This window comes from Bacillus ectoiniformans, from assembly GCF_016908875.1.
In the GTDB taxonomy this organism is placed as follows: domain Bacteria; phylum Bacillota; class Bacilli; order Bacillales; family Domibacillaceae; genus Bacillus_BX; species Bacillus_BX ectoiniformans.
Map to the genome: position 1 here is coordinate 1 of NZ_JAFBES010000010.1, position 57,671 is coordinate 57,671.

Below are 57,671 nucleotides of genomic sequence, written 5' to 3' on the forward strand. Positions count from 1 at the left end.
TATAGAAGAAACCATTTGTTAGAACAAGAAAAAATGAGCATGACTCCAAAAATTCTCGTCATGTTCATTGACAGATTCTTTTTTCAACAGAGTGAAACCCTTGAAATGTCGACATTTCAAGGGTTTTTTTATCTTCAAAAATCAAGTCAGCCAATAAATTCCTAGCCGCCATGAAGAAGCGCAAAACGATAGAACATATATTTTACACAGTAACGTGCTAAATAAGAGTAATGATAATTAGCTAGGCAACCTCTCCATATTGCTAGTGAGACTGCTTGTTATTCAAGGGGGACAAGTATGCTTAATTCATCAGATCGCTGTCCAGCCGCCATCTACCTTAATCGTCTCACCTGTGACAAAATCGGATAAGTCGGATGCTAAATATAAGACAGCACCCGAAATATCATTTGGTTTTGGGAGTTTGCCTAACAGGATCCGGCTTTCTACGTCTTTTTTGAAGTCTTCGTCTGCAAACATTTCCGCAGTAAACTCTGTTTCAATAAACGTTGGTGCAACAGCATTGACATTAATACCATATTTCGCCCATTCTACAGCTAATGCTTTTGTTAATTGAACCGCTCCGCCTTTACTAGAGCAGTAGGCCGCTCTATTTATATAACCAACAAAGGACATTTGAGAAGCAATGGTAATGATTCTCCCCTTTTTTCCTTGTGCGATCAGATGTTTGCCAACGGCTTGACTAAAAAAGAATACTGACTTTAAATTTGTATCTACCGTACTGTCCCAATCTTCTTCGGTTACTTCAACAGCAGGCTTCGGACTATTAGTACCAGCGTTATTTACTAATATATCCACAGTGCCGAACTTACGCACTACTTCATCAACGACTTGTTGTACTCTCTGAATATCGTTCACATTCAATGAAAACGCCTCGTGTTTCCCACCGAATTTCTTCAGTTCCTCAAGGGTTCTCTCTAAGGCTTCTTTCCCTCGCCCAATGATCATAACGTTAGCTCCAAGTTTTGCAAAGGCAAGAGCAATTTCTTTTCCGATCCCTTTACTTCCGCCTGTCACAACAACTGTTTTATTTTGAATATCTGCAAAATAAGTCAAATCACTCTATCCTTTCAAGGTCAAATTTTAAGAATCTATCTATAATAGCTCAAGCTTTAAACACGCAATGATCTCCTACACTTATCTTCTCTTATTGCCTCTGACTAGAATGCTTTCAGGTTTCCCTATTATCCCTAAATCTTTGAACAAATAATGTAAGATTGCCGAAAATAGGTGAAAGCAGCCGGGACTTGCAATCACTGTCTTTCAACAACAGTCAGTAATCATTCATTCAAGTCTATCTATAAAAAAATTCCCAACAAACAAAATGCCTGCTGGGTAATACAAAATTATTTATGGCTGATGTCTAGAACTATAACCCTATTGAAAATAGGATGACCGCCAGTATACTCCCAACTATTGGAACAACGACAGTTAAAGCGCCAAACATAGGATAGGCATCTTTATGGGTTTCGCCTGCAATAGAACGGATGGTAGTCACAACATAACCGCCAGATGGAAGTGAATCAAGGGATCCTGAAGAAATGGAAACCACTCGGTGCAATGCTTCTGGGTTAACACCTAGGTCAAGATAATGCGGTGCTAATAAGGGTAAAGCAATGGCTTGTCCGCCTGATGCTGAACCAGTTAAACCTGCGATAACCGCAACGGCTAGCGCTCCCCCGATTAATGGACTGCCTGGGATATCTGTCATAAATGCTACTGCCTCTTGGAAGGCTGGTGTTGCTTTTACTACCCCGCCAAAACCGACAACGGCTGAGGTGTTAGCAATGGCAATGATTGCACCAATTGTACCCTCCGAAATGGCATTCCCCACATTCGAAAAATATTTTCGGTTGATTAAATAGGTAGTTAAAATGCCTCCTGTTAAAGCAATAATTAAAGCAGATTGCTTCAATGAATCATGAAATATAAATGAAATGCCTAAGACTACCAATAAAGGAATCATACTTAAAAGCGGATCAGGTAATTGCTGACGTACCACAAATTGGTCTGTCTCTCTTTGAATAAACTTCTCTCCATTTTTTATGGCTTTTTTGATTGCTTTTGTTAACCACCAATAACCAAAGATCATCATAAATATCGCAACAATTAAACTGACTTCCCATCCTGCATAGGCATTCGTTCCTAAAAATTCTATGGGGATCCAGTTTTGAATTTCTGGTGAACCGGCAGATGTCATCGTGAATGTAGTCGAGCCAAAAGCCAGCGCTGCTGGAATAAAACGTCTTGGCAGATCAGCTTCCTTAAATAAACTGACTGCCATGGGATAAACAGAAAAAGCCACTACAAACAAGCTGACTCCGCCATACGTTAATACCGCACAGGCAATCACTATCGCCAATGCAGCTCGTTTCATCCCTATCTTTCCAACAATCCATTTGGAAATACTTTCAGCCGCTCCGCTGTCCTCCATTACCTTACCAAAGATCGCACCAGTTAAGAACATTAAATACCATGAAGCTATAAAGCCAGAAAAACCCGCCATATAGTTCGTTAAGAAATTCGCAGCACCTTCTTCCACAAGCTGCGGAAATAATGGCATCCCATTTAGTAACGTTACAAACAACGCAGAGAGCGGCGCTGCTATCAGTAAATTCATACCCCTCATAGTCAGGTAGATTAGCAATGCTAATCCACCTAACAGACCTATAAACCCTAAGATCATGTGACCATGACTCCCCTCATTTTGTACTTACTTTTTGTTTCCGTATCTGCGTACACGAAGCAATGCTTGTTCAGCATGCCCTGCAAAGTTTTCCAGCTGGCATAGTCTCGCTGCATATTCCCCAATATAAGCAGTTGCTTCAGGCGTCACTTTTTGGTATGTAACAGTTTTGATAAATTTACCTACCCAAAGACCGCCAGTATATCGTGCTGCTCCCTTTGTCGGCAGCGTATGGTTAGTTCCAATAACCTTATCGCCGTAAGCAACGTTTGTTTCTGGCCCTAAAAATAAACAGCCATAATTCTTCATATTCTCTAAGAAATAATCAGGGTTTTCTGTCAGTATCTCTACATGCTCAAACGCGAGTTTATCTGCTTCAACCACCGCTTCTTCCAGACTGTCTACTAATAAAACCTGACCATAATCTGCCCAGGAAACACGAGCGACATCTGCAGTCGGCAATACTTTGAGCTGCCTTTCAATTTCCTCTATTGTTTCATAAGCCAGCTTCTCAGAAGTTGTGATCAAAGCTCCAGGTGACGTCGGACCATGTTCACCTTGCCCAAGAATATCAGTTGCAACCATTTCTGCATCTGCCGTTTCGTCTGCTACCACTAGTGTTTCAGTCGGACCTGCAAATAAGTCAATGCCGACCCTTCCAAACAATTGTCGTTTGGCTTCAGCTACAAAGGCATTTCCTGGCCCAACGATCATATCAACTAATTCGATGGTTTCCGTACCAATCGCCATGGCTGCCATTGCTTGAATGCCGCCGAGTAAATAAATTTCATCCGCACCTGCTAAATACATTGCCGCAATGGTTGCGTTTGGCACTTCTCCATTGATAGGCGGCGTGCAAGCGATAACACGTTTGACTCCCGCAACCTTTGCTGTTAATACACTCATATGTGCAGAAGCAACCATTGGATAACGCCCACCTGGAATATAACAACCAACGCTATTCACTGGAATGTTTTTATGACCTAGAATGACACCTGGAATATTCTCTACTTCCACATCATGAAGAGAAGCTAATTGAGCCTCAGCAAATTCACGAATGTTTTTTTGGGCAAACTTGATGTCCTCAATTGTGTCTTCAGGAACCTTTGCAACAATCTCCTGAATTTGCTCCTCAGTTAAACGGAATGATTCAGGAGACCATTTATCAAATTTGTCCGAATACTCCCGTACTGCTTGATCGCCGCGGACTTCGATATCTTTAATGGCGTCGCCGACAATTTTAGATACTTCCACATCATTCTTAGATACTTCTTCCTTTGATTTACCTTCTTTAATTATTCTTACCACAATGAATTCCTCCCTGTTTGATTTGTATACGCTTCCAATTAAAATTTGAATACGTATGCAAATTACTGAAAATTTTTACGTATTCAAAATGAATACGTATGCAAAAAAATATAAATAAAGAGTATTCTAAAAATAGCGATTTGTCAATACCCTTTATGTGGTTTGTCTTTCAATTAATCTCCCCTCTAATTCAACAATTCCATTGTGACCGGTGTACTCTTTAATCTCAGAGATCATATAACTCACTGTTTCTTTCACCATTTGAGAAACTGGCTGTTCCCAAGTTGTTAAGTTATATATTGGCCATGCTGCCATATTTATATTATCAAAGCCTACAACCTTTGTTTGTGACGGAACAGCAATTCCATTCTCGCGAAGCACGTCTAACACACCCAATGCCATGATGTCGTTAGCCACAAAAAAAGCAGAAGGTACATGTCCGTTTTGAATCATCTCCTTTGCAGTTTCATAGCCGCCTTCATAAGAATAATCAGAATCAAACCTTTGAAAGGGAATCTTATGTTTTTCTAATATTTCTGTAAAGCCTTTTTCCCGTTCTATACTCGTCGATGTATTGCGTCCGCCTGAAATATAAGCCATATCCCGGCAACCTTTTTGAATCAAGTACTCAGCAATCTGCCGGCTTGCTTTCAGATTATTTGTGCATAGTGAAAAGAAGTCCTGCTGATCTGCTTTTCGGTTAAATAATACAAGAGGGATCTTATTCTTTTTAAAATCCTCAGTAACTCTTAGTGAAAGAGTGGCATCCGTAATAATTACACCTGCCACATTATAATGTAAAAGCATCTTCACATCTTCTTTTTGGATCTCATCATTATTCGTGTGGACAAACAGTATGCTATAGCCTAATTTTTTAAAATGCGTCGTAAATTCCTTTAAAACCTGTGGGTAAAATGGATTGTGAACCCCTTTCATGACTAGACCAATGAGCTTTGATTTATTTGTAATTAAGCCTCGTGCAAACTCGTTAGGTACATACCCTAACTCCTCAGCAGCGGCTAACACTTTTTTTCGTGTCTTTTCCGAAACAGATGCGCCTTCGAAAAAAACCCTTGAGACAGTGGACTGTGAAACCCCTGCAAGCTTTGCAACATCCTTTGCATTAATTCCTTTACTCCTCATCCGCTTCTACTCTCTTTCAAAATTATGATTATAAATTATACACTATATCCCCATGATTTTGGAGTGATTAGAGATAAAGCTTTTTAGAATCGTCTCTTAAAGTCGGATTCACACAAAAAAACACAAAATAAATTGCTGCTTATGAATTGTATGTAAATCCAAGTATTGACTAAAAGACTAAATTTGAGCTGTTTACAGAGCTTGAAGGATATCAACTAAACAAGCGTGCCCAACGAAGAGATCACACTCAAAACCATAATGAATGAACTCAATCTTCTCACAGATCACAAATCCATATGTGTCTGTCAATATTCAGGGCAAAGCCTTTGTTCCGTTTTAATGGATACTGCTCTTAGCAAAGTGACGATTGGGTAAGCCTCTTCAAAGTAGGATCGTTACCCTTTCATTCTCATTCATGTTTCTATATAGCACTCTAAACCCTCGTTTCAAATATAGAAACTAAAACTCATAATTTGAAGTAAACCCCGCACCATATTACTATGAAAGCTGTGCAAAGGAGGATTGAATATGAGCCAATACGAGGTTTCCACATTAAAAAAAGGGCTGCAGATACTTGATGTTCTGATGCTAAAAGGAGAAATGACACTTACTGACATCATGGATTATTTCCAGTGGAATAAAACGACTACTTTCCGTTTACTGCACACATTGGAAAACATGGGGTTCATTCAAAAGGGAATCCATGGTTTTAATCTCACAGGAAAATCTTCCACGCCAAAACAGCCGCATAACCCCTTGGTTGATTGGGTATCAGTACCAGCACTTTATGAATTAAGCAGAAAAATGGGAGAAACAATGTACATCGGTATTTTAGATGGAAGCGATGTAGTGACTACCCAAATCGTGGATGGCACTCATGCAATGAGGATTCATTCTACAGTTGGAGACAGGGATCCTGCTCATGGCAGTGCACTCGGGAAAGCCATTCTTGCTTTTATGGAGCCTGATTTGCAGCAATCCTTCCTGAGACATCTGCCTTATGCCAAAACGACGATTCATACCTTCGATGACAAACAGATGTTTCTCTATCATTTAGAAGCGATCAAGAAGCGAGGCTATGCCATCGATGATGAAGAAACGGCTATTGGCGTGAGATGCATCGCAGTCCCTATCTATAGTAATGGCCGAGTTATCGCAAGCGCGGCAATCTCTGGCCCGGTTTCACGATTGTCTAAGAAAATGGATAAGACGATCAGCAAAGAGCTGAAAGCTTGCAGTAAACGCATCACAGAACAGCTTGAAAACAATTAGGAGGTAATCACCATGAAAGCTTTCTCATCTAAAAGCCTAGTTGCCTTGATATCATTGGCGATCAGTGCCTTTGCCATTGGAACAACCGAATTTGTCATTGTCGGATTGCTCCAGACGGTGGCTTCCGACCTTTCCATCTCTGTAACGAAAGCGGGTACCCTTGTATCTGGTTATGCTGCTGCCATTGCAATCGGCACACCCATCGTGACTGCAATGACCAATAGGCTTCCTAAGAAAGGACTGCTTCTTAGTCTATTAGTCATTTTTATTGCAGGAAATTTATTATCTGCCTTTGCAGCCACCTATAGCCTGCTGCTTGCTTCACGTATCATCACAGCTGTGGCACACGGAGTCTTCTTTGCCATTGCAGCTACTGTGGCAACGGAAATCGTTCCAAAGGACAAACAATCACAGGCAATTTCAATCATGTTTACAGGGTTAACGGTTGCAACCATCCTCGGTGTACCATTCGGAACCTTGATTGGTCAGCAGCTCGGCTGGAGAACCACCTTTCTTGCCATAGCAGTCCTAGGGGTTATTGCTTTGATCGCTAATATGGTGACAATTGACAAGCCCGAAAGAAATGTAAACAAACTAACAGTAGGAGACATTGGTAGATTAATAGGAAATCCAAGAATCATCCTGGCACTTCTAATGACATCATTTGGATTTGGCGGAACATTTGTCTTATTCACGTATTTAACACCCATTTTAGAGACAGTAAGCAATATCTCACCAGACCACATTTTTTGGATGCTGCTTCTATACGGAGCCGCCACGGCTGTGGGTAATATCATTGGAGGCAAAATTACCAATCATCATCCTGTTAAGGCACTCAGATGGGTATTTCTATATCAGCTTATCGCCTTATTATTACAGATGATCCTGCTTCCAAATGCCTTATTGCGCTACCTTTCCATTATTCTGCTTGGGCTATTCGCCTTCATGATGTCGCCGGGCGTTCAATCCTATATCGTCTCACTTGCTGAACAGCTTGTTCCAAGTGCAAAAGACCTTGCCTCAGCACTTAATATTTCAGGGTTCAACCTCGGGATCGCTGCAGGATCGGCACTGGGAGGATTCGCTGTCGACTATCTGAATTTCCTTGACACAGCTTGGATTGGTGCACTTATGGTACTAGTTGCCTTAGTTTTGGCAATGATCAACTACCGTCTGGATAAAAAACAAAAATTATTTTAAAGGAGAATGGATATGACAACAGAACAATTACAACAATTAGAGGATGACTTAACCTTCACGACCTTTACAAATGAAGATGCCTTGAACCTTGGAATGGAGCTTGTAAATCTGGCTAAACAAGACGGAGTTAACATTGCTGTTCACGTTGAACGAAACCGCGTGCCTTTATTTACTCATTTAATGGACGGAACTTCAGAAGAAAATGTTTACTGGCTGCATCGAAAGAAAAGAGTCGTAGATCACTATAATCATAGTACACAATTCATTGCTGCGCGTTTTGAGGAAAATGGCCTTCAGCATGATCAACACTCATTGCTTGCTCCAGAAGATTATCAAGCGATCGGCGGCTCTCTGCCTATTCGACTTGCAGGTGCTGGTGTCATCGGAAGCGTGACAGTGGCCGGGCTTACTCCACAGCTTGATCATGAGTATGCAGTGAAAGGCGTAAAATATTTTTTAAACAGATAAGATCAACCGTTAAACAGCCCCCACCCATGCCCGGGTGGGGGTTGTTTTTGTCATAATAATTATGAACTTGAACTGAAACAGCAAAAATGAATGGCCTCTAGTACTAGCCTTTCATTAACAGGACTAAAGCTTATAAACTATACACGCTGCAGATTCTCAAAAGTCGAATTCGTCCGGATGTGGACCGCTTCTAAGATCTTCGTTTAGAGCATTTAGTTGATTCATTTCATCATCAGTACGAATAGCGGTTACTACTGCTGCTTCTAGGTTTTTCCCTTCTTCTACACGAAAAACACCATATCCGATTTCCGGCATTTCAACACCATTATTTAATTGAACTTTTTTCAATTCCATAAGCTATTCTCACTTTCCATAACATTGTGTTAAGAAAAGAATCGCAATTGATTCTTGACTAAATAGTATCTTAAGACCATCAAATTTAATAGAAGGCACTTTTATGTACCGTTAAAAAAAAGCAAGTACACCTACTAAAATTCAGCCCTTTCTTTTAATATTTTGTATAAGAAGCGCAACACAAAAAAGGCCGAGCTTTAAGCCGGCCTTTTTCTGCTTGTTACTTATAACGAATCAAGTAATACTTCTTCTTCCCGCGGCGCACAATGGTGAATTTACCTTCTACTCGATCGCTTGAAGATAGAATATAAGCAACGTCTGTCTGCTTTTCTCCATTTAATGAGACCGCACCATTTTGGATATCTTCCCGCGCTTGGCGTTTAGATGGGGAAATCTTAGCTGCAATTAATAAATCAACCAGCGACAATTCTTCAGCATCTGAAATATCAAAAGATGGAACGTCTTTAAATCCCTGTTCGATTTCGTCAGCTGTTAAGCTTTTAATGTCACCGCTGAATAAGGCGGCAGAAATTTTAATTGCTTGTTCAAGAGCGGCTTCTCCATGAATGAGGCGAGTCATCTCTTCTGCCAGCGCTTTTTGAGCTTTTCGCAAATGAGGCTCTTCCTCTACCGCTTTCGCCAATTCTTCAATCGTTTCCAAAGATAAGAACGTGAAGATTTTCAAGTATTTTACCACATCTGCATCTGCTGTATTGATCCAAAATTGGTAAAACTCATACGGAGATGTTTTTTCAGCATCTAGCCAAATCGCTCCGCTTTCTGTCTTTCCGAATTTCGTTCCATCTGCTTTTGTCACAAGTGGAATCGTTAAGCCGTAAGCTTTTGCTCCTTCTGGCTGCATTTTTCTAATTAACTCTAATCCAGTCGTAATATTGCCCCATTGATCACTTCCGCCGATTTGCATCTTACAATTATGGTTCTTATATAAATGAAGGAAATCCATCGCCTGTAAAATGGTATACGTAAATTCAGTGAATGAGATCCCTGTATCAAGCCTAGAAGCGATTGTATCTTTCGCTAACATATAATTGACACCGATATATTTTCCGTAGTCGCGAAGGAACGTCACTAGGTCCATAGAGCCTGCCCAGTCATAGTTATTCACCATAATGGCCGCATTGTCTCCATCTTGGTTAAAGATTTGTTCCAGCTGTTTTCTCAAGCACGATACATTGTGCTGTACCATTTCTAATGTTTGCAACTGGCGCTCTTCTTTCTTACCGCTCGGATCCCCAATTAGACCGGTTGCGCCTCCGACTAAAACGATCGGCGTATGGCCATGATTTTGAAAACGGCGCAGAGTAAGGAATGGCAGCAAGTGACCAATATGCATGCTGTCTGCCGTTGGGTCCACTCCGCAGTACAGGGAAATTTTTTCTTTTGAAAGGGTTTCTTTAATCCCCTCTTCATCTGTTTGCTGATACACGATTCCGCGCAGCTTTAATTCTTGCATTAAATCCATCGTTCAACTTCCTCTCTCATTTTGGTTTCATAAAAAGCAGGTTTTTATTCGTTAAAGACCTGAAGATCATTGCTTCAAGCATACAAAAACGCCCCTGCAAAAATGCAGGGACGCTATATACGCGCGGTACCACCCAGGCTTGAGAATATGTCATTCTCCACTCTTACTGAATAACGGCTGCAAACCGTTTACTGCTACTTAACATTCACAGCAAAAGCTCCGGGAGGTAATTCGTTCGGCTATTTGTATCACCTTTCACCAACCGGCGATTCTCTAAAAAACAGGGATAGCGAACTACTGAATCCTTTCAACGCTGTCATATTTAAATTGTATATGCCCATTTTAATCATTACACCAAACATTGTCAATCCTTGCCGCCTTGCCCATTCTGACATTGACTTCAAAACCAGCCTATACATTAAAAAAAGAACCTGCCAACTCATCAGCAGGTTCTTCTGATTATTAATCTTCCATTGTAGATAAGTCACCAGTTGGCAAGTCAAGCTCCCAAGCCTTTAACACGCGTCGCATAATTTTACCGCTGCGAGTTTTTGGCAGCTTGTCGCGGAATTCAATTTCACGAGGTGCCGCATGGGCCGCTAATCCCGTTTTGACAAATTGGCGAATCTCTTCTTTTAATTCGTCAGACTGTTCATAGCCGTCACGCAATGCAACAAACGCTTTAATAATTTCTCCGCGAACTGGGTCTGGCTTACCAATTACACCCGCTTCTGCAATAGCCGGATGCTCTACCAGCTTACTCTCTACTTCGAACGGTCCTACTCGCTCGCCAGCCGTCATGATTACATCATCCACTCGGCCTTGGAACCAGAAATAACCGTCTTCATCCATGTATGCGGAGTCGCCGGATACATACCAGTCACCAGGCATGAAGTAAGAATCATACTTCTCCGGATTATTCCAGATTGCTGCCATCATGGATGGCCAGCCTTTCTTAATTGCCAGATTCCCCATGCGGTTAGGAGGAAGCTCGTTTCCTTGATCATCGACAATCGCAGCTTTGACGCCAGGGATTGGTTTACCCATTGATCCTGGTCTGATGTCCATGCACGGATAGTTACAAATGACCTGCGCACCTGTTTCCGTCATCCACCATGTATCGTGAATGCGAAGGTCAAATACTTTTGATCCCCAGCGAACGACTTCAGGATTTAAAGGCTCACCTACACTCAAGATGTGGCGAAGTGAACTTAAATCAAACTTCTTCACAAGCTCATCTCCCGCTCCCATCAGCATACGGAAAGCAGTCGGCGCGCTGTACCATACAGTAATCTTATAATCAGCAATTGTCTGGTACCAATTTTCAGGCTTAAAGCGTCCGCCAACAATAACGTTTGTTGTTCCAGTCAGCCACGGGCCAAAGATCCCATAAGATGTACCTGTCACCCAGCCTGGATCAGCTGTGCACCAATATACATCATCCTCTTTTAAGTCCAATACCCATTTAGCCGTTTGATATTGCTGGATCATGGCATTATGCACATGCAAAACGCCCTTAGGCTTACCAGTTGATCCAGATGTATAATGCAGAATCATTCCGTCATTTCGGTCTACCCATTCAATGTCAAATGAAGAATCTGCATCTTTCAGCTTGGCAAGAAAATCAACGTATTTCCCTTCGTTCTTAACGTCTTCCCCTACAAGAAAGACAGTTTCTAAATTAGGAAGTTCATCAACAGGAACACGGCTAAGCAATTCCGGCGTTGTCACTAGAACTTTTGCTCCGCTGTCCTCTAAACGGTCGCGAACAGCACCTTCCATAAACGCTTCAAATAGCGGTCCTACTATGGAACCGGTTTTAATAGCCCCAAGAACAGCGAAATAAAGTTCAGGTGAACGAGGCATGAAGATAAATACACGATCTCCTTTTTCTACATTCGCAAACGTTTTAAATACATTCGCAGCCTGATTCGTACGCTCTTTCATTTGCTCGAAAGTATACTGCTCATTTCTATCTGCATCACGGTAGTGCAATGCCACTTTATCTTTTAGTTCAGATTCTGCATGGCGGTCAATCGCTTCATATGCAATGTTAACCTTTCCAGTTTGAGACCAGGAAAAAGCTTTTTCAGCTTCCTTCCAATCAAATGATGCAGCTGTTTCTTCATAGCTTTTTAAATTAAAATCCCCTTGCTGTACTGTTAGCGCTTCCAATTTCATGCACCCATTCCCCCTTATGTAAGATTACAAATAAAGTATACTATATATTTATTATTTTCTCAATTTTTAAAATAATAAACTTCCAATAAAAATGTAATTCCACCTATTTATTCCTATTTTATAATCTGAAAATTTAGTGAAAACGCTTCATTTTGGATAATTTTATGTATAATGAGGGTATGCAATTAATCAAAGGCGGTGACCCAATGGAGCATATTAAAAGATATCATTCAAAAGACTATGACACTCCTAACGGTTCTTTAGTTATTGAAGGTCCGGTAACATCTGAAAGACTAGCAGAACTTGATTTTCATGAAGGCCTTGTCGCTTTTAGACAGCCTGAACAGCAGCATAAAGCGCTGATCGAAATTGCGCAGCTTCCAGAAGGCAGAATCATTATTGCCAGACAAGATCAAATGATCGTCGGCTATGTGACTTATCTGTATCCCGATCCTCTTGAGAGATGGTCAGAAGCCAATTTAGAAAACATGATTGAACTTGGAGCCATTGAAGTCATCTCATCTTTCAGGGGAGCTCGCGTCGGGAAAAATATGCTGAAAGTATCCATGATGGATGATGCCATGGAAGACTATATCATTATTACGACGGAATATTACTGGCACTGGGATTTAAAAGGAACAGGCTTGAATGTATGGGAGTACCGAAAGATCATGGAAAAAATGATGAACGCGGGCGGTCTAGTCTGGTATGCCACTGATGACCCGGAAATCAGTTCGCATCCAGCCAATTGTCTGATGGTTCGCATCGGTTCAAGAGTAGACCAGGACTCCATTGAAAAATTTGACCGCATTCGCTTTATGAACCGCTTTATGTACTAATCTATATCAATCTCGAGGGGGTAAAAAGAATGATTGTTGAAGAAATTATGCAAACCCAAGTACATACGCTGAACCCAAATGACACCATCGCTTCCGCCCTGCAATTGTGCAGAGATCAAAAGATTCGCCACATTCCTATAGTAGATAACAATCAATTGTTAGTCGGACTTGTCACAGACCGTGATATAAAAGATGCCACTCCTTCTATTCTTCAAAAAGGCACAGGAGAAGAAGAACTGAACAAGCCTTTAGATTTAATTATGGAAAAGAACGTCGTCACAGGTCATCCTCTCGACTTTGTTGAAGATGTAGCCGCCACTTTCTATGAGTACGACATTAGCTGTATGCCGGTCATTCAAAATGGGGAGTTAATTGGGATTGTCACGGAAACAGATGTGCTTCACACATTTGTCGAACTGACAGGAAGCCATCAGCCAGGCTCTAGAATAGAAGTGAAAGTGCCAAACAAACCAGGCATGCTTTTTGAAGTCGTGAATGTTCTGAATAAACGCCGCGCGAATATTCATAGCGTGCTAGTTTATCCCGACAAAAATGATGAAAAGTTCAAAATTATTGTTTTTCGCGTCCGAATGATGAATCCAATTGGGGTGATTGATGATTTAAAGAAAGAAGGACATATTGTGCTGTGGCCGAATATGCCGGGAGTGTCTTCATGACTGCGAAAAGAGATGCCGTATTCGTACATTCGGATCAATCACTATCTTACAAATTCTCAGAAAATCACCCTTTTAACCAATTCAGACTGACATTAACCATTGACCTTTTAAAAAAGATAGATGCACTCAAAGACAGTGATATGGCTCCGCCTAGAATGGCATCAGATGAAGAATTAGAACTTGTGCATGACAGCGCTTATGTAGAAGCTGTGAAGAAAGCGAGCAAGGGCCTGCTGACACCCGATGCCGGAGAAGGATACGGCATTGGAACAGAGGATACCCCTATGTTTGACGGGATGCATGAAGCCAGCGCGTTTCTAGTTGGCGGCACCTTAACCGCTGCGGACTTAGTCATGCAGGACAAAGCCAATCATGCGCTCCATTTAGGCGGAGGTCTTCACCATGGCTTTCGTGGAAAAGCTTCGGGTTTTTGTATATATAACGACAGTTCAGTAGCTATCAAATATTTGCAGGAAAAATACAAAGCCAGAGTATTATATGTGGATACTGATGCTCATCATGGCGATGGCGTACAATGGTCTTTTTATGATGACCCTGATGTATGCACCTATTCTATTCATGAAACTGGACGATACTTATTCCCCGGAACTGGAAATGTGAATGAACGAGGACATGGAAAAGGCTATGGATATTCTTTCAACATTCCTTTAGATGCGTTTACGGAAGATGAATCCTGGCTTGAAGCTTATGAAACTTCATTATGGGAAGTCGCTGATTTCTTTAAACCAGATGTCATACTGACGCAGAATGGAGCTGACTCTCATTATTTCGATCCGCTCACACATCTGTCAGCCACGATGGAGATCTACAAGCGCATTCCTAAGCTCGCTCACAAAATCGCTCATGAATATTGTGACGGACGCTGGATCGCTGTTGGGGGCGGCGGCTATGATATATGGCGCGTCGTTCCTAGAGCTTGGTCTTACGTCTGGCTCGAGATGACTGAAAACTCTCATTTTTCCGGCGCTTTGCCTGAAAGCTGGTTAAACTATTGGCAGCCAAAAGCGCCTATCCAATTGCCGACGACTTGGGAAGATGCGAAGGACATCTATCCTCCTATTCCCCGCAAGCCGGAAATTGAAGAGAAAAATCGAATTACCGTCGATAAAGCGCTGTATCCCTTAAGGCAAAATAAAAAAAGCAGGGAACCTAGCGCCTAATCGTTTATAGATTCAAAAAAAAGCAGACTGTCGCGGCAGTCTGCTTTATCATTTATTGTTCTCATCAAATTTCGGATCAGATATGATGATTTCCACGCGGCGGTTCTTTTGAAAGTTCTCTTTCGATGTGTTAGGCACAATCGGCCGTGTATCCCCATAACCCACAGCAATAAAGCGGGCAGGATCGACTTTATGGTTGCTGATTAAATAACGGATGACACTGCTAGAACGGGCGCTTGACAGTTCCCAGTTGGATGGATAGTAAGAATTCTTGATCGGGCGGTTGTCCGTATGCCCTTCCACTTTAATTAAGTTAGGCATCCCTTCAAGAAGCGTACCTATTTTCCTCAGGAATGAATGAGCATCTGGAAGCACAACTGCTTCACCGGTACCGAAGATGATCTGTTCTTGAAGAACAAGAACCACCCCTCGTTCATTTCTTGTTGCGGTTGCTACCTCTTCTAAGCCATTCTTCTCTAAATATTTCTGAACCTCATCAGCCAGCTTGTCCAATTTTTTTTCATTCGTTTGGCTTTCTTCCTTTTTGACCTCTTCCGCCGGGTTTTCAGCTGGAACAATAGACGGGTTATTGTCAAAGACGGATTTTGTCTTAAAGGATTCCGCGATTGCCTCAAATTTAATTTTATCAATTTGTGACATTGAAAAAAGCAAGATAAAGAAAACTAGCACAAGTGTAACAAGATCGGAAAAAGTAACCATCCACTTTGGCGCACCTTTTTGCTTAGGCGGCTGGCGTCTTCTTCTCATATCTCAACGGCCTCTCTCTCATTGGCATCCATTTCTTTTTGAGATCTTCTCTCTTCGCTGGATAAGAAAGCACTAAGCTTTTCTTGCAGAATCTTTGGGTTTTGTCCAGATTGTACACCTACTACTCCTTCAATGATGACTTGTCTGAAAAAAACCTCTTTTTCCGTTTTCAATTCCAGCTTAGCCGCCATGGGCAAAAATACTAGGTTTGCCATCAATGAGCCATAGAATGTCGTCAGCAAAGCGATCGCCATATTGGGACCAAGGGTAGTTGGATCATTTAGGTTTTTCAGCATGAGCACAAGCCCCACCAGCGTTCCAATCATTCCCCATGCAGGCGCATATTCGCCTGCTCGCTCTAAGATGCTTCTGCCCTTCCGGTGACGCTCTTCTAAAGCTGTAATCTCCGCATCCATAATATCTATCAGCATTTCCTGCTCGATCCCGTCAACAGCTAAGAGCACGCCTTTCTTCAGGAATTCATCTTCAATTTCTCCGAGCCCATTTTCAAGAGCGAGCAGCCCTTCTCGGCGTGCAATTTCAGACAGCTTAACAAATCGGCGAATCAGCTCTTCTAAATTGTTCTCATCTTCTCTGAAAGCCTGTTTAATGACTGAAAATGTATGTTTAATATCCTTGACCGGAAAACTGATTAACAGACCTGCAGCTAATCCCCCAAAAACGATCAGCATCGATGGCAAGTGCAAGAAGGATATGAACCCGGCAACCCCTCCGCTAGAGAAGATCGCAAACATCAGCAGTACAAATCCTAAAACTATTCCGACCGGAGTCAGTTTATCTAATTTCATTTCTTCTCCCCTATTCTCCCACCATAAACTTTTTGTTCATTATTATATATCGGAATGAGAATTAATTTGTTGATCCCCTTTTCTCAATCCGGTGCGGAAGTACGACAATAGGACTTTCTACTTCTTCTTTATTCATATACTTTGTCAGAAGCCTCATGGCTACTGCTCCAATGTCATATAGAGGCTGAACAACTGATGTCAGCTGAGGGCGCACCATCAAAGCCAGTCTGGAGCTGTCGAAGCTAACGACTTCGATCTCATCAGGAATCCCCACTCCTGCATCCTGTGCTCCATGAACAACGCCAAGAGCCATTTCATCATTATTAACGAAAATAGCTGTAGGTTTAACTGGAGCTTCCTGAAGTTTCGTCCAAGCTTCAATTCCTGAATCATAAGAGTAATCGCCTTCTACTACTAATTCTTCATTGTAAGATAATCCCGCCTGCTCAAGCGCTTCCTGGTATCCCTTCAATACAAAATCACGGTTGATCGTATCGTGGAGCGGGCTGGCTACATAAGCGATATGCTTGTGTCCTTTTTCAGTCAGCATTTGCACAGCATCAAATGCGGCTTCTTTATAGTCAATATTGACGGAAGGAATTTGTTCAGATCCTTCGACAGATCCCGCTAAAACGATCGGTACTTGTGAGCGCTTAAACTCTTCAATATGTTCATCTGAAATGTTGCTGCCCATAAAGACCAGTCCATCTACTTGTTTTCCTAACATCGTATTAATTAAATGAAGCTCTTTATCTTTATTCTGATCTGAGTTACTCAAGATAATATTGTATTTATACATGGTAGCAATGTCTTCAATACCTCTTGCTAACTCCGCATAAAAAATGTTGGAGATGTCGGGGATAATGACTCCGACTGTCGTTGTTTTTTTACTTGCCAGCCCGCGCGCTACAGCATTCGGACGATAGCCAAGTCTTTCAATCACATCTAGCACTTTCTTTCTTGTTGCTGGTTTCACATTTGGATTTCCATTTACGACTCGTGAAACGGTCGCCATGGAAACGTTCGCTTCTCTTGCTACATCATATATTGTTACATTCATTAGTTAATCTTCTCCTTCATAAAGTCCTTTTCTATATATTAACGAAAAAAAACTCCTGTGCAAACACAGGAGTTAAGCTTTTACAGGAATTGCTGTCACAACTTCGCCGTAAAATTCATCAAATTGTTGTAAATTCATTTGCTGAGCGGAATCTGATAGTGCTACAGCCGGGTCAGGATGTACTTCAGCCATGACTCCATCGGCACCAATGGCAAGCGCTGCTTTAGCCGTAGGAATTAACAGATCGCGTCTTCCAGTGGAGTGAGTAACGTCTACCATTACCGGTAAATGAGTTTCTTGTTTCAGAATCGGCACAGCTGAAATGTCTAGCGTATTTCGTGTAGCTCTTTCGTATGTGCGGATACCGCGCTCACATAAAATGATTTGATCATTGCCTTGAGCGATAATGTATTCTGCTGCATTAATGAATTCTTCAATTGTTGCTGCTAAGCCGCGTTTTAACAATACAGGCTTTTTCACTGCCCCTGCTGCTTTTAACAGCTCAAAGTTTTGCATGTTACGCGCTCCAATTTGAATGACATCTATGTATTCGCATGCCACTTCAATATCAGCCGGGTTGACAATTTCACTTACCACAGCCAAATCAAATTCATCGGCAACTTTTTTCAAGATTTTCAATCCTTCAAGTCCAAGTCCTTGGAAGTCGTATGGAGATGTACGAGGTTTGAAAGCTCCTCCACGGATCATTTTCAATCCTTTGCCTTTGATGGCCTTAGCGACTTCAGCCACTTGCTCATAAGATTCAACTGCACATGGTCCGAAAATAAATGTCGGTGTGCCGTTTCCAACTTCTTCTCCGCGAATCGTTACAATTGTATCTTCCGGCTTCTTCTTACGGGATACAAGCAATGCTTTGCGGTGATCGTCTTGCTGCAATTCTAATCCAGCTTTGAAGATTTCTTTAAAAATATGCTCAACCGTTGAGTTCTCGAAAGGCCCAACATTTTTTTCAACAATAGAGTTCAGCATCGTTCTTTCACGGACAGGATCATAACGGTTGACACCCTGCTTTTCTTTTACACGTCCAATCTCTTGTACAAGAGCTGCACGATCGCTGATTAGCTTTAGCAATTCTGCATTCATTTCGTCAACACGCTGTCTTAATTGATCTAGTTCTTGGTTACTCACAATTATCATCCTTCCGCTGTTTGTTTTCCCAATTTTCCAACAATTGAGTGTGTTTTCCTTCATGATCACTGCCAGCCGCTAATATAATAATAGAAGCTTCTGAAAGTTTCGTATGAAGTTGGATCGATTTGATATATATTTTATATATTAGGGATTATTATAAAACAAAGAATCTTAAATGTCACGAAGAATTTACTTTATTAATTAAACGCTTTTAAGCATTAAAGCATAATAGTCAATTTTTATGATAATGGGGGAGTTAGTTTGGAGCAGTATAATCGCATTTTCGCCTTGGATATTGGCACTCGTTCAGTCGTTGGCGTCATCCTGGAAACTCGTGAAAATAGTCATCATGTACTAGATATGGTCATCAAGGAACACGATGAACGTTCTATGCTTGATGGCCAGATTCATGACATAGTGTCCGTCGCTGAGATTATTAAACAGATTAAAGATGAGCTGGAAATTAAATATGGTCCTTTAAAGAAAGTTTGCGTAGCAGCAGCCGGCCGGGCCTTGCGAACGGAAACGGCAAAAGCTGCGATCGACATTACTGGCAAGCCGATGCTGACGAAAGAAGATATTATGCATCTTGAACTGTCGGCTGTGCAGGAAGCTCAATCGAAAGCGGCTGAGAAGCAGCAGCTCGATAAGCATTATCATTATTATTGCGTTGGATATTCGGTATTATTCTATAAATTAGATGGAGAAGAAATCGGCAGCTTGATTGATCAGCAAGGTAAGGAAGCGGCAGCCGATATTATCGCTACTTTTCTGCCTCGTGTCGTTGTAGAGTCACTCATTGCGGCTCTATATCGAGCCGGGCTAGAGATAGAGGCACTGACGCTTGAGCCGATTGCCGCCATCCAAGTCCTGATTCCTCCCTCTATGCGAAGATTAAATGTAGCTTTAGTCGATATAGGGGCAGGAACGTCAGATATTGCGATCACAGACATGGGAACGGTCATTTCTTATGGAATGGTTCCTGTTGCCGGAGATGAAATCACTGAGGCCCTGAGTGATCAATATTTATTGGACTTTCCAATCGCTGAACAAATGAAAAGAAGCTTGCAATCAGGAGAGACTGTCTCCTTTTCAGATATTCTTGGATTTGAAACAGAAGTGCCTTCGAAAGAAGCTGTTGACAAAATCGATTATGCCATCGAACGCTTAACTTCATCTATCCATGAGGAGATCTTGCGATTGAACAATCAGCATCCTCCAAAAGCTGTGATGCTAATTGGCGGAGGCAGCCTGACGCCAGAACTTCCTGAAAGATTGGCTAAAAAGCTGGAACTCCCAGACAATCGTATTGCGATTAGAGGGACAGAGGCCATTCAAAAGTTAACAATCGAAAAACATTTGACGCACGCTCCAACACTCGTCACACCAATTGGGATTGCCATTGCATCGAAGCAAAGTCCGATTCAATATAAAACAGTCAATGTCAATTCTCAGCCAGTCCGTCTCTTTGAATTAACTCATTTAACTGCTGGAGATTGTTTACTGGCCGCCGGGGTAAAAATAAATAAACTATATGGAAAACCAGGGATGGCTCTAATGATTAATTACAATGGCCAATTGCTGACGATCCCAGGCAATTATGGGAAAGCCCCGATTCTTCAAAAAAATGGACAGTCCTGCTCATTAGATGAAGAAGTGGCAGACGGTGATGAATTAACAGTTATAAAAGGAGAAGACGGGGATCAGGCAGCGATTCAGATGATCGATCTTCTAGAGGACGCATCGAGTATAACGATTATGCTTGATGGTCAGCCAAAGGAAGTGCCGATTTCGGTAAAATTAAACGGAGAACATTCATCATTGGATGCTTGGCTATCCGACGGGGATATTATCGAAGCCTCATATCCTACAGTCAGGGAATTTCTTCAGAAAGAGCAGAAACAAGATTGGCTGTGTCAATTAGCCCCCTTTTCCGTCACAATTAACGAAAAGAAAACGTTCTTCCCGGCGCTATCGGCAAAGTTACTGATCAATCAGAAGGAAGCTAAGCTATCACAGCCTTTGTCAGAAGGAGCACAGCTCGAAATCATTCCAGCTCCTCTTCAAACTGTAGCTGCTATTGCAGAGGCCAAACAATGCATAATGGAACAAACAATTCCTGTAAAGTTTAACGGGGAGGAAATCAAGTTAACGAAAACATTAACCGCTTTTTATAGAAATGGCGAAATGCTTTCTGCACATCAAGCTGTGCGAGCTGGAGATGTGTTAACAGTCGAATCGGAAAAAATGAAACCCTTTATTTTTCAAGATTTGTTTAGACATGTAGAAGTGAAAATGCCTGCGCAAGGCGGCGGAAAATTCACACTGCTAAAAAATGGAGAAAAGACGACTTTTTATGAACCCCTGCAGCCCGGAGACCAATTGGAGATCAGCTGGGACAGTTAAAAAACGCGGCCTATATGCCGCGTTTTCTTTTTATAAACTTTTCAATTGTTCTTTCGTAATCTTCCAATGAGATTCATGCCAGGAGGACTGACCGTCAACGATTAAAAATGCCTGCGGGGATTGATGCACCACATCAAATTCTTCAGCAATGTATGCGGACAGCTCTCTTGATTCCTGTACAGCTAAATAATAGCCTTTCTCCTCTGGATGTTCATTTAAAAAAGACAGCATCTCATCGTACGCATTAGAACTAACCGGACAAGTTAAGCTGTGTTTCATAAAGAAAAATCTTTTTTGTTCCTCTAGAATTTGTTCGAACTCTGCAATTGTTTCAATTTTCTCCACTTTTTCATTCACCTTACCTTTTCAATTATTGAACTATTCTTCCTTGCTATACTATATATTTATTCCCTCCGAAAACCTATAAAAACATTCATTTTGTCAAATTAATTCCATAAGAAAAAGCGAGTTCTAGCTGAGCTCGCTTTTTCTCACATTATTTATTATTCTTTTTATTGTTGTTATTATAATTGTTATTGTTGTTGCGATTATTATTAGATCCTTTGTTTCCAGACGCATTATTTACTCCGCTTGGATTCGAGCTGTTCGCGGAAGCTGTGCTGTTTTTATTTGCATTCTTTTCATCCACACCCGCGTCTGCTGCATTAGAGTAAGCAGAAGATGCCGGTTTTGATGAATCAGCGGATGATTTATTTGAGGATGAACCAACTGATTTTTCCGTTTGGTCAAACGCTTTTTTCGTTTCTTCTAGCTTTTGTGTAGCTGTGTTAGTGGCTCCTGTAATTGCTTGTTCAGCTACTTTTTCAGCTGAATCCAGCATGTCCTTTGTTTCTTGATCATTCGTCGCGTCTTTTTCAGTTTGTTTAATCGATTTCACTTTATCTACAAGCATATTCGATTGCTCTTGAACGGTTTTAGAAAGTGTAGAAGTCTTATCTTTAGCTACAGATGCAAGACCGCTGCCCTTTTCTTTCGCCACTTCCGACCATCCGCCGGCACGCTCTTTTAATGTTCCAGCTTGTACATTCAAGTCTTCGCGAAGCTCTCTGCCGGACTTAGGAGCTAGAAATAAAGCTGTTGCTGCTCCAACCATTCCGCCGACCAATGCGCCAATCATGAAATCTTTCGTATTCATACTGCCATCATTGTAATTTGGATTTAAATCAAAATTATCATAGTTTGGGTTCGTATTGTTTTTCATCATTAGCCTCTCCTGCCTTCTCATTAATAATTTTTTAGTATTTTGCGCGCTGTACAGATGTTTCTGTAGGCGTTAATGCTTCATTTCTTAAAGGTGGTGCCTGTTGTTCTTTCGTATCTTTAAACTTCTCAACTAACTGCTTCACAACATTTCCCCATTGAACCGCCTGGGAAATCTTATATTGGTTTCTTTCCATTTGTGAAGCAACAGTTGTTGTCACTTTCTTTAATGAAGTGTTTAAATTTTGAACAGAAGAACCTACATCCTTCACTGCGTAAACCACAGTATTTAATTGCTCTGTTTTTTGTTGAATATCTTCAGCGAGCACATTGGTTTTGTGTAATAACTCTGCCGTTTCAGTTGTCACGCCTTGCAGCTGCCCTTCTAATCGATCCACTGTTCTAGAAAGGCTGTCTAATGTTTTGTCGACAGATTTTAATGTTTTCGACACGTTTAATACGAGAATTAAAAACGCGATCGCTGCCACTGCAGCACTTAAGTACAAAATAATTTCCAAACCCGGACACCTCCTGCATTGATATATATAAAGTTACCCAACCAAAAAGGGTATTAAACACTCTAATAGATTTCTCTGAAAGAGATATAAATACCTGCATATTTTAATTTTTTTTGCCAAAACATACAGAATCCCGCTTTTACTGTCATTATTATCTGACATTCAGTACAATAATATGTAGTGAAAATAATGGATGGAGGAATGTAAATGAAAGATCCACGCATTGCTAAATTAGCCAAAAATCTTATTAATTATTCTTGTCAGCTGCAGCCTGGAGAAAAAGTGCTCATTGAAAATTTCGGGCTGCAAAGAGACTTGGTGACTGCCTTAGTGGATGAAGCATATAAAGCTGGCGGCTGTCCTTTTGTCTCCTTGAAAGATCATCGTATAGACAGGGCTCTGCTACTAGGAGCTAAAGAAGAGGCTTATGAGATGATGGCTGCGTTTGAGGCAAATGTGATGAAGGAAATGGATGCTTACATAGGTCTTCGCTCAGGAGATAATATCAACGAACACGCCGACGTACCAGATGAGAAAATGAAGATCCACGGTAATACGATTGGCAAAAAAGTACATCGCGATATTCGCGTGCCAAAAACGAAATGGGTCGTGCTTCGCTACCCGAATTCATCTATGGCTCAGCTGGCAAAAATGAGCACAGAAGCATTTGAAGATTTTTACTTTAACGTCTGTAATCTAGACTATGGAAAAATGGATGAAGCGATGGACAGCTTAGCGGGCTTAATGGACCGTACCGATAAAGTCCGCCTTACAGGCCCGGGCACAGATTTAACTTTCTCCATAAAAGATATTCCTTCCGTTAAATGCGCAGGGAGACTCAACATTCCCGATGGTGAAGTCTATACGGCTCCTGTACGGGATTCCGTGAATGGTGTCATCACGTATAATACACCTTCTCCTTATCACGGATTTACTTTCGAAAATGTTAAGTTAACGTTTGAAAACGGAAAAATTATAGAAGCAACCGCTAATGACACAGAACGAATTAATCAAATCTTTGACACAGATGAAGGAGCCCGTTATGTAGGGGAGTTTGCGATTGGGGTTAATCCATATATCCTTCATCCTATGCAGGATATTTTGTTTGATGAGAAGATTGACGGCAGTTTTCACTTCACGCCAGGAGAGTGTTACGAGGAAGCATATAACGGCAACCATTCCAACATTCATTGGGATCTAGTGAACATCCAGCGTCCAGAGTATGGCGGAGGTGAAATCTACTTCGATGACGTATTGATTCGAAAAGACGGCCGTTTCGTACTTCCTGAACTTGAAAAATTAAATCCTGAAAATTTAAAATAAATCTAAAAAAGGAGATTCGCAGTCCGCGAATCTCCCTTTTATTATTTTACTTGAATATGCTGTTCATAAGCAGCTTGGAACTTTTGAATGTCCCCAGCGCCCATAAAAATCAGCACACTGTCTTCATGGTCTTTAAGAAGAGACGTATCTTCTTCTTGCAGTAAACGGGCGTTATCGATCTTTCCCTGAAGATCTTCTATCGTCAGCTTCCCATGATTTTCACGGGCTGAACCAAAGATATCGCATAAATAAACGGCATCCGCACCGCTTAAGCTCGCCGCAAAATCCGTTAGGAATGTTTGCGTTCTTGAGAATGTATGCGGCTGAAAAATAGCAACGATTTCTTTATCCGGATACTTTTGGCGAGCTGAATTAATCGTCGCCTTAATTTCTGTCGGATGGTGAGCATAATCGTCAATTAATATTTGTCTTCCGGCCTTCTTCTCAGAAAAACGGCGCTTCACTCCACCAAATGTAAGAAGTCTTTCCTTCACGATTTCCGTATCAATTTCTTCATAATGGCAAAGGGCAATAACCGCCAATGCATTTAAAATGTTATGATCGCCGAAAGTCGGGATTTTGAAGTCCGCATAGAATGTGTTTCGGACAAATACATTAAATGCTGTTCCTTCTGGAGTTACTTCGACATTGCGCGCTTGGAAATCATTATCTTCACCGAAACCGTAGAATACGACAGGCACTTTAGCTTGAATTCCTTGCAAATGCTCATCATCACCACAAGCAAAAATGCCTTTCTTTACTTTCAGTGCCATCTCTTGAAAAGCAGAGAATACGTCAGCTACGTCAGCAAAGTAGTCAGGATGATCAAAATCAATATTGGTCATGACCGCATAATCAGGATCATAGGACAAAAAGTGACGGCGGTATTCGCACGCTTCAAAAACAAAGTATTTCGCATCTTTCGTTCCCTGCCCTGTTCCATCTCCAATAAGATAAGAAGTAGGTTCTGCTCCGCTAATTACGTGGGAAAGCAATCCAGTAGTGGATGTCTTTCCATGCGCACCTGTAATAGCAATACTGATGAAATTCTTCATAAAATCTCCAAGGAATTTATGATAGCGAATGACAGGTACGTCTAATTCTTTCGCTCTTTGGATTTCTTCATGATCATCAGAAAAAGCATTCCCGGCGATTACTTGCATGCCAGGCTGGATATTTTCAGCTTGAAAAGGAAGAAGGGGAATCCCTGCTTCTTCTAGCGCTTTTTGAGTAAAGAAATATTTTTCAACATCAGAACCTTGCACATCGTACCCTTTATGATGCAGCACTTGAGCAAGAGCACTCATCCCTGAGCCTTTAATTCCGACAAAATGATATGTTGTCATAACAGAACCTCCAACATTCGTCTATCCGTAAGCAGTATATGTGTACTGCCCTGATTTGTTTATCATAGACGACGGACAGCTAACTTTTCATATTCACACATTATAGCACTTTTTATTAAGAGTGACTATGAATAACAAAGAATAGGCTAATATAACCGCTCCGCCGCCTGTGATTAACAGGTTATGAAGAATCATCCAATCCAGCTTTGATTAAAACTCAACTTTTTCCAACCGGGGATTGGGCCGGTATTTACGCCCAGCTTTCGCCTGAGCTTCTCCATTCAGCATAACAAGATCCCCAGTGAATCCAATATGGATCTTCAGCAGGTTGCTGCCAACGCCATACATATCTACCGGAACTCCTTGTTTTTCAAATTCAGTAATGCGGCTTTCGTTAAAGCCCCCCGATACCACAATCTTCACATGGTTAAAGCCTTCTTGATCTAATGCCGACCTTAAGGCAAAGATCAGTTCCGCATTTACCCCGCGCGGATCAAACGTGCCAAGCATATGCTGATTTCTTAAGAAGTATTTATCAATTAATGTTCTAGAGGTATCAACGCGGACACCTTTCAGCTTCTTGCCAAATTCACGAGCCACCTTCAGTGAATCAGTGATTACATCGTTATTATAATCCACTAAGGTAATTAAATCATCATTAGGATAGGTCTCGGCATATGCTTTCGTTGCAGCTACAATATCTCCATTGAATAATTGAATAAGCGCGTGAGGCATTGTACCCATTCCCTCTTTTCCCCACCATTCATTCATTGCATGGGTAGCCATGGCTGTAGAGCCGCCAATGTATGCAGCATATCCATCGCCCGCTTGCTGTGTATAATGATCATCCCGGTCTCCCATGAAAATCACAGGCTTTTTCTTCCCTGATAGTTCTGCTGCTTTTTTGACATTATATACATTTGTTGCCACTGAGGTTCTTCGCCCTAAAATTCCGTCGATCACACCTTCGAGATAGCCAAATTCCTGATAGGGACCTTTGATCGTAAGAACGGTTTCAAACGGCTTGATTTTATCTCCGTCTTTTAAAGAATGAATCTCGAGCCGTTCGGGATGCTCAGAAAACTCTTTAATTAAAGCAATGACTTCATCTGTCCCGCAAAGCACCGCTTCATCTTTCTGGAAGAACTGCATCGTCACAATGTTGTCTTTATGATAATTGTTCGCTATTTCACGTGTTTTTAAAAAATAAACCGCTGAAAACCATCCGTCTTTAATCCGTGAGTCAAACTTAAACGTATGGTTGGTTAACCGTTTTATTTCCCCTTGCATTTTCAACTCAATTTCTTTCATCTTTTTAAAGCTCCCTCATATTCACTTGTTGTATATGCCCATTTTTTTAAAAAACAACAATCGGCCTCAGCCGATTGTTTAGCAGACAGGGTGAACCTTTTCACAAGCTTAGAGGATTCTCCCCTGTATCTTAACGTTGTATTCAATTAAAGAATACCATTTATCTTTATATTGTACTAGCCTCATTTAGGGTTTCTAATTCTTCTTCTGTGATCAGAACCTCACGCGGTTTGCCTGCCCGCTGTTCAGAGACCAGCCCTTGTTCTTCCATCATTTCTATAAGACGCGATGCCCGATTGTAGCCTACTTTAAAGTGACGCTGCAATAAAGAAGTTGATGCGCCGCCATGCTGCACAACGAACTCACAGGCTTCTGGAAATAAGCTGTCTTCGGTTTCTTGTATTTGCGCCTTCTGCAGGAGCTCTTCTTGTTTAAATAAGTAATTGGGCTCTTTTTCTCTGCGCACATGATCAACAACCGTATCAATTTCTTCATCAGAGACAAACGTGCCCTGCAATCGCACCGATTCAGAAGAGCCGTTATTTAAAAACAGCATATCTCCCCGCCCCAATAACTTCTCCGCTCCGCCGGTATCAATAATCGTTCTTGAATCGACTTGTGAAGAAACAGAGAAGGCAATTCTTGTTGGGATATTCGCTTTAATTAAACCGGTAATAACATCAACTGACGGCCGCTGTGTTGCCACAATTAAATGAATGCCGCAAGCACGGGCTTTTTGAGCAATCCGGCAAATTGATTCCTCTACTTCGGATGGTGACATCATCATTAAATCAGCTAACTCATCAATAATGATCACAATATACGGCAGGTGCTCACTTTTTTGTCCCAGCTTTTCTGCTTTTTCATTATATTTTGCTATATCACGTACAGCTGCATGAGCAAAAAGCTCATAGCGGCGCTCCATTTCTTCTACCGCCCATTTTAAAGCGGCTGTTGCAGCTTTCACATCCGTGATGACTGGACTGACTAAATGCGGAATCCCATTGTAAGGAGCCAGTTCAACCATTTTCGGATCGATCAGCAGCAGTTTTAACTCATGAGGCTTCGCCTTATATAACAGACTGACCAAAATAGAGTTGATGCAAACACTTTTTCCTGAACCAGTGGCTCCGGCAATTAAGCCATGCGGCATTTTTTTTAAATCCAGTACTGCAGGCTCCCCGGAAATATCAAGCCCGAGTGCTGATGTCAAAGGAGAACTGTTGTCTTGAAAAGCGGAACTCGACAGAATTTCACTGATTAACACCGGCCGGCTGTCTTTATTCGGCACTTCAATTCCAATGACTCGTGTCCCTGGTATCGGTGCTTCAATCCGCAGCGTCTTAGCTGCAAGACTCAGTTTAATATCATCTGATAAGTTAGTAATCTTGCTGACCTTCACTCCCGGCTCAGGCTCCACTTCAAATCGAGTAACGGAAGGGCCTACTGTTACATTGACCACTTTCGCTTTCACATTAAAGTTTTTAAATGTTTCATTTAACACATGGCTTTGACGCTCTACGTATTCAAAGCTCGCTTCCTGATAGACAGGAGGATTCAAATAGGATTTCCTAGGAAATTCATAGTCATTAACCGGCTCTTCTAATGCAACTGCTTTTTGAACCGCCGCAGGCTGATTGACACTCTGATGGTCTTCAAGATCCTCTTTGTGCTGTAAAAAAGTTTCCTCTTTCTCTACGATTTCATTCATTCCTTCGACTGGTGAAGGCACTTGCACGTTTTGAACGGGCTGTTCTTCTTGATATTCAGAAGCCTGTTCAATAACCGTTTCCTCTTGCTCTAATGATATATTCGTTGCTTCTGCCCGTGAAGAGGCATGGATCTGTTTAGATGCTGCTTCTTCTGAAACCTTTACTTTCCGAACTTCAGAATCTTGCATTCTTCCTTCATTTATAGCTGCTGCTCTATGACTATCGGAATTCTTGACGCTTTCTTGATGATCACTGTCCCTTGTTTTCTTACGCTGCAAGTTTTCTCTGTCTTGTTTAGACATGATCACATTAAATGGAGAATGTCTGCGTTTTCTCTTCCGCTCTTCAGATCTAGATGTTCTTCCCTCTTCAGGCAGCTTCCCTTCAAAATGTTCTGCAGGAGCCGATATTTCTTCTTTCCCTTGCTCGTTTTGCTGACTTTCTAAAGATGGCATTTCGTGAGTGTGCTCTTGATTTACTTCCTCACTTACTTCAAGTTCAAGAGGGTGAAGCGGTTCATCTTTTGTGAATGGCGGTGTTAAGCGTTCTTCTTGTTCTTTTCTAACAGGTTCTTCTACTGTTTCAACTACATCTGCCGGCAGTGATGCTGGTCTAGGTGAAGCCGTTATCTCTGCTTCCACATCATATGCCGTCCTCGCAGGTTCCTTCTTAAACAATAAGAGCGGATCTTTCTCAGCCGACCCATTCAACGGCTGTTCAGATACCTTCTCTACAGGTTTAGCTAGAGGAATGTCACTGGCTGCAGGAAAATGTTCTTTTTTGTTTCCAAGCTCAAGCAATGGATCATCTTTTATTCTCAGTTTATCTATTGAAGAAATAACCGGTCCTTCATCCATGCTGATTTGTCTTCTCATCTCTTGCTGAGTCGGTCTTTGTTTAAATCCATAAATCGGTGAAGGTATTTCAGTTGGCTGGAACGGCCGAGACGAGATCCGGTGATGACTTGTTTCTATTCGCTCGGGCTCTTGCTTTTGCCCGCCGTTTTGAGATTGAGAATGGGACGAATACCTCTTCTTGCTGGGAGCAGCTTGAGGTTCAGGCTGCTTTCTTCTTTTACGGTCTGAGGCATAACGGCCGCCGGGCAGCGGATATTCTCGAGTTGGATACTGATAAGCAATCTTTGCCGCTAATTCCTGATGATCTGTTTGATTAGCAGATTGGAATGGTTTCGCATTCTGCTCCCTTTTGGCAGACATTAATTTTTTTGATGGTCTATTTTCTTCTCCTGGTTGTTGGCCAGGTTCTAATTCTACTTCTATTTCTTCACGGAACAATCCCATGAATTTCTTAAACATACTCATGAATCATCACTCTTTCTATTAGAGAATCTTTCACCATTTTAACAGGTCTTACCTGCTTTTCGGTAGCGAAAACAGATTTTAGGTAAAAGGATTGAGAGATTGCAAGAATTTGTTTTCAAAAAATGGTCTTATTTTGATACAGTTCTCTCATTAATTAAACACAAATTCAGTAAAAAACAGCAGGCACTCTACTCGGCCTGCTGTTTTTCCTTATAATTGAATTAAGACTTCTCATCTTTTTTAACACGATTTTTTGCCATAATGAAAATAGGTTCAAGTACACCCTCTTCATATAGGAAAGAAAGAGCCGTTACCGGAATATGGCCATTTGTAAAGAAGCTCATTGTCATCTGAGCCAGCACATCATATCCCGTTTCATTGCGGATATCTCCAATGATCAGCACATCTCCATGAGGAACAGAAACGGTCATCTCACCTTCAACGGTTTCACTCATTTCCTTTAAAAACTTCTCATTTAATAACCGGCTGGCGTCATATCCATCATTCGAATTTAAGAAATAAAATACATTATCCGCAACAATATCTTTTTTCATATTAGTCGGAAGTGAACGAACATTAAAGCGCGCTACCTGCTGAACCTGCTCTTTGTTCCATCCTTCTCGTGTCATTAACTGCTCATCAATAAGCCGGTACGTATTCCCCAAATCAAGCGCATAATAGATTCTTGTTTCTGCGGTATGCTCGTCCATGAGAAATGGCACACCCTCAGATGCTTCTTTCGGAAAGGAAGTCGAACGTATAACAGGAAAGATATTCTTTTCTTTATCTGATAACGTATGCTCACCGCCCATGACGGCCAGTGCCTCTTCCGTATAATAAACCACTTCATCAATGGCTTTTTCCTTCTCTTGATGCCACTTGGCAATAATGCCAGGAAGCGAGATCGTGATCCCTTTGCTCGTATCTGTGTTTTCTATTCTCAGCTCATCTTTTTTTCGGTCAAATGTAAAAGAACGATTCTCTGCTTCTAATCGCTCCGTTAGAATTTTTTTTAATTGTATAGAATCCAATGGTTCTGCTCCTTTCATCATCCTTGCTGCTGATTTTAACACCTATTCTAACAGAAAACGGGCTGTCCCCATAGAAGCAGCTACCTCTTCATTCGAGAAGTATCTGCTTCTTTCCACCCGAGGACAGCCCTAATCATTAAAGCTGGTTAATAAATTGCTCAATTTCTTCCTGTGTTTTCCGGTTCTTGCTGACAAACCGTCCGAGCTCTTGGCCACTCTCAAAAGCGACAAAGCTTGGGATCCCGAAGATGTCCATTTCAATGCAAAGATCGATGAACTGATCGCGATCGACATAGACAAATGTGAAGTCTTTATACTTTTCTTCAAGTTCCGGCAGAAATGGCTCAATCACTCGGCAATCCGGGCACCAGTCTGCGGAGAACATAAACAAATGTTTGCTTGATTCTTTCATTTGCTGAAACTCTTCTATAGAAGCTAATTTTTTCATGTCTTATTTCCCTCCTGTGGAAATGGTCATTTCACCATCTCTAATCCAGCCTTTTTTCCTCATAAATTCCGATACCGCTAAGCTTATCACAAGCGGTCCGGCGATATGAAGCAAAATGACTTGAAGCAATACTTCCGGTGTAAATCCCATCACCGTGAAAGTCATAATCTGACCAACAAATCCTGATGTACCCATACCTGCTCCAGCGGCATTGTTCATCATTGGCCAAACCGTCGTGCCAATCGGCGCTAAGATCATGCCTGCAACAGTCGGAGGGATCAAAATTCGCGGGTGCTGAATAATATTCGGCACTTGCAGCATCGAAGTGCCAAGTCCCTGTGCCACAAATCCGCCGAATTTATTTTCACGATAGCTGGCAATGGCAAATCCGATCATTTGCGCGCTGCATCCAATCGTAGCGGCTCCGGCTGCCAATCCATTTAAATCCAGCATTAATGCGATGGCAGCACTTGAAATAGGAGCCGTTAACGCCCACCCCATTAATACCGCTACTAAAATCCCCATCGTAACTGGACGCTGCATAGTCGCCCATTCAATCCAGCTGCCAAACCATTGCATGAATTCCGCAATGCCAGGACCGATTAAAGCGGCCACTGAATAGCCGGCGCAAATCGTGATAAAAGGCGTGACAATAATATCTATTTTCGTCGTCTTGCTGACTGCTTTTCCGATTTCTGCTCCAAGCAATGCCGCAACATAACTGCCTGCTGGGCCTCCTAAAGCCGCACCGGCAGCCCCTGTCACTACGCTTGCAAATAATACAAGCGGAGGAGCATTTAATCCGTAAGCCACCGCAATGCCGATCGCCGGTCCCATCAGGCTGATCGACAGCTTGCCCATTTCTATGAGAAAAGGCAAATTCAACTGCTCGCCAATGGTCTTAATAATTAATCCTATAATTAAAGAACTGAATAGACCTAAAGCCATAAAGCTTAACGCTTCAATGAAATATACCTTCGGTGAAAGCGATACACCTTTTTTCTGTAAGAAATTCTTCATCTGCACACGTCTCCCTTACACCTTTTTTGACCAGTGTAAAGACAATTATATACCGTACTGTACACAAAGAAAATGTTTATTTTAACGCACCCGTAAGCCATTGTCCCGCTAATAAATGAACGACATGTGTAAACATTTCTTCCCTCGTCACTAGCCCATTTGTGAAGACACCGATCGCTCCTTCTTTTTGACGGATCTGCTGCCGCTTTGTGTAACGATCCATGACAGGCCCTAGTTCTTCACCTTGAAGGAGAAGCTCAGCCACCTCATCCGGAAGCAGGATTCGTGCTCCTCCAGCAATGATTGGCGGCTTCTCCTTTTCAAAAAGCGCGCCCCAATTGCATAGAAATAAACCATGCGGCGTTTTCACTACCCCGCCTTCTAACCCAACACCAAGGTCCCCATTTTCTAAATCGAGCGCTCTTTTAGCCCGATTGACCGCTCCTGTTATCGTTTCTTCATCCGAAAATGGCTGTTCACTGACCCCGGACGGCACCGAGCAGGAAATAACTTCTGTTTCTATCCCCGTTCTCTGAAACCCTGATATCACCGCCTGCATCTTCGGCTGGTTTTTTGACCCAATAATAATTTTCATTTTATCCTCCCAGATGTAAAAGAAGAGAATGCTTCAGGTAGCACTCTCGACTATGATCAAATGATCTTAACTATTCTTTTTAATTTGCTCAACCGTTGATGCGTCACATGCCTTTACAAGACGTATAATCAATTCTTTTGCCGCTGCGTAATCATCCACATGCACAATCGAAGCGTGGGTATGAATATAGCGCGAGCAAATTCCAATCACGGCACTTGGCACACCTTGATTCGTTGTATGTACTCGACCGGCGTCCGTTCCTCCTTGGGAAACAAAGTATTGATAAGGAATGCTGTGGCTTTCTGCCGTATCTAAAACAAACTCCCTCATGCCTCGATGAGTAACCATCGTCCGGTCAAAGATACGCAAAAGCGCTCCTTTTCCCAGCTGTCCGAATTGGTTTTTATCGGCTGACATATCATTTGCAGGGCTCGCATCAAGTGCGAAGAAAAGATCAGGTTTAATTAAATCAGCTGCGGTCTGCGCTCCTCTTAATCCCACTTCTTCCTGAACCGTGGCACCGGAATATAAATGATTCGGCAAGTGTTCATCCTTCAGCTCTTTCAGCAGTTCAATAGCTAACCCACAGCCGTAGCGGTTATCCCAGGCTTTCGCCAGAATCTTCTTGCTGTTGGCCATCGGTGTAAAAGCTGATACTGGAATGATCGACTGCCCAGGTTTAATGCCGATCTTCTTCGCATCTTCCCGGTCATCCGCTCCAATATCGATCATCATATTTTTCATTTCCATTGGTTTTTTGCGCTGATCGTCTGTAAGCAGATGGGGCGGAACTGAACTGACCACGCCTGTTACCGGTCCATGATCGGTTTGAATTTCCACTCGCTGAGCAAGAAGTACCTGACTCCACCAGCCGCCCAATGTTTGAAAGCGAATCATGCCATTTTCCGTAATCGCCGTAACCATAAAGGCCACTTCATCCATATGACCCGCCACCATGATTGTCGGACCTTGATCTTCACCCTTTTTTAAACCAAAAATACTGCCTAGACCATCTTGAACAATTTCATCCGAGTATGGAGTCAGCTGTTCCCGCATAAATTTGCGTACTTTATGTTCATTTCCAGGCGCACCAGGAAGTTCTGTTAATGTTTTAAAAAGCTGCAATGTCTCTTGATTCATGCTTTCGACCCCTTTACTCATTTTCTCCGCTTCTAATGCCGCGTTTCTTTTATCTTACAGAAAATTTCGTCCGCTTGCTAGCCAGGACTAACTCAAAAGAATGATGCAATGAAAAGGAGAATCTTTAAGGGCAGCAAGTGTAGTCTGAATTTGTTATTCAGTTTGCCCTCTAATTTGAATCTGTCACTGTTTAACTATTATACTTAATGAAATAGTTTACTTAAAAAGTATTGGATACTTTTAAAATATTTTGTGATTCATGTATACTATGAATATGAATGGAAAAACAGGGGGGAAAAGAATGAAGATGAATTGGGGCACGTTTTTATTAGGAGCTGCTGCTGGAGCAGCCGGAGCATTAGCTGTGAATGAGGGTTTATCAAAGACTACTTATGTTTCCGCTGAAAAAGCGCTGAAAAGTGTGAAAGATGCATTCAAAAAAGAAGGCACAATTGACGGTTCATGGATTCAAATGAGACCTGAAAAGCTGCAGAAAACCGGCATGGAAAAAATGATTTATAAAGGCGGCATTACCCGCACAACAAGCGAAGGCAGCGAACAATTTGAATTCATTGCTGACTCGCAAACCGGCACAATTATGGATGTTTATAAAATTAAATAAGGACTCAATGTAAGTCCTTGATCGTTTGAGGGTGTTCCATTTGGAACACCCACTTTTTAGTGGTTGGTCAAATCCGTTCCTTATGTGAAGAGCTGATTGTCGCAATCAAATTGCTAGATACAGAGATCAGAAGAAAGAATACACCAACTTAAAGCAAATTCTGGTTTACTTTATTGCTAGAAGCGCAATTTCACGCTTTTTCAGAGGAAGAAACCTCGCTATTGATGGCTTTTTAGGTTCTATCAGCGGCTTCTTAAATTCTAACGGCGGCTTTGGACATTCTATCGGCGGCTTTTTAACTTCTAACGGCGGTTCGCCCCATTCTATCGGCGGCTTCTCCAATTCTATCGGCGCTTCAAGGTTTTATGCTTTCCAGTCATGCCCTCACCCGAATAGTTCAAATTGAAAAACCCGCTAACTTCGTTTCCAGATATTCGTGAATGCCTTCCTTGCCGCCTTCTCTGCCCAGTCCGCTTTCGTTCATTCCGCCAAATGGCGCGGCGGCTGCGGTTGGATTAATGTCATTGATTCCGACAATGCCAAAGTTCAGTTGTTCGAGTGCATTCATGGCTTTACTTAAATCTTTCGTATACACATAAGCAGCAAGCCCGTAATTCGTATCGTTCGCCATCTCCATTACTTCTTCTTCTGAATCAAAGAGAATAATTGGAGCGACCGGCCCAAATGTTTCTTCTCTATATATCTTCATGTCTTTTGTGACACCGCTAAGAATCGTCGGAGCATAATAGGTTCCTTTGTCTAGCCCCTCACCTGTCAGCCTTTCTCCTCCCGCTTCTGCACAAGCCCCTTTAGCCACCGCATCTCTCACTTGCTGATCTACTTTATCCACAGCAGCAGCATCCACCAATGGACCAATACTGATTCCATCGTCTAATCCATTTCCTGCTTTCAGCTTCTTTACCCGGGAAATGAGTGTGCTAGTGAATTCTTCCGCAATCGAACGGTGGACGAAAATTCGATTCGGACTGATACAAGCCTGGCCAGTATTTAAGAATTTAACGAGCGCTACTCCTTTTGCTGCATGAACCGGATCCGCATCTCCATAGACAATAAACGGCGCATGGCCGCCAAGCTCCATCGATACTCGCTTTACATGTCTCGCTGCTTGTTCAGCAATTCGCTTACCCACTTCTGTGGATCCGGTAAAGGTTATTTTTTTCACATCAGGGTTTTCAATCAGTTCTGTTCCAATTTCAGCCGGATTGGAAGTCGAGATTAAATTTACAACGCCTTCAGGAATCTTGGCGTCAGCAAATACCTTAAATACTTCCCTCGCGCATAAAGGGGTTTGTTCCGCCGGCTTTAACACAATCGTACACCCTGCGGCAATGGCCGGTGCGACTTTGCGAGTAATCATTGAAACAGGGTAATTCCACGGGGTGATCGCACCGACTACTCCGATCGGCTGGCGAAGGACCATGAACCGCTGATCTCTTCTCGGCGCGGGGATCGTCTCTCCGTACACCCGTTTCGCCTCTTCTGCGTACCATTGCAGGAAATCAGCTGCATATTGCACTTCGTTTCGCGCCGCTTTTAACGGCTTTCCCTGCTCAATTGTCATTAATCTCGCAAGCTCTTCTTTTCTTTCGATCATCAATTCATAAGCTCTGTATAAATATTGAGACCTTTCATATGCGGTGAAGCGCGACCATGATCGGAAAGCTTCTTTCGCCGCTTGAATGGCTGCTTTCACATCTTCCTTATTGCCATCAGCCACCTGCTCTATTTCTTCGCCGTTTGCGGGATTATACACTGAGAATGTCTGCTTTGATTGTGATTCGATCCACTGTCCATTTACATATAGCACATTAACAACCTCCAATAAAAAATTCTCAAATAAAAGAATGAAGAGCCTGCACCCCTCATTCTTATCATAATATTCTGAATAATAATCGTAAATAAAAATTGGTAAAATCTTTCTATGCTGTTTTTGTCGTGTCTGCTTCTTTTGCTACTGATGATTCCATCCAGTTCTTTTCAAGCAGAAGCCATAAAACAATGCCTACACCAAGTCCCCAGGCAGCACCTTGAGTCGCAAGTACAGCTCCGATAATAACCGCGATCCCTTTTTCTAAATTTCCTTTTTCCTTTAAGATTTCCATCGCTAAATATCCGCATAAATAACCTTGAATCAGCATCGTAAGTGCCATCCCAATATTGATGCCTGGCTGGAACAATGAAACGACCGGCCCAAGCATTAACGCAATACTCATCCCCCAAAAGATCCCTGTTGCTCCTCCCCAATAGCTGTCAACTTGTGCTCTTCCATTATTCATGTAGCGGTTTAATACAAGAACTTGCCCACCTGTCCATTGCGGTCCGGATAGAGGCAAGAATGGCATAAACACACCTTCAATGAAATTACGGATTGAAACAATGATGCTGTTTCTGCCTGCATCGAACACAACCTTTTCATCTGTCCGTACTTCATCTGCACTTTTTAATAAGGAACTTACGACTAACACATCACCAAAAGCGATGATATAAGCGGCAATAGCTAATGGCAGCGCTTTCATAAAGTAAGAAAATTCAGGAAAACCTACACCAAATATGCTGTAATTCGCAATAATCTCTCCAATTGGGATCGGTACTAAGCTCCAGCTGATCGTTGGGGCAGAAACTTCTCCAATCAGGATGCCGACAGCGTAAGACAAGGCAAACGGAATCGCAATGCCAAACTGAGCAACATATCTGAAAAATGGATAACGTTCTCTTAGAGGCGCAGCCGTATTTGAAAACATCATGAAGAATCCAAAGGCAGCTCCAAGCAGAATCGTCACTGGCATAGTCCATACGCGGCCGGTAGCTGAAAACTCACCGAAGACCGCTGCAAAACCAGCTCCGAGCAATATACCTGCCTTTAAAGACAGCGGCAGTCTTTTAACTAAAACATCTGCCCCTTTAAATAGTCCCATTAACAGAAATATGAGAGCAACGGTTAACTGCAAGGCGATTAAAGCGAGTATTCGCTCTTCTCCTTCTGGAAATCCAGTTAAGAATCCCACATAAAGCGGAATACCTGCTGTGATCCAGCCAGCAATGGACGGATCACCGAAATGAGTGTGCAAGAGATAGAGAAAGTTGTTAATGATCACAAACGCAATCGCTAATTCAAAAGGAATGCCGAGCACATCCATCATCACAGTTGTAATTCCCATTGGCACTACGCATAAGATGGCTCCTTGAATCCAGTCAGGGTATTCCAGCTTATAATGAACAAAGGGGAGCCTAAATTTTAAAGCCCCAAGCATTGATGGCTGTTCGCCTCCGTCATTTCTCTTACGGTATAATCCCATTCCCTCTCACTCCTTCAGTCTTTTTATATTCATAAAGGCATAAAGACATTGCCAGGAATGTTGCCCGAATACACTTGATTCCTGGCTCGAATAGACTGATCGCCGCTTTTAAAGGCTATTTATACCGTTTGTTTTTGCACATGCTGAACGAAATCCATTAACTCTTTCGCGAACATTTCCGGCTGTTCAAGCATAATGTAATGCCCGGAAGCTGGAATGCGAACTAAATTCAGATCTGGACACACCGCTTGGAGAGCTTCGGCAGCATTTGGAGGCAGCAGCCGATCCTCTTCTCCTAAAATGGCGCACACAGGAATCGACAGGGAAGCTATCGTCTCTTTTCCTTCCTTATATTGATCGCAAATTTTAAAGTCGGCATAAGCAATCTCGATTGGACACTTGTCGAGCTCCTGCCTCTCTTCCTCTAACAGCTTCTCACTTGTTTCTTTACTGTAAGATGCTAAAAATAATGAGTTCGGAAATTCACCAGAGGCTAATCGCTGAAGCATTTTTTCGTGTACCGGCAATTCATAGAAACTCGCCGCGAGCACCACCCCCTTCACCTTTTGGTTTCTGGCTGCCAGTTCCAAAGCGATCAAGCCCCCCATGGAATGCCCGATGACCACTGTATCCTCTTGAATCGTTCGATCTAAATAAGCCGCATAATCTTGGACTGACGTAATCACATTGCATTCATTCTCCCCATGCCCAGGCAGATCAATCATTTGACTGCCAGCCGTATCCATATACTGGGCTATTGCCCTCCATTTACTTTTCGTCCCGCCAGCGCCGTGAATAAAAAGAAGCTTCATCTCGTTCATGCATGCCCTCCTAAAATCGTTTTTGCGATGACTAATCGCTGAATTTGATTCGTTCCTTCATATATTTGTGTAATCTTTGCATCTCTCATCATTCGTTCCACAGCATACTCTTGAATAAATCCGTACCCTCCTAACAGCTGAACCGCATCAGTCGTCACCTTCATCGCCACGTCAGATGCGAATAGTTTGGCCATAGAAGAAGCGCGCGTCAGTTCCGGATTCTTTCCGGTCGCTGTCAGATCATTCACTTTTGCTGCAGCTCGGTAGACAAGTCCGCGCGCTGCTTCAATTTGCGTGGCCATATCAGCCAGCATAAACTGAATGCCTTGAAATGAAGCAATATTTTTCCCAAACTGTTCTCTTTCCTGCACATAGGCGAGTGCCGCATCATACGCTCCTTGTGCAATTCCAAGCGCTTGTGCGGCGACAGTAGGCCGCGACTTATCAAATGTTTTCATCGCAATCAGCCAGCCGTCACCTTCTTCCCCAATCCGGTTTTCAGCTGGAATTCGGCAGTTTTCAAAATAAAGCTGTGCAGTCGGTGATCCTTTAATGCCCATTTTCTTCTCTAGTTTTCCAATATCAAAACCAGGCGTGTCTTTTTCTACGACAAAAGCTGTGATGCCATTGTCCGTCTGGGCAAATACCGAATAGACACTTGCCACTCCGCCATTGGAAATAAACATTTTTTGCCCATTTAAAATATAAGAATCTCCTTCTCGTACCGCGCGGGTTTTTAAGCTTCTGACATCTGATCCGGCATTGGGTTCCGTCAATGCATACGCAGCCACCTTTTTTCCAGCAGCCAAATCTGGCAGAAACCGTTTCTTTAACTCATCGCTTCCTCCAATCATAATCGGCAAAGAGCCCAGTTCCTGAACGACGGCTACTTGAGAAGAGGAAGCACAAACGCGGGAAATTTCCTCGACAATTAAACAAAAGCTTAATAAATCTAACCCAGCCCCGTTATACTCTTCGGGCATATTAGCTCCAATGTACCCATACTCAGACAAGAGAGCTAATATATCCATTGGGTATTCTGCTTCTTCGTCTATTGCCATTGCCCTCGGCTTGATTTTCTCCTGAGCCAGCCTATGGATTTCCTGTTGGATTTCTTGATGCTCTGGTGATAAATCAAACAGGTTGAGCGTCTGTTCTTCTGCAGTTTTCATTTAACTTCCTCCTCACTCATGGCAGCTAATTGATTGACAAGAACGAACTTTTGCAGCTTTCCGCTCGTCGTTTTTGGAAGACTTGCCACCATATGATACTCTCTCGGTCTCTTATACTTCGCTAATCTTTTTCCGTCTAACAAAAATTGATCCAGCTTCTCTTTCGTTAACTGGCTTCCTTCTTTTCCAACCACAAACGCGACGACCACATGACCCCATTCCGAATCCGGCTTTCCAATAACTGCCGCTTCAAGAACTTCCGGATGCTCAAGCAGCCGATCTTCCACTTCCCTCGGATACACATTTTCCGCGCCGGAATTGATCATATAATCCATCCGGTCCTTGATCCAGATATAGCCTTCCTCATCTTTATAACCCATGTCACCGGTATGGTACCAGCCATAGGCGAGTGCCTTTTCTGTTGCTTCTAAACGATTATAATAGCCATTCATCATGCAAGGCCCTTTGACTAAAATTTCTCCCGTTTCGCCAATTTGGCATTCGTCTTTCGGATCTGTAGGACTGCCATCTTCTTGCAGTCTGGCAATCTTAAGCTGATGTGTTAAAATCGCTTTGCCGGCAGAACCCGCTTTTCTTAGCTGGTCATCCGCGTAGAGAACGCTCATAACAGGCCCCATTTCCGTCGTTCCGTACATCTGCACAAGAGCCGCACTTGTTTTTTCCTGGAATCGTTCAATCAGAACCGGGGCCATAGATGCTCCTCCGTATCCTAAAAGACGCAGTGCAGAGAGGTCGTACTTTTCAAAGTTTTTGACATTCAGCAGCATATTCACCATCGTCGGCGCTGCAAACAAATGAGTAACCTTTTCTGCCTCAAGTGCTTCCATCACTCTCTCTGCTTCAAAGTGGTGCATAATGATGTTTGTCGCTGCCACCATGACCCTTGGCAAGAACGATGTATGCAATTCTGCCGTATGATTTAACGGCGCAACCGACAGTCCAATGTCCTCTTTATTCAATCCCATGCACTCAATCATCAGGAAATTATGATGAATCATATCCCGATGTGAATGAACGACGCCTTTCGGACGGCCGGTCGTTCCGCTCGTATACATCATGATGTAAATATCGTCTTCTGTAACAAGCACTTCAGGCTCTGTCGTGTCTCCTTTATTTGTCAGCTCATTGAAATCCAGAGAACCTTCAGGCGTTCCTTCATCTGTAAAAATGTAATGATCAACGTTTACGCCTAGCTGGATCGCGTCTCGGACGATCTCCTCCGTGCTTTTTTCGTAAAGCAATACTTTCGTGCGGGCGTCGTTTACGATAAACTGCAGCTCGCTTGCCGTTAACCGGTAATTAATTGGGTTAAACACTGCTCCAATCTTCGCTGAAGCAAAGAGTGCGACAACAAATTCACTCGTATTGTAGAGAAAGGTGGAAACCGTATCTCCTTTTTTCACGCCCAGCTGCATAAGGGCCGAAGCAAACCGATTGACTAAAGCATCCAATTCAGAAAAAGTAAATTGCTGATTTTTTTCTCTATAAATCAGTGCTGGTTTATCAGGATAGTTGTGAGCGGACCATTCAATTACCTCACCTACCGTTGTGCTCATTCTCCTGCCTCCCTTTTATTCATCTTTTCCAGTGGACCCGGCCGGCCTTTAATATTCGTAAAATCCTTTTCCTGTCTTTCTGCCTAAGTGCCCTGCACGAACCAATTTGCGCAATAGCGGAGCCGCCCGGTATTTAGAATCCTGTGTCTCTTCATACAAAGAATCCTGCACGAAAAGAAGTGTATCCAGACCAATTAAATCCGCTAAAGCTAACGGACCGATCGGGTGGTTAGCCCCAAGCTTCATGCCTTTATCAATATCTTCAGCACTCGCTACCCCTTCTTGTAACACGAAGACCGCTTCATTGATCATCGGCACTAAGATCCGGTTCACTGCGAACAGCGGCGATTCCTTCACATCGATCGCTTCCTTGCCAAGCGACTCTACTAGCTGTTTAGATGTCTGATACGTTTCCTCGCTAGTATCGTAGCCTCTGATCAGCTCTACTAATTTCATCACAGGCACAGGATTGAAAAAGTGAAAGCCCATGACTTTTTCAGGATTCGTCATGACACTGGCAATCTCTGTGATGCTGAGTCCTGATGTATTGCTGACAATCAACGCGTCTTCCTTCACCTCTGCGTCGATTTTTTTAAAGATGTCTTTTTTCAATTTCATGTCTTCACTGACCGCTTCAATGACACAATCCGCATCAGCAAGCATTCCCCACTCCGTCGATGTGGTCAGCATAGATTCATATTGATTCTTTTGCTCTTCATCCAATCTTCCCTTTTCAATAGCACGGCTCCAATTTTTATCCAGCTGTTTCAAGCCGCGAGTGAAATATTCCTTCTCCTTTTCAATCGCCACAACTTCATACCCTGCTTCCACACATACTTGCGCAATACCTGATCCCATTGTGCCAAATCCAATCACTGCAATCTTCTTCATAAAAATTTCCTCCTTATTTTCCGATAAATTCCGGTCTTCTTTTTTCAAAAAAGGCGGTAACACCTTCATTTTTGTCTTGTGTCATACAAATGTCTGCAAATAGCTTTGCTTCAAGTTTCTGTCCCTCCGCGAGCGGCATTTCCATTCCTTTTGTCACAGCTTCCTTCGCTTTTTGGACCGCTATTGGACCTCTAGACGCAATGACGGCTGCAAGCTCCATCGCTTTGTCCATCACATCACCTTCGACGACTTCTTCAATGAGGCCGCATCTCAATGCTTCATCAGCCGAAAGGAATTCACCCGAGAAGATCATTTTCATCGCTTTGCCCCTGCCGATCAGCCGTGGAAGCCGCTGTGTCGCTCCATATCCTGGGATAATGCCCAGCTTCACTTCCGGAAGGCCGAATGTTGAGTTAGAAGTGGCGAGACGGATATCACACGCTAGAGCCAGTTCAAGTCCTCCTCCGAGTGCAAACCCGTCAATGGCAGCAATGACCGGCTGCCCTAAATCCGATAGCCGATTAAAAACCGATTGCCCTCTTAAACAAAGCTTTTCTCCCTCTTCAGGCGTCAATTCTGGAAATTCTTTAATATCAGCGCCTGCGACAAATGCTTTCGTCCCTGCCCCATGGATCACTATGACACTTATAGTCTCATCGACTTGTAAAATCGCTTCTTCTAAACTATTAAATACTTCTTTATTTAATGCATTCACTGGCGGAGAGTCGATCGTAATAATCCCCACTTGATTCTTTTTTTCTAATCGAACTGTAGACATATAACCCCTCCTGCATTCTTGTTTGTTATACACTTACTATTGCAAGAGGCGTGCCAACAGAGGAAACCTTTATTTATTGGTTTTAGAAAAATAATGTGTTTCCATAAGAAACAGAAACCGTCTCTTTTAGAAACACTCGTTTCTTTAAGAAACAGCTTTTTCATTTTTATTGAATGACGTTCACAAAGAGAATATAATGGATGAATAATCTAAATTTTCAAACTCCATTACAGTGAATGGAGTTGACAAGGGGTTGTGTGGATGGAGATTTTTTCTTTAAGCGGAACAAGCGGAACTGGCAAGAGCACCAGTGCTTTATCTTTTGCTTACAAACATAAAATACCGGCGATTATTGATGATGGCTTATTGATCGTCAACGGTCAAAAAGTGGCAGGAACTTCTGCTAAATTTGAGAAGAACTCTCTGACTGCTGTGAAGAGAGCGACTTTTTTTTATGAAGACCATAGGAAAGAAGTACAAGCAGCCATTCAACATTTCTTTGTCAGCAAAATTCTCATCATCGGCACGTCAGATCGGATGGTGAAGCTGATTGCAAGCCGGTTAGAAATCGGAGACATTCAGCACATTTATCACGTAGAGGACGTTAGAACGTCCAGTGAAATCAAGATTGCTCAATTTGTCAGAAGAACAGAAGGAAAGCATGTCATCCCCATTCCATATAAACAAGTCGAACAGAACTTCTTTAAAAAGCTTGTTCAGCGCGGTGTAGAGATTTTTTCATCCAAAAAGGAACGCATCGGAGAAACAACCATTGTCCATCCCGACTTTCACCGCGGAGCGATCCACATTCATAAAAAAGTGTTTAAAGACCTCACTGAATCCAGCTGCTTATCACATAAAGAAGTCGAAGAATGCCAGTTAAACCAAATGAGTATGACCGGTCTTCCGGTGATCAAGGTGACGTTGACGCTCGTTTATCCAATAGCAGAAAATATCTTTGAACTGACCAAGAGAATTCAGGAACAGCTTCAAGAAGACTTCCTGCGCTACTTAAGTATTGAACTCGAGTCGATTCATATCAGCATTCAAATGACAGCAAAGAAAAAGAAACTCGCTCAATGAGTGAGTTTCTTTTTCTTTGCTTATACCTGCGTTCTCCTGGCAAACTGAGGAACTCTTTTCTCCACAAACGCATGAACACCTTCAGGAAAATCATGCTCATCTACAAATGAAGACTTCCCGCTCCACATGTCCGGCACACTGTTGATGCACTCACTGACCGATTGTTTAATTGCAAGCAGCGATGCTGGTGACTGGGAAGCCACGAGTTTCCCCATTTTAATCGCATACCGGTCCAGATCCGCTTCTTTCACTAAGTAATTCAGCATGCCTAAACGATGCGCATCTTCGGCTTTCAAGACGCGGCCCGTGTAGACTAAATCCTTTGCTAAACTCGGACCGATTAAATCTACGATCCGCTTGGCGAATTTATTATTTAACGTAATGCCAAGCTTGCCGACTGGAATGCCGAGCCTGGATTTCTCTGAACCAATTCGAATATCACAGGCAAGTGCTAATTCTAATCCTGCACCCATCGCCGGTCCGTTAATGACTCCGATCGTTGGGATGGCCAAATTTTCAAAGGTAGAAATGGCTTTTTCCATTAATACGAAGGCATGCTCCGCTTCTTCTAATGTGATTTGGCTAAACTCTTGAATATCAGACCCTGCTGTAAACTGCTCTCCTGCCCCCCTTAACAAAACAACTTTATTCTTAGGATTATCCAGCACCTGTTGGCCAATTTCCGATAATTGGTTCCACATATTAGCCGTCAATGCATTTCGTTTTTGTGGGCGGTGAATCGTAACAATAGCTAACCCAGCCGTTTCTTGAAGAGTGATCTTTGCTTGTTCTGCTTCCATTCGGTTAATGTTTACTTTCATAGTCATTCGCCTCCAATGTTATTTTCATGAAAAATTCTCTTCATCCCTAACTAGTAATGCAAAGCTCGTGCCAATCTCTATTAAAACAGTACCGACTGTCTCGCAATTAAAAGATTTGATATTTTTTCAGTTTCGCATAAAATGATTTTCTGCTGATTCCTAGAGTTCGAATGGCTTCTGTCTTGTTTTTGCTGTTTTTTAGTATAAATTCTATATGATCTTTCTCAGTTTGCTCTAACAGTTCAGACAATTTTATCGAATTTGGTTCTAATGTAGTTGCCATTGTTCTTGGTTGATAGGGTGCTGATTCTTCATGGGGTATGTTCAAAAAGAAATGATCAGGAAGGTCCGACAGCCTTATAAAGGAATTCGTGCATACCGCCACCATTCTCTCTAACACATTCACCAATTCCCGCACATTTCCCGGCCAGTCATATTGGCTTAATCGAGTCATGACCTCGTCCTCTAATCTGACATGTTTGCCGTATTTTAAACAGAGCTCATTGAGAATATTGCGCGTAATATATTCGAGATCTTCCTTCCTCTGTCTAAGAGGCGGAATATGAATCGGAACGACATTGATTCGATAATACAAGTCTTCACGGAATTCACCGTTTCTGATCATGTCACTTAAATTCCGGTGAGTCGCACAAATAATTCGGACATCGAGCGGGTAAAACTTCGTGCCGCCCACTTTCTGAAACTGGCGCTCTTGAATCACTCGCAGCAGCTTAGACTGCATGTTTAATGACATTTCCCCAATCTCATCGAGCAAGAGCGTGCCGCCGTTCGCCATTTCCAGCAACCCTTTTTTACCGCCTTTTCTGGATCCCGTAAATGAACCTTCTTCATAGCCAAACATTTCACTTTCAAACAGAGAATCCGGGATGGAAGCAATGTTAATCGGAATATAGGGCTGACTGTTCCGGTGACTCGCCTCATGAATTCCTTTCGCAAATACTTCTTTCCCCACCCCGCTTTCTCCATACAGCATGACTGTGGCATCCGTCCTGGCAATCTTTTTAGAAAGCCTGACTGCTTTTTGCATGTCTTCTGCTCTGCTTTCTAACTTGGAAAAGTTTCTACGGTCTAACTGCTCCCGCAGCTGCAGAAGATCTTCCTTGTATTTCGTCAGTTCTTCCTGCAGATTCGTCACTTCTGAAATATCCTTCATAATTGTAACAGCGCCAATCATTTCGCCATTCTCCATCAGCGGAGTAATATTGGCGCACACATCTTTCTTTAATGAATGGACATAACTGCAATCGTTAATTAGAGGTTTGCCGTCTTTAATAACAGATAAAATTCTGGCATCCGCCTCAATGTCAGTCAATTTTCGGCCGATAATCTTTTTAGCCGGCACAGCAAATTGAGTAGAATACGCCTGATTCACATAAACGATCGTACTATCTGTTAAAATAACGATGACTGCATCATGAAGAGACTCTAAGATAGACAATAAATGTTTCTCTAGCCTCATAAGACCTCTCCTTTACAAGCACCGGGACTACTTCTTTACTCTGCAGCTGTTTTGTATGAACAAAGCGGATTTCCTTCTGGCCAGTGCTCTTTGAAATATTGCTCTACATATGTATCGCTGATTTCCGATAATTCTTTTGGATTCCAATTCGGCGCATGGTCTTTATCTACAAGCACGGCTCTTACCCCTTCAAAAAAGTCATGCTGACCCATGAATTCAATGGCCATTTCCAGCTCCATTTCAAAGCATTCCTTCATCGACTTCGTTTTTCCTCTCTTGATTTGTTCCATTGTTACCTTTAAGGAAGTTGGCGATTTCTTTAGAAGTGTATTCCTCATCTCCTCAGCCCATTCATCACCCGCAGCTGCAGCCGAACCTAAAGAATCTACAATCTCCTCAACCGTATCGAAGCCGAAGTGCTCTTTTATTTTCTGGGGGTTTAATGTTCCGGTTAAAGATTCGTCTGCCTGAGACACATCTTGAATTAGGCGCTGCAGCTGACCTTCGACATCAGCTGACTTCCAATCCCCATTTTTAATTTTCTCTTCAAGCTCAGTCCATCTTTCACTGTTTATATAATAATCAGCTCCCCCAATATCCAGTAAATCTTTTGCCGTAATAACCGAAGCTGATAAGGCTAAATAGAGAGCCATCTCTCTTGGAAATTTATTGAGAAAATAGCTGGCGCCGACATCTGGAAAGAGCCCAATATTTTGTTCCGGCATGGCCCATTTCGTCTTTTCAGTGACGATTTTAAATGAAGACCCTGCTGCCATTCCAACTCCGCCTCCCATGACAATCCCATTCATATATACAAGTACCGGCTTCGGATATTCATGCACCAGCATGTCCATCTTATACTCGCTGGAAAAGTATTCTTCTGCGAATGTTTTATCACCTGACATGGACTGTTCCCGAAGCGTCCTTACATCTCCACCTGAACAAAAAGCTTTTTCTAACATGCTTTTCATGCAGACTAATTGAACTTCTTCATCGTTTTTCCATTCTTTCAGCTGCTGATAAATACTTTTAACCATACCTAAAGACAAGGCATTCAACGCCTTGGGACGATTTAATATAATCCAGCCTACTTGATTATTCACTTCAAATAGCACTTCCTGTTGACTCGTCATTGAAATATCCTCCTATGAAATAAATAGAATTTTCTGTATTTATTTAGTATACCATATTCACAGCGGTTTGCACTGAAGCGATGAATAATTGAAAAGGGCGACTATGAATCATAACTTCTGCCAAAATAGTTATTCCAACAATACCAGTTATGAGAAATCAACAGACACAATAGAAACGAACACAAAAAGACGGACTCGAAAGATCCCGTTTATCCGGGTCTTGCAAGTCCGCCTCTATGGACGAGCTGATTATACTCTGAATTTTGCTTCTGAGCGATAGATGCGCTGGCCTTTAGAAGAGAATTTCTCTTCATATTCTGTCATAATGTTTCCTTCATAGTCGCTATTATGCAGGTCTAAACTAACGAAGGTTAATAACATTCCATACTCGGAAAAACTTTGAAGAGAGTATTCAAACAAACCTTGGTTGTCTGTTTTAAAATGGATTTCTCCTCCTGACGGCAGAATATCTTCGTAACGCTTCAAGAAGGTTTTATACGTCAGACGGCGTTTCGCGTGGCGCTTTTTAGGCCATGGATCTGAGAAGTTTAAATAAACTCTGTCCACATCGCCTTTCTGAAAATAATCTGTTAAATCTTCCGCGTTGACATTCAATAGCTTCACATTCGGAAGCTCTGCTTCAATTAATCGTTCTAATGCTGTAACGATCACGCTTTCAAACAGCTCAATTCCAATATAATTAATATGGGGATTCGCTTTGGCCATTTCAGTAATAAACTGTCCTTTGCCTGTCCCTACTTCAATGTGAAGCGGCTGGTCATTTCCAAACGCTTCCGTCCACTTGCCTTTATATTCTTCCGGATTAGGAATTACGTAGTGCGGGTGATCCGCAATCAATTCCTTCGCCCATGGTTTATTTCTTACGCGCATGATGACACCTCATTTTAAAATTTTCGTTCAAACCATACCATGACTATCTAACAGTTGCAAGATAATTTTTGACAGCATCAGCATTCAAGAAAAAAAGGAATCCACCACTCGGCGTGAATTCCTTTTCCGCTATAGATCTACTCACTTCAGCAGCTGATGCTCCTCAGATTCGTGTCAGGACAAGTATTGTGCTGATGTCAGAAGAAAAAACGATGCAATTCAGCGAGCCTTTTATTCATTTCGTGAAACCGGTTAGCTTCTTTGTTCCACTGAGTAGACAGCAAGACTTGGGCGAGCATGTACCATTGCATTCTCAATTTTAAATGCGGAGTCATTGTAAGCCCGTACTCCAACAGCCAGCTCTCCCATTGGTCTTCTTCCACATACTCATGCAAAAGCATGCCTAAATCAATCGCCGGATCGCCAATCATCGCTCCGTCCCAGTCAATCAAAAAAAGCTGGTCATCATCAGACAATAGCCAGTTATTATGGTTCACGTCACTATGGCATACCACATATTCTTCATGCTGAATATCTGACAGATGATCGGACATGAATTGAAAGGCCAGCATCACATCAGGGTGGGCTCGGAGTTCTTCATCCATTCGGTCCTTTAGCTCTTTCAACATCATCGCAGGCTGAAAATTCTTCTTCCCGAGTCTTTCAAGCATAGATAGGAGCGGTTGAGAAGAATGAATCTTGCTCATTAATTTGGCCACCCGGCTTTGCCCCATTTCTTTAGGGTGCAATTCCCGGCCATTCAGCCAATGCTGAGCTGATATAACATCACCGTTTTCGAGACGCTTTGTCCAAATCAGCTTCGGGACAATCCCCTCCGCAGACAAAACAGCCAAAAAGGGAGAAGAATTTCTTTTTAGAAATAGCTGCTGCCCATCGTGTCTCGCTACATATGCTTTTCCCGTTGCTCCGCCGGCAGGGGTGATTTTCCATTCTGTCCCTAATAAATGTTCCAACTTTATTCACCTACATTTTTGTTTAGCTGCAACTGTTCATTTCAGAAATTAAAAAAGACAGCTATCGAACATATAAACAATAGCTATCTCTTATCAGTTCATTCGAGCGATTAAGCTTAGCACTTTTCGTCTTATATTCACTATATTTTAACACGAAAGTTTAAATTTCGCCATCATTCGTAAATAGACACGCCTTTTATAATCAACGTACACAAATATAACAGGAGATGGGCTCTGCATCAAGGAAATCTTCAGCCTCCCCCAATACGGTAGTGCCTGCTTGAGTGCTGTCGGCAATGATCTTCCAGGCGGATGATCGTTTCGGCAGAGCGATTCTAGCCTTTTCATCAAACGGATGAAAAACCAACAAAATTTCAAGCCACTCACCGTAAGACTGAACATTTCCAAACAGCATAATCAGCGGACCATGATCACCTGAACATTTGACAAGATGACGACGGATGCTGTCTGCGTCTCTTAGGCGGAACGCTTGATGGCTTTTCCGAATAGCAATCATGCCCTTGATGTATTCAACATTCTCTCTGTTATCTTCGAGACGGTTCCAATCGAGCTGATTGATTTCGTCTGAACTGGCATAGCTATTTTCTACGCCATGTTTCGTCCGAAAGAATTCCTGTCCGCTATGAAGGAAAGGAATTCCCTGCGCCATTAAAACCATCGATGTGGCCAGCCGCTGACGCTTTTTATTCTTTTCTGATTCACCAGGAAAGCAAGCTTCAAGCTTATCCCACATCGTGTAATTATCGTGAGATTCCACATAATTGATCGTTTGATCTGGCTCATTAAACAGCCCCGCATGACCTTTCAGCCCGACACTCCCGGCTGCCACTTGAAAAGCATCTTGACACAATGTTTCTCTCCCTAATGCATAGCCAAGATCATATAAATTAAAGGTGCTTCCTTTAATTGCATCCCTAAACCAGTCATTAAATTGGGCAATGCCAGCGAGCTTTCCTTGATTATGAATATTGGCTTTGTCTTCTTTAGGAAGCGGTGTATTTAAATCCCAACCTTCCCCAAGCAGGATGGTGTCGGACTTGATCGCCCGTACTAACGCCTTCGCTTCATTCATTGTGCGTACATCGAGAATGCCCATTAAATCAAATCGAAAGCCGTCCACATTATAGGCAGTCAACCAGTATTCAAGTGAATCTAATATAAACTTGCGGGCCATCCTTCTCTCTGAAGCAAAATCATTGCCAACTCCTGTGCCATTTGAAGGCCGGCCGTGGTGATCATGCCTGAAGAAATATCCCGGTACAATTCGTTCAAATGCGGAGGTTTCTCGAATATAGACATGATTGTACACAACGTCCATGATCACGCGGATTCCTTCTTTATGAAGCTCCTCGACCATCGTTTTCAATTCCACAATCCGACAATAGGCATCTGATGGGTCCGTACTGTAGCTGCCTTCTGGCACATTGAAGTATAATGGATTATATCCCCAGTTATAACTTGCTCTGGGCAAATTGTCTGACACCCCAAAAAAATCATTAAACGGAAGCAGTTCTAGATGAGTAATTCCGAGCTCCTTTAAATAGGCGATACCGGTTTTCTGATGATAACGGCCAGCGGCTTCCTTTTCCGTCAGCGCTAAATACGTTCCTTTTTGCTTCATTCCGCTATCAGGGTGAATAGAAAAGTCTCTTATCGAAGCTTCATAAATAATCGCATCAAGCGGCGAAGAAAGTGGAGGAAGATCATGACGGGGTACTTTGCATTTATTCTGATCCACAACCCTAGCCCATTCACTGTGAAGAGAAACAGATTGTGCGTAAGGATCTACTGCTTCCTGCCAAGTTTTATTCACTCTCAGCTTGTATTGATAGAAGGCGCCATCAAAGTCACCGTCCGCCTTTAGGCGATACACTCCTTTATCTGTCCGCTGCATCTGATAATAATCGACTTTGCTGCTTTCTGTTTTCTTTATCTTTACAAACACTTCCGTCGCAGTCGGAGCCCATAAATGGAAAGCGGTAGATGCAGAGGTATAGAAGCTTCCTAAATCTTTTCCGTTATAATAAAAAAGGTCATCAAATTCCTGTGACCGGATCACCGCTCCCATTTGCAGGTCGGTGCGCATTCCCCGTTCATCGGTCACGATATGCTGAACGCCGAATTCAGGCATCATGGAGGTACGGCATGAATATTTTACATATTGATCCATGTGAATGGTTTCAATCACTTCTAGCAGTATGAGTTCATCTGGAGCTTCAAGAAAAAAATGCTGTTCTTGACCCTTGTAATCATCAACCGGAAGAATGATTGTAATTAAATGCAGTCCATCTAAATACGCATGAAATGGCCGAGTGTGAATCATAGTAGCACCTCTTTTCAATTCCTTTCTTGATCTTCTTCATGTAAAAAAAGAAAGGTATCCCCTTCCTCCCATTCTGGACGGCGGACGCTTGTCGTTTGTGCATAGGCCAGTAAGCTTTTTGCTGCTTTCAGCTGAGCTGTTTTGAGAGGGGATTTTAAATTCCGCAGTTGAGTAAACCAGCTTTCAAACCGTCTTTCGTCAATCAGGTGCAGATCTTGGGGAGCGCTTGGATAATCTAGAAAGCCATTTCGGGAAATGATTGCTTTCTTAATTGGCAATTCTACATCATTCAGACGAAACAGCTGCCTGACAAGAGTCTCCATCCTGTTTAAAGACAGCACAGGGCTCAGCACACGGGATTGAATATCTCCTGTTCTCTTTCCCCAAAAACGCTCCTGGGATCCTATATACACCGCTTCGTCCTCTTCTTCTAAAAAAGTCACACACCAGACGGCTGTAGGCGTAATCAGAAGGATGTCTAATTCAACAGGGGCGTTTTTGAATTTAAAGATCGGTTCATATAAAACTAAAAACGTGTCGGGGAACCTCTGGAGCAGCAACTTTAATCGTTCATCTCGAAAGTATTTATAATCAATATATGATTTTTCAGTTAAAGTGGAGCTTGCCCACTTCACTTGAAATTTAAGCATTTCATCTAAAAAATGCTGTTTCAGTTCATTTTCATGAGCCACTGATTGCGAATCGATTTGAAACAGCACTTCTTCTTTGTCTGGTACTGTTTCTGCCTCATCCGCTTGCTCAGCATCCTCGGCAGAATCTTTTTGAAATAGTGACTTAAATTTTTGAAACATGCCAGCTGGCTCTTCTTCACTTAGCTCCCATTCATCGGTCGTGTCCGGCTGCAGAATCTCTACTTGCCACTTCTGTCTTTCCCACTCTTTGAGAACCTTTTCCCATTGCTGTTTCTTTAACCGTACAAAACGGGATGGATACCGGTACACATCCGTTTCATACCGGGAAATATAATCTTGAAGCTTAATTAATTGTGCCATCCTGATAATCCTTTCAATTGTTTTTCAAATGAAAAACAACTTTTTCTTCATATTTTGGCGTGCGGTTTAGATGAGTTTGATATAAGACGACCTTGTTGGCGTCAAATGTGAGAGCGGCTGGAAATGTCACTTCCCCTTGAAACTCCGCATCTCCCATCCACTTTCTAGCTAAAGTAATATGAGGGCGAAATGGTTTTTGATCTAATGGAATCCCCGCTTTTATGCATGCGCCGGCAATTTGACGCTGCAGCTCATCAAGCTTTGGTTCATCGTGAACACCTGACCAAAAAATTCTTGGTGTTTTCTTGCTCCCGAATGTTCCAAACGATTGAATGATAAGCGGAAAAGATTGAACTTCTTTAAGAATTTGCTCCGTATATGTAAGTGCCTGTTCAAGTGCGTCTGGATCGGCATTTCCTAAAAAAGCAAGTGTAATATGGTAATCCTCTGGGTGAACGGAGCGTCCAAAAGGTAATTGAAGATCTTGAAAGTATTGCGATAAGGCTTCTTTCACAGATGCTGGTAAACCAAGGGCAAAAAAATAATGAGTCTGGCTCATATTCAGAACTCCTTCACCGAATCATTTTAATCATATTTTACCAAACTCCATGCCGCTTGAACAATTTTCATTTTAAAAACGCAATTCACTATGTATTGATTGGATTAATGTGAATTATTATGATTATAATAGAGAAAGATAATAAGCTAATTTTAAATGAAGGGAAGAAATCGTGATGAAACTTGTCAATAATATTGCCGAATTAATCGGAGATACACCTCTTGTTAAATTAAACAGATTAAATCCTGAAGATGGTGCCGATGTATACATTAAGCTGGAGAATTATAATCCGAGTAAAAGTGTAAAGGATCGTGCTGCCTTTAATATGATCATTGAAGCGGAAAAAGCAGGCCTTTTAAAACCAGGAGCGACGATTATTGAACCAACTAGCGGCAATACAGGGATCGGCCTAGCTATGAACGCTGCTGCAAGAGGCTATAAAGCGATCCTCGTTATGCCAGATACGATGACAAAGGAACGGATTAATATATTGAAGGCTTACGGAGCAGAAGTTGTGCTGACTCCTGGAGACGAAAAAATGCCTGGTGCCATTAAAAAAGCCGAAGAATTAGGAAAAGAGATCCCAGGCAGCTTTATTCCCATGCAGTTTGATAACCAAGCAAACCCGGATGCCCACCGAAAAACCACGGCTCTTGAGATCGTGGAAGCTATGAAAGAAATCGGCAAAAATTTAGGTGCTTTCGTCGCAACCGCGGGAACGGGCGGAACCATTACAGGAACGGGCGAAACATTGAAGGAACATTTCCCGGATGTACTCGTCCATGTGGTTGAGCCGGCTGGTTCACCGGTCCTATCAGGAGGAAAACCAGGCAAACATAAATTAGTCGGCACAAGTCCCGGCTTCATTCCTAATACACTGAACGAAAAAGTATATGACTATATATACAAAATTGAAGACGAGCAAGCTTATGACATTACACGCCGACTCGCCAGTGAAGAAGGCATCTTAGTCGGGCCATCCTCAGGAGCCGCCTGCTACGCTGCCATCCAAACAGCCAAAACCTTAACAAAAGACGACATCGTCATCTGCATAGCCTGCGACACAGGAGAACGATACTTATCGACGGATGTATTTCAATACTGAAATGCAAAATGGGCTCGTTCAGGAGCGACAGGCAAATAGGCTGGCAGAAATGAATAATATCAACAATGTTGGACGCTTATCAGCAACTTTTGAATTTTATCAGCAACTTTCACCAACTTATCGGCGACTTTTGAATTTTATCAGCAACTTTTGAAATATATCAGCAACTACCTAAACAACTGCACTCCTGCACTAAAAAACCGGAAAGCTCTCGCTTTTCCGGTTTTTTCATTTTATTCTTGATCGTCACAAGCCAACTCATAGAGCGCTTGCGCATATATAGCTGTAGCTTTCAGCAAGTCTTCCACATACATATATTCATCTTTTTGATGAGCCACATCGGAACGGCCCGGAAACAGAGCGCCATACGCCACACCGGTTTTTAAAGACCTTGCATAAGTGCCTCCGCCAATGGAAAGCAATTCTGCTTTTTGCCCAGTTTGATCCTCATAGACTTGAGCCAATGTTTGAATGAACGGGTGATCCTTCTCAACGTGATGCGGATCACTATTATCAAAATTAGATATGATAAATCCTGTTTCTTTCAAAAGCTGCTCTAATTTTGCCTTCTTCTCTTCAAGCGGATAAGTGACAGGGTAGCGCATATTGACGCCTAGCTTCCCGCCTTTACTTGAAGAATAAGACATAACACCGATATTCACTGTCAGCTCGCCTGTGATGTCATCTTGGTAGTGCATATTTAATTTCTTCCCGCGTGACTCATTCACTAAATATTGTGAGACAAATTGAAAATACTCCGCCGCTTTTGGGTTTAAGCTTCTTTGTGATAAAAACTCGGCTAAATAAAGTCCCGCGCTTTTTCCTAAGTCCGGTTCCATTCCATGAGCAGATACGCCGATCATTTCAAGAATTAAGTACCCATTATCAATATGATATCGTCCATCTAATCCGCTATCTTTTAAATACTCATTATAAGCCTGAACAAACTCGGTCTGGCCTTTCTGAACAATAATCGTCGCTTTCGCATAATCAGGCACCATATTGTACCTTCGGCCTGATTCGAAGGACTCCACTTCCACTTGAGTGAAACTCTCTTTATTTTCCTTCGCCGAACCCGACACTTGAACGATATCAAAGTCAGCAATTCCTTTTTCAGCGTGGATGATCGGGAAGTCAGCATCCGGTGCAAACCCTACAGTCGGCATTTCTTCGGTTTGAAAATACCGATCCACACAGCGCCAGTTGCTCTCTTCATCCGTTCCAATAATCATTCGAATTCGTTTGTTAAAAGGCAGGTTTAGTTCTTTCACTATTTTCATCGCATAAAAGGCTGCCATAGTCGGACCTTTATCATCAATGGCTCCGCGGCCAAAGATTTTTCCCTCTTTGATCTCACCGCCAAACGGATCAACTGTCCACCCGTCACCGGCAGGCACAACATCCACATGACAAAGCACGCCAATTAATTCTTTTCCCTCACCTAACTCTAGGTGCCCGGCGAGATTATCTACATTTTTCTTAGCGAACCCTTCACGGATGCCAATATCAAGCATATAATCAAGTGCCTCTCTCACCTCAGTGCCAAGTGGCGCAGCTTCATTTCCCTGACTTTCATTAAGCACACTTTTAATGCGAATTAAAGATTGCAAATCGCGAAGCAGGTCATCTTTTCTACTTTCAACTTCCTTCATCCAGTCAATCTTTGCCACTGTTCATTCTCCTTTAACTAATTACTCTATGCTTTATTGTAAATTATGATGACTAAAATAATATTTTTTCTATTTTATTGTTGATTTACCCATTTTTTATTATAAAGGAAATTTTTAAAATTTTCTCATAAACACTTTAATTTCTACGATTTTGGCATGATTTTTATTAAATTGGGGTAAATAATAAGTAAATCTAGTGAAAATTGAATTGTTTTTCTAGAAAAACTAAAAAAAATGAGGTAAAATACAATTGTCAGACTTCTTAAATTATTTGAAAAGGAGTTGTCTGCGGCATAAGAATTACATATGTTGAGAAAAGAGATCTCTTTCTCTCATTTAACCGCCGTCCGTTGTAAATTGCCTCTGGAAAAAAGATGAGGGAGTGGTTTTTTGAAACCTTCAACCAATCGGATGCTAAACAGAATCAAATCGGTCTACATGTTCATTAAAGAAAATGGGACTGTTTCCACTCAGGAAATCGTTGATGAATTTGGCATCACTCCTCGCACCATTCAACGCGACTTGAATGTGTTAGCCTATAACGACTTGGTCATCAGCCCAAGCCGCGGCAAGTGGACAACGACAGAAAAAAAGGTTCGAATGACTTCTTAACACAACTGGAATTTCTTTGCCCCCCGCTAATTGATAACGGGGGATTTTTTATTTAACTGTTTACATCGGTCACTTGATAGTTTTTCAGCTGATCCAGTTCTTCTTCCGTCAGCTCACGGTATTCTCCTAGTTCAAGCTCTTCATCTAATTTCAACGGTCCCATAGAAATTCTCTGCAAATATACAACTCGCTTCCCTACGGACTCAAACATCCTTTTCACTTGATGAAACTTGCCTTCCGTAATGGTTAATTCAATATCGGAACTAATTCCGCTTTTTAAGATCTTTAAATGTCCTGGCTTCGTGACGTACCCATCGTCTAGCGTAACACCTTGCTTAAACGCATCTATATCCTTTTCGGTTACCTCACCTTCAATGACTGCAAAGTAGGTTTTTGGCACATGCTTTTTAGGGGAAAGCAATTGATGGGAAAGCTGTCCATCATTCGTTAAAAGCAATAACCCTTCCGTATCTTTATCTAATCTTCCCACTGGAAATGGCTCGAACACCGCATCTTCCATAGAAAGCAAATCAACGACTGTTTCCTCTCGCTTATCTTCGGTCGCTGAAATGACTCCCGGCGGCTTGTTCATTAATAAATAAATGAATTCGCGGTAATGTATTTCTTCACCATTTAGAATGATTGTATCTGCATATGGATCCGCTTGTGCTTTTCCATCCTTTTCTACTTGTCCATTCACGGTCAGTCCGCCGCTCTTAAGCAATTTCTTTACTTCCTTCCGGCTTCCGTACCCTAGGTTTGACAAAATTTTATCTATTCTCACGCTTAATATAAACCTCCAATAACAGATGCTTC

At 42.2% G+C, this 57,671-nt stretch carries 51 protein-coding genes and 1 other annotated feature; of the genes, 12 read left to right on the forward strand and 39 right to left on the reverse strand.

All coding sequences use genetic code 11. From position 1 onward, the window contains the following. Positions 1 to 309: 309 nt before the first annotated feature. The 4 genes from JOC78_RS12710 to JOC78_RS12725 all read right to left on the reverse strand — a co-directional run bounded on the left by JOC78_RS12710 (position 310) and on the right by JOC78_RS12725 (position 5,155). Positions 310 to 1,074, reverse strand: a complete 765-nt coding sequence (locus JOC78_RS12710) for an SDR family NAD(P)-dependent oxidoreductase (RefSeq protein ID WP_204556471.1) — start codon at positions 1,072 to 1,074, stop codon at positions 310 to 312. A 313-nt stretch (positions 1,075 to 1,387) separates the two neighbouring features. Further along, a complete protein-coding gene (locus tag JOC78_RS12715) occupies positions 1,388 to 2,701 on the reverse strand; it encodes an SLC13 family permease (protein ID WP_204556648.1) in 1,314 nt (437 codons plus the stop codon). Between the two features lie 30 nt (positions 2,702 to 2,731). Further along, entirely contained in the window at positions 2,732 to 4,012 is a 1,281-nt protein-coding gene (gene hisD / locus JOC78_RS12720; protein WP_204556473.1) for a histidinol dehydrogenase, read from the reverse strand. A 153-nt stretch (positions 4,013 to 4,165) separates the two neighbouring features. Next, entirely contained in the window at positions 4,166 to 5,155 is a 990-nt protein-coding gene (locus JOC78_RS12725; RefSeq protein WP_204556475.1) for a LacI family DNA-binding transcriptional regulator, read from the reverse strand. A gap of 528 nt (positions 5,156 to 5,683) precedes the next feature. Here JOC78_RS12725 and JOC78_RS12730 point away from each other — a divergent pair. Genes JOC78_RS12730 through JOC78_RS12740 form a run of 3 tightly spaced genes read left to right on the forward strand, consistent with a single transcriptional unit; the run spans position 5,684 to position 8,095 of the window. Continuing rightward, positions 5,684 to 6,427, forward strand: coding sequence for an IclR family transcriptional regulator (locus JOC78_RS12730; protein WP_204556478.1), 744 nt, complete (start codon positions 5,684 to 5,686; stop codon positions 6,425 to 6,427). 12 nt (positions 6,428 to 6,439) lie between these two features. Next, entirely contained in the window at positions 6,440 to 7,627 is a 1,188-nt protein-coding gene (locus tag JOC78_RS12735) for an MFS transporter (protein WP_204556480.1), read from the forward strand. A gap of 12 nt (positions 7,628 to 7,639) precedes the next feature. Continuing rightward, a complete protein-coding gene (locus tag JOC78_RS12740) occupies positions 7,640 to 8,095 on the forward strand; it encodes a heme-binding protein (protein WP_204556482.1) in 456 nt (151 codons plus the stop codon). 156 nt (positions 8,096 to 8,251) lie between these two features. Here the strand turns inward: JOC78_RS12740 and JOC78_RS17880 are convergent, their stop codons facing one another. From JOC78_RS17880 to acsA, 3 genes are all read right to left on the reverse strand, one after another. Then, the gene (locus JOC78_RS17880) at positions 8,252 to 8,449 is read right to left on the reverse strand and encodes a hypothetical protein (protein ID WP_204556483.1); all 198 of its coding nucleotides are present in this window, start codon (positions 8,447 to 8,449) and stop codon (positions 8,252 to 8,254) included. 220 nt (positions 8,450 to 8,669) lie between these two features. Continuing rightward, on the reverse strand, positions 8,670 to 9,932 hold the full coding sequence (tyrS, locus tag JOC78_RS12750; protein WP_204556487.1) for a tyrosine--tRNA ligase: 1,263 nt from the start codon (positions 9,930 to 9,932) through the stop codon (positions 8,670 to 8,672). Positions 9,933 to 10,035: 103 nt separating this feature from the next. Next, positions 10,036 to 10,252: a binding site (T-box leader), on the reverse strand. Positions 10,253 to 10,394: 142 nt separating this feature from the next. Next, positions 10,395 to 12,113, reverse strand: coding sequence for an acetate--CoA ligase (gene acsA / locus JOC78_RS12755; RefSeq protein ID WP_204556488.1), 1,719 nt, complete (start codon positions 12,111 to 12,113; stop codon positions 10,395 to 10,397). A gap of 206 nt (positions 12,114 to 12,319) precedes the next feature. Between acsA and JOC78_RS12760 the strand changes: the two genes are divergently transcribed. The 3 genes from JOC78_RS12760 to JOC78_RS12770 are packed head-to-tail and all read left to right on the forward strand — an operon-like array spanning position 12,320 to position 14,810. Continuing rightward, complete coding sequence (locus tag JOC78_RS12760) at positions 12,320 to 12,952, forward strand: GNAT family N-acetyltransferase (RefSeq protein ID WP_204556489.1); 633 nt, start codon at positions 12,320 to 12,322, stop codon at positions 12,950 to 12,952. 29 nt (positions 12,953 to 12,981) lie between these two features. Continuing rightward, positions 12,982 to 13,629 (forward strand): acetoin utilization AcuB family protein, encoded by a 648-nt coding sequence (locus JOC78_RS12765; RefSeq protein WP_204556491.1) that lies wholly within the window; start codon positions 12,982 to 12,984, stop codon positions 13,627 to 13,629. Continuing rightward, positions 13,626 to 14,810 carry an acetoin utilization protein AcuC gene (locus JOC78_RS12770; RefSeq protein WP_204556493.1) on the forward strand — a complete coding sequence of 395 codons (1,185 nt, stop codon included), beginning with the start codon at positions 13,626 to 13,628 and terminating at the stop codon, positions 14,808 to 14,810. Before JOC78_RS12765 ends, JOC78_RS12770 begins: the two co-directional genes overlap by 4 nt. Positions 14,811 to 14,858: 48 nt before the next feature. Here JOC78_RS12770 and motS read toward each other — a convergent pair whose 3' ends face one another. From motS to JOC78_RS12790, 4 genes are all read right to left on the reverse strand, one after another. Further along, positions 14,859 to 15,578, reverse strand: coding sequence for a flagellar motor protein MotS (gene motS, locus JOC78_RS12775; RefSeq protein WP_204556494.1), 720 nt, complete (start codon positions 15,576 to 15,578; stop codon positions 14,859 to 14,861). After that, positions 15,575 to 16,387: a flagellar motor protein MotP gene (motP, locus tag JOC78_RS12780; RefSeq protein ID WP_204556496.1), complete on the reverse strand. Its 813-nt coding sequence runs from the start codon at positions 16,385 to 16,387 to the stop codon at positions 15,575 to 15,577. The genes motS and motP overlap by 4 nt, the downstream gene beginning before the upstream one ends. A gap of 61 nt (positions 16,388 to 16,448) precedes the next feature. Then, complete coding sequence (ccpA, locus tag JOC78_RS12785; RefSeq protein ID WP_204556498.1) at positions 16,449 to 17,447, reverse strand: catabolite control protein A; 999 nt, start codon at positions 17,445 to 17,447, stop codon at positions 16,449 to 16,451. A gap of 72 nt (positions 17,448 to 17,519) precedes the next feature. Then, positions 17,520 to 18,596 (reverse strand): bifunctional 3-deoxy-7-phosphoheptulonate synthase/chorismate mutase, encoded by a 1,077-nt coding sequence (locus JOC78_RS12790; RefSeq protein WP_204556502.1) that lies wholly within the window; start codon positions 18,594 to 18,596, stop codon positions 17,520 to 17,522. Between the two features lie 264 nt (positions 18,597 to 18,860). On the opposite strand from JOC78_RS12790, the gene pilM reads away from it, so the two are divergent. Continuing rightward, complete coding sequence (gene pilM, locus JOC78_RS12795; RefSeq protein ID WP_239587155.1) at positions 18,861 to 21,005, forward strand: cell division protein FtsA; 2,145 nt, start codon at positions 18,861 to 18,863, stop codon at positions 21,003 to 21,005. Positions 21,006 to 21,035: 30 nt separating this feature from the next. Here pilM and ytxJ read toward each other — a convergent pair whose 3' ends face one another. The 3 genes from ytxJ to JOC78_RS12810 all read right to left on the reverse strand — a co-directional run bounded on the left by ytxJ (position 21,036) and on the right by JOC78_RS12810 (position 22,744). Continuing rightward, the gene (gene ytxJ, locus JOC78_RS12800) at positions 21,036 to 21,350 is read right to left on the reverse strand and encodes a bacillithiol system redox-active protein YtxJ (RefSeq protein ID WP_204556503.1); all 315 of its coding nucleotides are present in this window, start codon (positions 21,348 to 21,350) and stop codon (positions 21,036 to 21,038) included. Between the two features lie 151 nt (positions 21,351 to 21,501). Next, a complete protein-coding gene (locus JOC78_RS12805; RefSeq protein ID WP_239587156.1) occupies positions 21,502 to 22,227 on the reverse strand; it encodes a YtxH domain-containing protein in 726 nt (241 codons plus the stop codon). Between the two features lie 34 nt (positions 22,228 to 22,261). Continuing rightward, a complete protein-coding gene (locus JOC78_RS12810) occupies positions 22,262 to 22,744 on the reverse strand; it encodes a DUF948 domain-containing protein (RefSeq protein ID WP_204556507.1) in 483 nt (160 codons plus the stop codon). A gap of 207 nt (positions 22,745 to 22,951) precedes the next feature. On the opposite strand from JOC78_RS12810, the gene JOC78_RS12815 reads away from it, so the two are divergent. Then, complete coding sequence (locus JOC78_RS12815; protein WP_204556509.1) at positions 22,952 to 24,067, forward strand: aminopeptidase; 1,116 nt, start codon at positions 22,952 to 22,954, stop codon at positions 24,065 to 24,067. Between the two features lie 41 nt (positions 24,068 to 24,108). Here JOC78_RS12815 and murC read toward each other — a convergent pair whose 3' ends face one another. The 8 genes from murC to JOC78_RS12855 all read right to left on the reverse strand — a co-directional run bounded on the left by murC (position 24,109) and on the right by JOC78_RS12855 (position 33,992). Continuing rightward, entirely contained in the window at positions 24,109 to 25,413 is a 1,305-nt protein-coding gene (murC, locus tag JOC78_RS12820) for a UDP-N-acetylmuramate--L-alanine ligase (RefSeq protein WP_204556511.1), read from the reverse strand. A 210-nt stretch (positions 25,414 to 25,623) separates the two neighbouring features. Continuing rightward, positions 25,624 to 26,724 (reverse strand): nicotinate phosphoribosyltransferase, encoded by a 1,101-nt coding sequence (locus tag JOC78_RS12825; RefSeq protein ID WP_204556513.1) that lies wholly within the window; start codon positions 26,722 to 26,724, stop codon positions 25,624 to 25,626. A 166-nt stretch (positions 26,725 to 26,890) separates the two neighbouring features. Next, a complete protein-coding gene (locus tag JOC78_RS12830) occupies positions 26,891 to 29,758 on the reverse strand; it encodes a DNA translocase FtsK (RefSeq protein ID WP_204556521.1) in 2,868 nt (955 codons plus the stop codon). A 221-nt stretch (positions 29,759 to 29,979) separates the two neighbouring features. Continuing rightward, positions 29,980 to 30,789 carry a DUF1444 domain-containing protein gene (locus JOC78_RS12835; protein ID WP_204556523.1) on the reverse strand — a complete coding sequence of 270 codons (810 nt, stop codon included), beginning with the start codon at positions 30,787 to 30,789 and terminating at the stop codon, positions 29,980 to 29,982. Positions 30,790 to 30,925: 136 nt separating this feature from the next. Further along, complete coding sequence (locus JOC78_RS12840; RefSeq protein WP_204556525.1) at positions 30,926 to 31,237, reverse strand: thioredoxin family protein; 312 nt, start codon at positions 31,235 to 31,237, stop codon at positions 30,926 to 30,928. 3 nt (positions 31,238 to 31,240) lie between these two features. Continuing rightward, positions 31,241 to 32,257: a PTS sugar transporter subunit IIC gene (locus JOC78_RS12845; RefSeq protein ID WP_204556527.1), complete on the reverse strand. Its 1,017-nt coding sequence runs from the start codon at positions 32,255 to 32,257 to the stop codon at positions 31,241 to 31,243. Positions 32,258 to 32,333: 76 nt separating this feature from the next. Continuing rightward, complete coding sequence (locus JOC78_RS12850) at positions 32,334 to 32,852, reverse strand: DUF84 family protein (RefSeq protein WP_204556529.1); 519 nt, start codon at positions 32,850 to 32,852, stop codon at positions 32,334 to 32,336. 66 nt (positions 32,853 to 32,918) lie between these two features. After that, positions 32,919 to 33,992 (reverse strand): M42 family metallopeptidase, encoded by a 1,074-nt coding sequence (locus tag JOC78_RS12855; RefSeq protein WP_204556531.1) that lies wholly within the window; start codon positions 33,990 to 33,992, stop codon positions 32,919 to 32,921. Positions 33,993 to 34,293: 301 nt separating this feature from the next. On the opposite strand from JOC78_RS12855, the gene JOC78_RS12860 reads away from it, so the two are divergent. Beyond that, on the forward strand, positions 34,294 to 34,614 hold the full coding sequence (locus JOC78_RS12860) for a hypothetical protein (protein ID WP_338023207.1): 321 nt from the start codon (positions 34,294 to 34,296) through the stop codon (positions 34,612 to 34,614). Between the two features lie 397 nt (positions 34,615 to 35,011). Here the strand turns inward: JOC78_RS12860 and JOC78_RS12865 are convergent, their stop codons facing one another. The 7 genes from JOC78_RS12865 to JOC78_RS12895 form a co-directional block, all read right to left on the reverse strand. Beyond that, positions 35,012 to 36,442, reverse strand: a complete 1,431-nt coding sequence (locus JOC78_RS12865) for an aldehyde dehydrogenase family protein (protein WP_204556533.1) — start codon at positions 36,440 to 36,442, stop codon at positions 35,012 to 35,014. A 112-nt stretch (positions 36,443 to 36,554) separates the two neighbouring features. Beyond that, positions 36,555 to 37,931 carry a hypothetical protein gene (locus tag JOC78_RS12870; RefSeq protein WP_204556535.1) on the reverse strand — a complete coding sequence of 459 codons (1,377 nt, stop codon included), beginning with the start codon at positions 37,929 to 37,931 and terminating at the stop codon, positions 36,555 to 36,557. A 119-nt stretch (positions 37,932 to 38,050) separates the two neighbouring features. Beyond that, positions 38,051 to 38,752 (reverse strand): alpha/beta fold hydrolase, encoded by a 702-nt coding sequence (locus JOC78_RS12875; RefSeq protein WP_204556536.1) that lies wholly within the window; start codon positions 38,750 to 38,752, stop codon positions 38,051 to 38,053. Continuing rightward, on the reverse strand, positions 38,749 to 39,924 hold the full coding sequence (locus JOC78_RS12880; RefSeq protein WP_204556537.1) for an acyl-CoA dehydrogenase family protein: 1,176 nt from the start codon (positions 39,922 to 39,924) through the stop codon (positions 38,749 to 38,751). Before JOC78_RS12880 ends, JOC78_RS12875 begins: the two co-directional genes overlap by 4 nt. Beyond that, complete coding sequence (locus tag JOC78_RS12885; protein ID WP_204556538.1) at positions 39,921 to 41,501, reverse strand: long-chain-fatty-acid--CoA ligase; 1,581 nt, start codon at positions 41,499 to 41,501, stop codon at positions 39,921 to 39,923. The genes JOC78_RS12880 and JOC78_RS12885 overlap by 4 nt, the downstream gene beginning before the upstream one ends. Before the next feature lie 48 nt (positions 41,502 to 41,549). Then, positions 41,550 to 42,392: a 3-hydroxyacyl-CoA dehydrogenase NAD-binding domain-containing protein gene (locus tag JOC78_RS12890; RefSeq protein WP_239587158.1), complete on the reverse strand. Its 843-nt coding sequence runs from the start codon at positions 42,390 to 42,392 to the stop codon at positions 41,550 to 41,552. A 13-nt stretch (positions 42,393 to 42,405) separates the two neighbouring features. Continuing rightward, positions 42,406 to 43,170: an enoyl-CoA hydratase/isomerase family protein gene (locus JOC78_RS12895; RefSeq protein ID WP_204556539.1), complete on the reverse strand. Its 765-nt coding sequence runs from the start codon at positions 43,168 to 43,170 to the stop codon at positions 42,406 to 42,408. 261 nt (positions 43,171 to 43,431) lie between these two features. Here JOC78_RS12895 and JOC78_RS12900 point away from each other — a divergent pair, with 261 nt between their 5' ends. Further along, the gene (locus JOC78_RS12900) at positions 43,432 to 44,253 is read left to right on the forward strand and encodes a hypothetical protein (protein WP_204556541.1); all 822 of its coding nucleotides are present in this window, start codon (positions 43,432 to 43,434) and stop codon (positions 44,251 to 44,253) included. Positions 44,254 to 44,273: 20 nt separating this feature from the next. Here the strand turns inward: JOC78_RS12900 and JOC78_RS12905 are convergent, their stop codons facing one another. The 8 genes from JOC78_RS12905 to thpR all read right to left on the reverse strand — a co-directional run bounded on the left by JOC78_RS12905 (position 44,274) and on the right by thpR (position 53,468). Further along, positions 44,274 to 45,074 carry an enoyl-CoA hydratase/isomerase family protein gene (locus tag JOC78_RS12905; RefSeq protein ID WP_204556543.1) on the reverse strand — a complete coding sequence of 267 codons (801 nt, stop codon included), beginning with the start codon at positions 45,072 to 45,074 and terminating at the stop codon, positions 44,274 to 44,276. Between the two features lie 106 nt (positions 45,075 to 45,180). Beyond that, complete coding sequence (locus JOC78_RS12910) at positions 45,181 to 46,554, reverse strand: sigma-54 interaction domain-containing protein (RefSeq protein WP_204556545.1); 1,374 nt, start codon at positions 46,552 to 46,554, stop codon at positions 45,181 to 45,183. A gap of 35 nt (positions 46,555 to 46,589) precedes the next feature. After that, positions 46,590 to 47,687, reverse strand: coding sequence for an enoyl-CoA hydratase/isomerase family protein (locus JOC78_RS12915; protein WP_204556547.1), 1,098 nt, complete (start codon positions 47,685 to 47,687; stop codon positions 46,590 to 46,592). 249 nt (positions 47,688 to 47,936) lie between these two features. Next, complete coding sequence (gene trmB, locus JOC78_RS12920) at positions 47,937 to 48,578, reverse strand: tRNA (guanosine(46)-N7)-methyltransferase TrmB (RefSeq protein ID WP_204556549.1); 642 nt, start codon at positions 48,576 to 48,578, stop codon at positions 47,937 to 47,939. Positions 48,579 to 48,775: 197 nt separating this feature from the next. Further along, positions 48,776 to 49,552 carry a phosphotransferase family protein gene (locus JOC78_RS12925; RefSeq protein ID WP_204556551.1) on the reverse strand — a complete coding sequence of 259 codons (777 nt, stop codon included), beginning with the start codon at positions 49,550 to 49,552 and terminating at the stop codon, positions 48,776 to 48,778. Between the two features lie 202 nt (positions 49,553 to 49,754). Beyond that, complete coding sequence (gene pulA, locus JOC78_RS12930) at positions 49,755 to 51,896, reverse strand: type I pullulanase (protein ID WP_204556553.1); 2,142 nt, start codon at positions 51,894 to 51,896, stop codon at positions 49,755 to 49,757. 14 nt (positions 51,897 to 51,910) lie between these two features. Beyond that, positions 51,911 to 52,909 (reverse strand): nuclease-related domain-containing protein, encoded by a 999-nt coding sequence (locus JOC78_RS12935; RefSeq protein ID WP_204556555.1) that lies wholly within the window; start codon positions 52,907 to 52,909, stop codon positions 51,911 to 51,913. Positions 52,910 to 52,922: 13 nt separating this feature from the next. Next, positions 52,923 to 53,468 carry an RNA 2',3'-cyclic phosphodiesterase gene (gene thpR / locus JOC78_RS12940; protein WP_204556563.1) on the reverse strand — a complete coding sequence of 182 codons (546 nt, stop codon included), beginning with the start codon at positions 53,466 to 53,468 and terminating at the stop codon, positions 52,923 to 52,925. Between the two features lie 172 nt (positions 53,469 to 53,640). On the opposite strand from thpR, the gene cysK reads away from it, so the two are divergent. After that, the gene (gene cysK / locus JOC78_RS12945) at positions 53,641 to 54,573 is read left to right on the forward strand and encodes a cysteine synthase A (RefSeq protein WP_204556564.1); all 933 of its coding nucleotides are present in this window, start codon (positions 53,641 to 53,643) and stop codon (positions 54,571 to 54,573) included. Between the two features lie 233 nt (positions 54,574 to 54,806). Here the strand turns inward: cysK and pepV are convergent, their stop codons facing one another. Beyond that, on the reverse strand, positions 54,807 to 56,243 hold the full coding sequence (gene pepV, locus JOC78_RS12950; RefSeq protein WP_204556566.1) for a dipeptidase PepV: 1,437 nt from the start codon (positions 56,241 to 56,243) through the stop codon (positions 54,807 to 54,809). Between the two features lie 390 nt (positions 56,244 to 56,633). Between pepV and JOC78_RS12955 the strand changes: the two genes are divergently transcribed. Next, positions 56,634 to 56,855, forward strand: coding sequence for a DeoR family transcriptional regulator (locus JOC78_RS12955; RefSeq protein WP_204556568.1), 222 nt, complete (start codon positions 56,634 to 56,636; stop codon positions 56,853 to 56,855). Positions 56,856 to 56,907: 52 nt separating this feature from the next. Here the strand turns inward: JOC78_RS12955 and JOC78_RS12960 are convergent, their stop codons facing one another. Beyond that, positions 56,908 to 57,639: a pseudouridine synthase gene (locus tag JOC78_RS12960; protein WP_204556570.1), complete on the reverse strand. Its 732-nt coding sequence runs from the start codon at positions 57,637 to 57,639 to the stop codon at positions 56,908 to 56,910. Positions 57,640 to 57,671 lie beyond the last annotated feature (32 nt).

What these genes read in the sequence shown, in the direction of transcription:
- JOC78_RS12725 (WP_204556475.1), bottom strand. Translation starts at nt 5,155, where the DNA reads ATGAGGAGTAAAGGAATTAATGCAAAGGATGTTGCAAAGCTTGCAGGG.
- JOC78_RS12730 (WP_204556478.1), top strand. Translation starts at nt 5,684, where the DNA reads ATGAGCCAATACGAGGTTTCCACATTAAAAAAAGGGCTGCAGATACTT.
- JOC78_RS12735 (WP_204556480.1), top strand. Translation starts at nt 6,440, where the DNA reads ATGAAAGCTTTCTCATCTAAAAGCCTAGTTGCCTTGATATCATTGGCG.
- JOC78_RS12740 (WP_204556482.1), top strand. Translation starts at nt 7,640, where the DNA reads ATGACAACAGAACAATTACAACAATTAGAGGATGACTTAACCTTCACG.
- JOC78_RS17880 (WP_204556483.1), bottom strand. Translation starts at nt 8,449, where the DNA reads ATGGAATTGAAAAAAGTTCAATTAAATAATGGTGTTGAAATGCCGGAA.
- tyrS (WP_204556487.1), bottom strand. Translation starts at nt 9,932, where the DNA reads ATGGATTTAATGCAAGAATTAAAGCTGCGCGGAATCGTGTATCAGCAA.
- acsA (WP_204556488.1), bottom strand. Translation starts at nt 12,113, where the DNA reads ATGAAATTGGAAGCGCTAACAGTACAGCAAGGGGATTTTAATTTAAAA.
- JOC78_RS12760 (WP_204556489.1), top strand. Translation starts at nt 12,320, where the DNA reads ATGGAGCATATTAAAAGATATCATTCAAAAGACTATGACACTCCTAAC.
- JOC78_RS12765 (WP_204556491.1), top strand. Translation starts at nt 12,982, where the DNA reads ATGATTGTTGAAGAAATTATGCAAACCCAAGTACATACGCTGAACCCA.
- JOC78_RS12770 (WP_204556493.1), top strand. Translation starts at nt 13,626, where the DNA reads ATGACTGCGAAAAGAGATGCCGTATTCGTACATTCGGATCAATCACTA.
- motS (WP_204556494.1), bottom strand. Translation starts at nt 15,578, where the DNA reads ATGAGAAGAAGACGCCAGCCGCCTAAGCAAAAAGGTGCGCCAAAGTGG.
- motP (WP_204556496.1), bottom strand. Translation starts at nt 16,387, where the DNA reads ATGAAATTAGATAAACTGACTCCGGTCGGAATAGTTTTAGGATTTGTA.
- ccpA (WP_204556498.1), bottom strand. Translation starts at nt 17,447, where the DNA reads ATGAATGTAACAATATATGATGTAGCAAGAGAAGCGAACGTTTCCATG.
- JOC78_RS12805 (WP_239587156.1), bottom strand. Translation starts at nt 22,227, where the DNA reads ATGAAAAACAATACGAACCCAAACTATGATAATTTTGATTTAAATCCA.
- JOC78_RS12815 (WP_204556509.1), top strand. Translation starts at nt 22,952, where the DNA reads ATGAAAGATCCACGCATTGCTAAATTAGCCAAAAATCTTATTAATTAT.
- murC (WP_204556511.1), bottom strand. Translation starts at nt 25,413, where the DNA reads ATGACAACATATCATTTTGTCGGAATTAAAGGCTCAGGGATGAGTGCT.
- JOC78_RS12825 (WP_204556513.1), bottom strand. Translation starts at nt 26,724, where the DNA reads ATGAAAGAAATTGAGTTGAAAATGCAAGGGGAAATAAAACGGTTAACC.
- JOC78_RS12830 (WP_204556521.1), bottom strand. Translation starts at nt 29,758, where the DNA reads ATGAGTATGTTTAAGAAATTCATGGGATTGTTCCGTGAAGAAATAGAA.
- JOC78_RS12840 (WP_204556525.1), bottom strand. Translation starts at nt 31,237, where the DNA reads ATGAAAAAATTAGCTTCTATAGAAGAGTTTCAGCAAATGAAAGAATCA.
- JOC78_RS12845 (WP_204556527.1), bottom strand. Translation starts at nt 32,257, where the DNA reads ATGAAGAATTTCTTACAGAAAAAAGGTGTATCGCTTTCACCGAAGGTA.
- JOC78_RS12850 (WP_204556529.1), bottom strand. Translation starts at nt 32,852, where the DNA reads ATGAAAATTATTATTGGGTCAAAAAACCAGCCGAAGATGCAGGCGGTG.
- JOC78_RS12855 (WP_204556531.1), bottom strand. Translation starts at nt 33,992, where the DNA reads ATGAATCAAGAGACATTGCAGCTTTTTAAAACATTAACAGAACTTCCT.
- JOC78_RS12860 (WP_338023207.1), top strand. Translation starts at nt 34,294, where the DNA reads ATGAAGATGAATTGGGGCACGTTTTTATTAGGAGCTGCTGCTGGAGCA.
- JOC78_RS12870 (WP_204556535.1), bottom strand. Translation starts at nt 37,931, where the DNA reads ATGGGATTATACCGTAAGAGAAATGACGGAGGCGAACAGCCATCAATG.
- JOC78_RS12875 (WP_204556536.1), bottom strand. Translation starts at nt 38,752, where the DNA reads ATGAACGAGATGAAGCTTCTTTTTATTCACGGCGCTGGCGGGACGAAA.
- JOC78_RS12880 (WP_204556537.1), bottom strand. Translation starts at nt 39,924, where the DNA reads ATGAAAACTGCAGAAGAACAGACGCTCAACCTGTTTGATTTATCACCA.
- JOC78_RS12885 (WP_204556538.1), bottom strand. Translation starts at nt 41,501, where the DNA reads ATGAGCACAACGGTAGGTGAGGTAATTGAATGGTCCGCTCACAACTAT.
- JOC78_RS12890 (WP_239587158.1), bottom strand. Translation starts at nt 42,392, where the DNA reads ATGAAGAAGATTGCAGTGATTGGATTTGGCACAATGGGATCAGGTATT.
- JOC78_RS12895 (WP_204556539.1), bottom strand. Translation starts at nt 43,170, where the DNA reads ATGTCTACAGTTCGATTAGAAAAAAAGAATCAAGTGGGGATTATTACG.
- JOC78_RS12900 (WP_204556541.1), top strand. Translation starts at nt 43,432, where the DNA reads ATGGAGATTTTTTCTTTAAGCGGAACAAGCGGAACTGGCAAGAGCACC.
- JOC78_RS12905 (WP_204556543.1), bottom strand. Translation starts at nt 45,074, where the DNA reads ATGAAAGTAAACATTAACCGAATGGAAGCAGAACAAGCAAAGATCACT.
- JOC78_RS12910 (WP_204556545.1), bottom strand. Translation starts at nt 46,554, where the DNA reads ATGAGGCTAGAGAAACATTTATTGTCTATCTTAGAGTCTCTTCATGAT.
- JOC78_RS12915 (WP_204556547.1), bottom strand. Translation starts at nt 47,687, where the DNA reads ATGACGAGTCAACAGGAAGTGCTATTTGAAGTGAATAATCAAGTAGGC.
- trmB (WP_204556549.1), bottom strand. Translation starts at nt 48,578, where the DNA reads ATGCGCGTAAGAAATAAACCATGGGCGAAGGAATTGATTGCGGATCAC.
- pulA (WP_204556553.1), bottom strand. Translation starts at nt 51,896, where the DNA reads ATGATTCACACTCGGCCATTTCATGCGTATTTAGATGGACTGCATTTA.
- JOC78_RS12935 (WP_204556555.1), bottom strand. Translation starts at nt 52,909, where the DNA reads ATGGCACAATTAATTAAGCTTCAAGATTATATTTCCCGGTATGAAACG.
- thpR (WP_204556563.1), bottom strand. Translation starts at nt 53,468, where the DNA reads ATGAGCCAGACTCATTATTTTTTTGCCCTTGGTTTACCAGCATCTGTG.